The sequence below is a fragment of the Burkholderia sp. MSMB1498 genome (assembly GCF_001526245.1).
Taxonomy (GTDB): domain Bacteria; phylum Pseudomonadota; class Gammaproteobacteria; order Burkholderiales; family Burkholderiaceae; genus Burkholderia; species Burkholderia savannae.
Genome location: NZ_LOYJ01000119.1, coordinates 57,672 through 114,348 on the forward strand (window position 1 = coordinate 57,672; position 56,677 = coordinate 114,348).

General features: G+C 67.7%; 52 protein-coding genes and 1 pseudogene (2 of these 53 only partly in view). 24 read left to right on the forward strand and 29 right to left on the reverse strand.

Going from position 1 to position 56,677, the window contains the following annotated elements; genetic code table 11:
- Nucleotides 1–160, reverse strand: the beginning of a protein-coding gene (locus WS91_RS26835; RefSeq protein WP_059642235.1) for a LysR family transcriptional regulator. Its footprint begins 764 nt before the window's first position; only the first 160 of its 924 coding nucleotides appear in the window; it begins with the start codon at nt 158–160; its stop codon lies off the left edge, out of view.
- Between the two features lie 166 nt (nt 161–326).
- On the opposite strand from WS91_RS26835, the gene WS91_RS26840 reads away from it, so the two are divergent.
- From WS91_RS26840 to WS91_RS26870, 7 genes are all read left to right on the forward strand, one after another.
- The gene (locus tag WS91_RS26840) at nt 327–1,550 is read left to right on the forward strand and encodes a 4-hydroxybenzoate 3-monooxygenase (protein WP_059576900.1); all 1,224 of its coding nucleotides are present in this window, start codon (nt 327–329) and stop codon (nt 1,548–1,550) included.
- Between the two features lie 204 nt (nt 1,551–1,754).
- Nucleotides 1,755–2,468, forward strand: a complete 714-nt coding sequence (locus WS91_RS26845) for a 3-oxoacid CoA-transferase subunit A (protein ID WP_059576896.1) — start codon at nt 1,755–1,757, stop codon at nt 2,466–2,468.
- Between the two features lie 18 nt (nt 2,469–2,486).
- Nucleotides 2,487–3,143 carry a CoA transferase subunit B gene (locus tag WS91_RS26850; protein WP_059671348.1) on the forward strand — a complete coding sequence of 219 codons (657 nt, stop codon included), beginning with the start codon at nt 2,487–2,489 and terminating at the stop codon, nt 3,141–3,143.
- Between the two features lie 139 nt (nt 3,144–3,282).
- Complete coding sequence (locus WS91_RS26855; protein WP_059671349.1) at nt 3,283–4,641, forward strand: 3-carboxy-cis,cis-muconate cycloisomerase; 1,359 nt, start codon at nt 3,283–3,285, stop codon at nt 4,639–4,641.
- Nucleotides 4,642–4,653: 12 nt separating this feature from the next.
- Nucleotides 4,654–5,439, forward strand: coding sequence for a 3-oxoadipate enol-lactonase (gene pcaD / locus WS91_RS26860; protein ID WP_059671350.1), 786 nt, complete (start codon nt 4,654–4,656; stop codon nt 5,437–5,439).
- A 15-nt stretch (nt 5,440–5,454) separates the two neighbouring features.
- Nucleotides 5,455–5,838, forward strand: a complete 384-nt coding sequence (gene pcaC, locus WS91_RS26865) for a 4-carboxymuconolactone decarboxylase (protein ID WP_038747531.1) — start codon at nt 5,455–5,457, stop codon at nt 5,836–5,838.
- A 193-nt stretch (nt 5,839–6,031) separates the two neighbouring features.
- On the forward strand, nt 6,032–7,387 hold the full coding sequence (locus WS91_RS26870) for an MFS transporter (protein ID WP_038747535.1): 1,356 nt from the start codon (nt 6,032–6,034) through the stop codon (nt 7,385–7,387).
- Nucleotides 7,388–7,436: 49 nt separating this feature from the next.
- Here WS91_RS26870 and WS91_RS26875 read toward each other — a convergent pair whose 3' ends face one another.
- The 4 genes and pseudogenes from WS91_RS26875 to merA form a co-directional block, all read right to left on the reverse strand.
- Nucleotides 7,437–7,685 (reverse strand): hypothetical protein, encoded by a 249-nt coding sequence (locus WS91_RS26875; protein WP_009894598.1) that lies wholly within the window; start codon nt 7,683–7,685, stop codon nt 7,437–7,439.
- Between the two features lie 108 nt (nt 7,686–7,793).
- Nucleotides 7,794–8,411, reverse strand: a complete 618-nt coding sequence (locus WS91_RS26880) for a LysE family translocator (RefSeq protein ID WP_059671351.1) — start codon at nt 8,409–8,411, stop codon at nt 7,794–7,796.
- A 315-nt stretch (nt 8,412–8,726) separates the two neighbouring features.
- Entirely contained in the window at nt 8,727–9,404 is a 678-nt protein-coding gene (gene merB / locus WS91_RS26885) for an organomercurial lyase MerB (RefSeq protein ID WP_197422284.1), read from the reverse strand.
- Between the two features lie 13 nt (nt 9,405–9,417).
- A pseudogene (gene merA, locus WS91_RS26890) lies at nt 9,418–10,809 on the reverse strand (mercury(II) reductase); the annotation flags it as partial.
- Between the two features lie 729 nt (nt 10,810–11,538).
- Here merA and merR point away from each other — a divergent pair.
- Complete coding sequence (gene merR, locus WS91_RS26895) at nt 11,539–11,949, forward strand: Hg(II)-responsive transcriptional regulator (protein ID WP_038747543.1); 411 nt, start codon at nt 11,539–11,541, stop codon at nt 11,947–11,949.
- 503 nt (nt 11,950–12,452) lie between these two features.
- Here the strand turns inward: merR and WS91_RS26900 are convergent.
- Nucleotides 12,453–12,872, reverse strand: a complete 420-nt coding sequence (locus WS91_RS26900; protein WP_038747546.1) for a secondary thiamine-phosphate synthase enzyme YjbQ — start codon at nt 12,870–12,872, stop codon at nt 12,453–12,455.
- 21 nt (nt 12,873–12,893) lie between these two features.
- Nucleotides 12,894–13,220, reverse strand: coding sequence for a thioredoxin family protein (locus tag WS91_RS26905; protein ID WP_059671352.1), 327 nt, complete (start codon nt 13,218–13,220; stop codon nt 12,894–12,896).
- 723 nt (nt 13,221–13,943) lie between these two features.
- Here WS91_RS26905 and WS91_RS26910 point away from each other — a divergent pair.
- Nucleotides 13,944–14,636, forward strand: a complete 693-nt coding sequence (locus WS91_RS26910) for a hypothetical protein (RefSeq protein WP_059576880.1) — start codon at nt 13,944–13,946, stop codon at nt 14,634–14,636.
- 82 nt (nt 14,637–14,718) lie between these two features.
- Here the strand turns inward: WS91_RS26910 and WS91_RS34725 are convergent, their stop codons facing one another.
- From WS91_RS34725 to WS91_RS26925, 3 genes are all read right to left on the reverse strand, one after another.
- A complete protein-coding gene (locus WS91_RS34725) occupies nt 14,719–15,348 on the reverse strand; it encodes a DUF2244 domain-containing protein (RefSeq protein WP_052145061.1) in 630 nt (209 codons plus the stop codon).
- Nucleotides 15,345–16,940, reverse strand: a complete 1,596-nt coding sequence (ctaD, locus tag WS91_RS26920) for a cytochrome c oxidase subunit I (protein WP_059671353.1) — start codon at nt 16,938–16,940, stop codon at nt 15,345–15,347. Before ctaD ends, WS91_RS34725 begins: the two co-directional genes overlap by 4 nt.
- Nucleotides 16,941–18,189: 1,249 nt before the next feature.
- The gene (locus tag WS91_RS26925) at nt 18,190–18,483 is read right to left on the reverse strand and encodes an H-NS histone family protein (protein ID WP_038745908.1); all 294 of its coding nucleotides are present in this window, start codon (nt 18,481–18,483) and stop codon (nt 18,190–18,192) included.
- A gap of 745 nt (nt 18,484–19,228) precedes the next feature.
- On the opposite strand from WS91_RS26925, the gene WS91_RS26930 reads away from it, so the two are divergent.
- The 4 genes from WS91_RS26930 to WS91_RS26945 all read left to right on the forward strand — a co-directional run bounded on the left by WS91_RS26930 (nt 19,229) and on the right by WS91_RS26945 (nt 24,602).
- Entirely contained in the window at nt 19,229–20,554 is a 1,326-nt protein-coding gene (locus tag WS91_RS26930) for an MFS transporter (protein WP_059671354.1), read from the forward strand.
- A gap of 71 nt (nt 20,555–20,625) precedes the next feature.
- Nucleotides 20,626–21,792, forward strand: a complete 1,167-nt coding sequence (locus tag WS91_RS26935) for a glycerate kinase (RefSeq protein ID WP_038745912.1) — start codon at nt 20,626–20,628, stop codon at nt 21,790–21,792.
- A gap of 73 nt (nt 21,793–21,865) precedes the next feature.
- A complete protein-coding gene (pyk, locus tag WS91_RS26940) occupies nt 21,866–23,320 on the forward strand; it encodes a pyruvate kinase (protein ID WP_059576816.1) in 1,455 nt (484 codons plus the stop codon).
- A gap of 79 nt (nt 23,321–23,399) precedes the next feature.
- On the forward strand, nt 23,400–24,602 hold the full coding sequence (locus tag WS91_RS26945) for a sugar diacid recognition domain-containing protein (protein WP_038745916.1): 1,203 nt from the start codon (nt 23,400–23,402) through the stop codon (nt 24,600–24,602).
- 710 nt (nt 24,603–25,312) lie between these two features.
- Here the strand turns inward: WS91_RS26945 and WS91_RS36450 are convergent.
- Complete coding sequence (locus WS91_RS36450; protein WP_156432520.1) at nt 25,313–25,621, reverse strand: hypothetical protein; 309 nt, start codon at nt 25,619–25,621, stop codon at nt 25,313–25,315.
- On the opposite strand from WS91_RS36450, the gene WS91_RS26950 reads away from it, so the two are divergent.
- From WS91_RS26950 to WS91_RS26965, 4 genes are all read left to right on the forward strand, one after another.
- Nucleotides 25,620–28,427: a non-ribosomal peptide synthetase gene (locus WS91_RS26950; protein WP_059671355.1), complete on the forward strand. Its 2,808-nt coding sequence runs from the start codon at nt 25,620–25,622 to the stop codon at nt 28,425–28,427. The genes WS91_RS36450 and WS91_RS26950 overlap by 2 nt on opposite strands.
- A gap of 39 nt (nt 28,428–28,466) precedes the next feature.
- The gene (locus WS91_RS26955) at nt 28,467–29,444 is read left to right on the forward strand and encodes an NAD-dependent epimerase/dehydratase family protein (RefSeq protein ID WP_059671356.1); all 978 of its coding nucleotides are present in this window, start codon (nt 28,467–28,469) and stop codon (nt 29,442–29,444) included.
- Between the two features lie 24 nt (nt 29,445–29,468).
- Nucleotides 29,469–29,864, forward strand: a complete 396-nt coding sequence (locus WS91_RS26960) for a nuclear transport factor 2 family protein (RefSeq protein ID WP_038745922.1) — start codon at nt 29,469–29,471, stop codon at nt 29,862–29,864.
- Between the two features lie 115 nt (nt 29,865–29,979).
- Nucleotides 29,980–31,005, forward strand: coding sequence for a methyltransferase (locus WS91_RS26965; protein ID WP_038745924.1), 1,026 nt, complete (start codon nt 29,980–29,982; stop codon nt 31,003–31,005).
- Between the two features lie 393 nt (nt 31,006–31,398).
- Here the strand turns inward: WS91_RS26965 and phnE are convergent, their stop codons facing one another.
- The 10 genes from phnE to phnG form a co-directional block, all read right to left on the reverse strand.
- Nucleotides 31,399–32,211 carry a phosphonate ABC transporter, permease protein PhnE gene (gene phnE / locus WS91_RS26975; RefSeq protein WP_059671357.1) on the reverse strand — a complete coding sequence of 271 codons (813 nt, stop codon included), beginning with the start codon at nt 32,209–32,211 and terminating at the stop codon, nt 31,399–31,401.
- Nucleotides 32,208–33,008 carry a phosphonate ABC transporter ATP-binding protein gene (gene phnC / locus WS91_RS26980; protein ID WP_226377268.1) on the reverse strand — a complete coding sequence of 267 codons (801 nt, stop codon included), beginning with the start codon at nt 33,006–33,008 and terminating at the stop codon, nt 32,208–32,210. Before phnC ends, phnE begins: the two co-directional genes overlap by 4 nt.
- A 47-nt stretch (nt 33,009–33,055) precedes the next feature.
- Nucleotides 33,056–33,955, reverse strand: coding sequence for a phosphate/phosphite/phosphonate ABC transporter substrate-binding protein (locus tag WS91_RS26985; protein ID WP_059671437.1), 900 nt, complete (start codon nt 33,953–33,955; stop codon nt 33,056–33,058).
- 183 nt (nt 33,956–34,138) lie between these two features.
- A complete protein-coding gene (locus WS91_RS26990) occupies nt 34,139–35,353 on the reverse strand; it encodes an alpha-D-ribose 1-methylphosphonate 5-triphosphate diphosphatase (protein WP_059576809.1) in 1,215 nt (404 codons plus the stop codon).
- Between the two features lie 15 nt (nt 35,354–35,368).
- Nucleotides 35,369–36,175, reverse strand: a complete 807-nt coding sequence (gene phnL, locus WS91_RS26995; RefSeq protein ID WP_226377269.1) for a phosphonate C-P lyase system protein PhnL — start codon at nt 36,173–36,175, stop codon at nt 35,369–35,371.
- A 2-nt stretch (nt 36,176–36,177) separates the two neighbouring features.
- Nucleotides 36,178–36,954 carry a phosphonate C-P lyase system protein PhnK gene (phnK, locus tag WS91_RS27000; RefSeq protein WP_059671358.1) on the reverse strand — a complete coding sequence of 259 codons (777 nt, stop codon included), beginning with the start codon at nt 36,952–36,954 and terminating at the stop codon, nt 36,178–36,180.
- Nucleotides 36,951–37,838, reverse strand: coding sequence for an alpha-D-ribose 1-methylphosphonate 5-phosphate C-P-lyase PhnJ (locus WS91_RS27005; protein ID WP_059576804.1), 888 nt, complete (start codon nt 37,836–37,838; stop codon nt 36,951–36,953). The genes phnK and WS91_RS27005 overlap by 4 nt, the downstream gene beginning before the upstream one ends.
- On the reverse strand, nt 37,835–39,121 hold the full coding sequence (locus tag WS91_RS27010) for a carbon-phosphorus lyase complex subunit PhnI (protein WP_059671359.1): 1,287 nt from the start codon (nt 39,119–39,121) through the stop codon (nt 37,835–37,837). The genes WS91_RS27005 and WS91_RS27010 overlap by 4 nt, the downstream gene beginning before the upstream one ends.
- 1 nt (nt 39,122) lies before the next feature.
- Nucleotides 39,123–39,767, reverse strand: a complete 645-nt coding sequence (gene phnH / locus WS91_RS27015) for a phosphonate C-P lyase system protein PhnH (RefSeq protein ID WP_059576798.1) — start codon at nt 39,765–39,767, stop codon at nt 39,123–39,125.
- A 1-nt stretch (nt 39,768) separates the two neighbouring features.
- A complete protein-coding gene (gene phnG, locus WS91_RS27020; RefSeq protein ID WP_059577022.1) occupies nt 39,769–40,257 on the reverse strand; it encodes a phosphonate C-P lyase system protein PhnG in 489 nt (162 codons plus the stop codon).
- Between the two features lie 319 nt (nt 40,258–40,576).
- Here phnG and phnF point away from each other — a divergent pair, with 319 nt between their 5' ends.
- From phnF to WS91_RS27045, 5 genes are all read left to right on the forward strand, one after another.
- Entirely contained in the window at nt 40,577–41,293 is a 717-nt protein-coding gene (phnF, locus tag WS91_RS27025; protein ID WP_038745938.1) for a phosphonate metabolism transcriptional regulator PhnF, read from the forward strand.
- A gap of 162 nt (nt 41,294–41,455) precedes the next feature.
- Nucleotides 41,456–42,712 carry an alpha-D-ribose 1-methylphosphonate 5-triphosphate diphosphatase gene (locus tag WS91_RS27030; RefSeq protein WP_059671438.1) on the forward strand — a complete coding sequence of 419 codons (1,257 nt, stop codon included), beginning with the start codon at nt 41,456–41,458 and terminating at the stop codon, nt 42,710–42,712.
- Nucleotides 42,713–42,726: 14 nt separating this feature from the next.
- A complete protein-coding gene (locus tag WS91_RS27035; RefSeq protein ID WP_038745940.1) occupies nt 42,727–43,485 on the forward strand; it encodes a DUF1045 domain-containing protein in 759 nt (252 codons plus the stop codon).
- The gene (gene phnN, locus WS91_RS27040) at nt 43,482–44,120 is read left to right on the forward strand and encodes a phosphonate metabolism protein/1,5-bisphosphokinase (PRPP-forming) PhnN (protein WP_038745942.1); all 639 of its coding nucleotides are present in this window, start codon (nt 43,482–43,484) and stop codon (nt 44,118–44,120) included. Before WS91_RS27035 ends, phnN begins: the two co-directional genes overlap by 4 nt.
- Nucleotides 44,117–44,746 (forward strand): DapH/DapD/GlmU-related protein, encoded by a 630-nt coding sequence (locus WS91_RS27045; protein WP_059671360.1) that lies wholly within the window; start codon nt 44,117–44,119, stop codon nt 44,744–44,746. Before phnN ends, WS91_RS27045 begins: the two co-directional genes overlap by 4 nt.
- Before the next feature lie 326 nt (nt 44,747–45,072).
- Here the strand turns inward: WS91_RS27045 and WS91_RS27050 are convergent, their stop codons facing one another.
- Complete coding sequence (locus tag WS91_RS27050; protein WP_231752107.1) at nt 45,073–46,407, reverse strand: sensor domain-containing diguanylate cyclase; 1,335 nt, start codon at nt 46,405–46,407, stop codon at nt 45,073–45,075.
- On the opposite strand from WS91_RS27050, the gene WS91_RS37640 reads away from it, so the two are divergent.
- Entirely contained in the window at nt 46,289–46,603 is a 315-nt protein-coding gene (locus WS91_RS37640; protein ID WP_226377338.1) for a hypothetical protein, read from the forward strand. The two genes, WS91_RS27050 and WS91_RS37640, sit on opposite strands and share 119 nt — an antisense overlap.
- A gap of 615 nt (nt 46,604–47,218) precedes the next feature.
- Entirely contained in the window at nt 47,219–48,598 is a 1,380-nt protein-coding gene (locus WS91_RS27055) for an FAD-containing oxidoreductase (protein WP_059671361.1), read from the forward strand.
- A 347-nt stretch (nt 48,599–48,945) separates the two neighbouring features.
- On the opposite strand, the gene WS91_RS27060 is transcribed toward WS91_RS27055, so the two are convergent.
- The 7 genes from WS91_RS27060 to WS91_RS27090 form a co-directional block, all read right to left on the reverse strand.
- Nucleotides 48,946–49,893 (reverse strand): ABC transporter substrate-binding protein, encoded by a 948-nt coding sequence (locus WS91_RS27060; RefSeq protein WP_038745950.1) that lies wholly within the window; start codon nt 49,891–49,893, stop codon nt 48,946–48,948.
- A gap of 76 nt (nt 49,894–49,969) precedes the next feature.
- The gene (locus WS91_RS27065; RefSeq protein ID WP_059644759.1) at nt 49,970–51,004 is read right to left on the reverse strand and encodes an ABC transporter permease subunit; all 1,035 of its coding nucleotides are present in this window, start codon (nt 51,002–51,004) and stop codon (nt 49,970–49,972) included.
- A gap of 42 nt (nt 51,005–51,046) precedes the next feature.
- On the reverse strand, nt 51,047–52,600 hold the full coding sequence (locus WS91_RS27070) for a sugar ABC transporter ATP-binding protein (RefSeq protein ID WP_059576773.1): 1,554 nt from the start codon (nt 52,598–52,600) through the stop codon (nt 51,047–51,049).
- Nucleotides 52,587–53,837: an ROK family protein gene (locus WS91_RS27075; protein WP_038745956.1), complete on the reverse strand. Its 1,251-nt coding sequence runs from the start codon at nt 53,835–53,837 to the stop codon at nt 52,587–52,589. Before WS91_RS27075 ends, WS91_RS27070 begins: the two co-directional genes overlap by 14 nt.
- Nucleotides 53,838–53,955: 118 nt before the next feature.
- Complete coding sequence (locus WS91_RS27080) at nt 53,956–54,159, reverse strand: hypothetical protein (protein WP_059576770.1); 204 nt, start codon at nt 54,157–54,159, stop codon at nt 53,956–53,958.
- A 212-nt stretch (nt 54,160–54,371) separates the two neighbouring features.
- Nucleotides 54,372–54,719 carry a hypothetical protein gene (locus WS91_RS27085; RefSeq protein WP_038745960.1) on the reverse strand — a complete coding sequence of 116 codons (348 nt, stop codon included), beginning with the start codon at nt 54,717–54,719 and terminating at the stop codon, nt 54,372–54,374.
- Nucleotides 54,719–56,677: the 3' portion of a glycoside hydrolase family 15 protein gene (locus tag WS91_RS27090; protein WP_059671362.1), read on the reverse strand. It continues 687 nt past the right edge of the window; 1,959 of the gene's 2,646 nt are visible here — the last part of the coding sequence; the start codon falls outside the window, past its right edge; the stop codon is at nt 54,719–54,721. Before WS91_RS27090 ends, WS91_RS27085 begins: the two co-directional genes overlap by 1 nt.

The following is a 56,677-nucleotide window of genomic DNA, read 5'->3' on the forward strand; positions in this document are numbered from 1 at the left end:
TCCGCACGAAGAGCGGATCGCCGAAGTGCTCGCGCAACCGCCCGAGCGCGGCGCTCACGCGCGGCTGGCTGACGCCGAGCAGCTCGCCTGCGCGGCTCACGTTGCGCGTCTCGTGGAGCGCGACCAGGTACGGAATGAGGTTCAGATCGAGTTCGGGCATCGCGTCGCTACTATTGAAAATCCGTATACAACTTATCTCCTGAATTGCGTTGCCGCATAGTCGGGATAGCGCCGACAATCGGTTCGCCATTCGAATCAATGTTCACATTTCATGCAGCCGGTGCAAGCGCCGAAGCGCTGACTCCGGTCGACACAGGAGACGAACAATGCGCACGCAAGTCGCGATCATCGGCGCCGGTCCGTCCGGGTTGCTTCTTTCCCATCTGCTTCGCCTGCAAGGCGTCGAATCCGTCGTGCTCGAAACGCGTTCGCGCGAATACTGCGAGAACCGCATCCGCGCCGGCGTGCTCGAGCAAGGCACCGTCGACACGCTGAACGAAGCCGGTCTGGGCGCGCGGATGCGGCGCGAGGGCCTCGTTCACCATGGCGTCGAGCTGCTGTTCGGCGGCCGCCGCCACCGGATCGACTTCGGTGACCTGACACCCGGCCGGGCGATCACCGTCTACAGCCAGCACGAGGTCGTGCGCGATCTGATCGCGGCCGCGCTCGAGCACGGCCAGCCGACCCATTTCGACGTGCGCGACGTCGCGCTGCACGACGTGGCGACCGGGCGGCCGTCGGTGACGTTCTCGCATGCGGACGGGCGCACCGAGCGCATCGACTGCGACTACGTCGCCGGCTGCGACGGCTTTCACGGCATCGCCCGCCGGACGATTCCCGCCGAGCGGCTGCGCACGTTCGAGCGCGTGTATCCGTACGCTTGGCTCGGCATCCTCGCCGAGGCGGCGCCGTCGCTCGACGAGCTCGTCTATGCACATCATGCGCGCGGCTTCGCGCTGTTCTCGATGCGCTCGCCGACCGTCACCCGACTGTACCTGCAATGCCGGCCCGACGAGAACCTGGCCGAATGGCCGGACGAGCGGATCTGGGGAGAGCTGCGCACGCGCTTCGAGAACGACAGCGGCTGGATGCCGAGCGAAGGCCGCATCACGCAGAAGAGCGTGACGCCGATGCGCAGCTTCGTGTCCGAGACGATGCAGTACGGGCGGCTGTTCCTGGCGGGCGATGCCGCGCACATCGTGCCGCCGACGGGCGCGAAGGGGATGAACCTCGCGGTCGCCGACGTCCGGGCGCTGTCGCGCGCGCTCGGCGCGCGCTACCGCGACGGCCGCGACGACTTGCTCGACGCGTACTCGTCAACCTGTCTGGAACGGGTATGGCGCGCCGAGCATTTTTCGTATTGCATGACGAACATGCTGCATCCGTGCGCCGACGATTCGCCGTTCGTCAATCGGCTCAGGCGCGCCGAGCTCGAGTACGTCACGCGTTCGCGCGCGGCCGCGCAGTCGCTCGCGGAAAACTACGTCGGCTTGCCGTTCGACGACGCGTCGCGCACCACGCCTTCCTTCGGCGCGGCCGCCGCCGCGTGAGCGCATCGCGCGGAAATCGCGCAAGGCAGGCCCGCGCGCCGTCGTCTTGACAATTCTGCGCGCGCGCCTCTATGATCGGCACACCGTTCGCTAATCGAATCTGAGTTCGTAATTCGAACAAATCGGATCGCCTGGCGAAGCGCGCAGCCATGCGCGAACGCGTGCCGCAGCGGGCGGCGCGCGCGGATTCGCACAGGAAGAGACATGGTCAACAAGATTTTCGATTCCCTCCAGTCGGCGGTGGCCGACGTCCACGACGGCGCGACGATCATGATCGGCGGCTTCGGCACGGCCGGGATGCCCGCCGAGCTGATCGACGCGCTGATCGCGCACGGCGCGCGCGAGCTGACGATCGTCAACAACAACGCCGGCAACGGCGAGACGGGCCTCGCCGCGCTGCTGAAGGCGAAGCGCGTGCGCAAGATCATCTGCTCGTTCCCGCGCCAGGCCGATTCGCAAGTGTTCGATGCGCTGTATCGCGCGGGCGAGATCGAGCTCGAGCTGGTGCCGCAAGGCAATCTCGCCGAGCGGATTCGCGCGGCGGGCGCCGGCATCGGCGGATTTTTCTCGCCGACCGGCTACGGCACGAAGCTTGCCGAAGGCAAGGAAACGCGCGTGATCGACGGCAAGCATTACGTGTTCGAAACGCCGATTCACGCGGATTTCGCGCTCGTGAAGGCGTACAAGGGCGACCGCTGGGGCAATCTCGTCTATCGGAAGACCGCGCGCAACTTCGGCCCGGTGATGGCGATGGCCGCGAAAACGTCGATCGTGCAGGTGTCGCAAGTCGTGCCGCTCGGCGCGCTGAATCCCGAGCACGTCGTGACGCCCGGCATCTTCGTGCAGCGCATCGTCGAAGTGCCGCAGGCCGCGCATGCGGCCGAGCTGGCCGCCGAACGCGCCGCGAGCGCCGCCTGAATCCCCGAGGAGAGCACGATGAAACGACTGACCCGCGACGACATGGCCAAGCGCGTCGCGCAAGACATTCCCGAAGGCGCGTACGTGAACCTCGGCATCGGCGTGCCGACGCTCGTCGCGAACCATCTCGATCCGCGCAAGGAAATCTTCCTGCACAGCGAGAACGGCCTGCTCGGCATGGGCCCGGCCCCCGCGGCGGGCGAAGAGGACGACGAGCTGATCAACGCCGGCAAGCAGCACGTGACGCTGCTCACGGGCGGCGCGTACTTTCATCACGCGGATTCGTTCGCGATGATGCGCGGCGGCCATCTCGACTATTGCGTGCTCGGCGCGTTCCAGGTATCCGCGAAAGGCGATCTCGCGAACTGGCATACGGGCGCGCCCGATGCGATTCCCGCGGTCGGCGGCGCGATGGATCTCGCGATCGGCGCGAAGCAGGTGTTCGTGATGATGGAGCACCTGACGAAGCAGGGCGAAAGCAAGATCGTCGCGCAATGCTCGTATCCGGTGACGGGCGTGCGCTGCGTCGATCGCATTTATACCGATCTCGCGGTGCTCGACGTGACGAGCGACGGGCTCGCCGTGCGCGAGATCTTCGCCGGCATCTCGTTCGACGAGCTGCAGAAGCTCACGGGCGTGCCGCTCGTCGACGCGACGCGGAAGGCCGCCGCATAACGCGGCGGCGCGCGGCGCCGCACGCGTTTGTTTCGCCCGGCCGCCTGGCGTGTCGCCGAGGTCGGCCGAACGGACGAGCGCGCGCCGTTCGGCGCTTCGGTGGACAATAAGCGCAATCCGTTTTTTTCCGATCGATCCCATGCTCGAAGACAGCGCCCGCCTGACCTCCCTCATCTGTGCGAGCGAATCGCTGAATCAGATCTGGTCGCCGCGCGCGACGTTGCAGCGCATGCTCGACGTCGAAGCGGCGCTTGCCCGCGCGCTCGCCGCGCACGGCGTGATTCCGGCGAGCGCGGTGCAGCCGATCGAGGCGACGTGCACGGCCGACGCGCTCGACGCGCAGGCGCTGATGCGCGACGCGGCGCTCGGCGGCAATCTCGCGATTCCGCTCGTCAGGCAGTTGACCGCGCGCGTGAAGGCGCGCGACGCCGAAGCGGCGAAATTCGTGCACTGGGGCGCGACGAGCCAGGACATCATCGACACGGCGACGGTGCTGCAGCTGCGCGACACGTTCGACTGGCTCGAGCCGCTGCTGCGCGATACGTGCGCGACGCTCGCGACGCTCGCCGCCGCGCATCGCGCGACGCCGATGATCGGCCGCACGTGGCTGCAGCAGGCGCTGCCGATCACGCTCGGATTGAAGTTCGCGCAATGGCTCGACGCGCTGCTTCGTCATCGCGAGCGTATCGCCGCGTTGCGCGAGCGCACGCTCGCGCTGCAGTTCGGCGGGGCGGCGGGCACGCTCGCGAGCCTGCGCGACGCGGCGCCGGCGGTTGCGCGCGCGCTCGCGGACGACTTGCGGCTCGCGCTGCCGGCCGCGCCGTGGCACACGCAGCGCGACCGGATCGCCGAGACGGCGGCTTGCTTCGGGATGCTGATCGGCACGCTCGGCAAGATCGCGCGCGACGTTTCGCTGTCGATGCAGACCGAGATCGGCGAACTCGCCGAGCCTGCCGCGGCCGGCAAGGGCGGTTCGTCGACGATGCCGCACAAGCGCAACCCGGTCGGCTGCGCGGCCGTGCTGACCGCGGCCGTGCGCGCGCCGGGGCTCGTCTCCACCGTGTTCGCCGGCATGGTTCAGGAGCACGAGCGTGCGCTCGGCGGCTGGCAGGCCGAATGGGACGCGCTGCCCGAACTCGCGCGGCTCGCGGGCGGCGCGCTCGCGCAGGTCGCGCAGATCGTCGCCGGCCTGAACGTCGACGTCGCGCGTCTCGCCGCGAATCTCGACGCGACGCACGGCCTCGTGCTCGGCGAAGCGGTGATGCTCGCGCTCGGCGACAAGATCGGCCGGCTCGACGCGCATCATCTCGTCGAGCGCGCATCGAAGGAAGCCGTGCGCAGCGGCCGCCCGCTGTACGACGTGCTCGCCGCCGATCCGGACGTCGCGGCGCACATCGCGCCCGACGCGCTGCGCCAGTTGCTCGATCCCGCTCATTACGTCGGCGAGGCGCATGCCTACGTCGACGCCGTGCTCGCGCTCCATGCGAGCCGCCACTAAGGAGAGATTCCCATGCCTTTCGCATCAGTCAACGGAGTGCGGCTGCATTACCGGATCGACCGCGCGACGCGCGCCGGCGCACCGTGGCTCGTGTTCTCGAATTCGCTTGGTGCGGACCTGTCGATGTGGGCGCCGCAGATCGGCCCGCTGACGGCGCACTTCAACCTGCTGCGCTACGACACGCGCGGTCACGGTCACTCCGACGCGCCGGCCGGCTCGTATTCGATCGAGCAACTGACGGGCGACGTGATCGGCCTGCTCGACCACGTCGGGATCGAGCGCGCGCATTTCTGTGGAATCTCGATGGGCGGCCTCACGGGCGCGGCGCTCGCCGCGCGCCATGCGAGCCGCATCGATCGCGCGGTGCTGTCGAATACGTCCGCGAAAATCGGCTCGCCGCAAGTGTGGGGGCCGCGCGCGCAACAGGCGCGCGCCGAAGGAATGGCGGCGCTCGCCGACGCGGTGCTGCCGCGCTGGTTCACGGCCGCGTTCTTCGAGCGCGAGCCGCGCCTCATCGACGTGATTCGCGACACGTTCAATCACACGGACAAGGAAGGCTACGCGGCGAATTGCGACGCGCTGAACGCCGCCGATCTGCGCGACGAAGTGAAGGGCATTCGCGCGCCGACGCTCGTCGTGACGGGCGCGCACGACATGTCGACGCCGCCCGACCAGGGCCGCGCGCTCGCCGCCGCGGTCGCGGGGGCGGAGCACGTCGAATTCGACTGCGCGCACATCTCGAACATCGAATGCGCGGACGGCTTCAATCGCACGCTGACCGATTTCCTGACGGCGTGACGCGAGGGCATCGAGATGAATGACGACCAACGTTACGAAGCGGGCATGAAGGTGCGCCGCGCGGTGCTCGGCGATGCGCACGTCGAGCGCTCGCTCGCGAATCGCACCGAGCTGACCGAAGAGTTCCAGAACCTGATCACGCGCTATGCATGGGGCGAGATCTGGACGCGCGAAGGCCTGCCGCGCCACACGCGCAGCCTGCTGACGATTGCGATGATGGTTGCCCTCAATCGCGGCGAAGAGCTCGCGCTGCATCTGCGCGCAGCGAAGAACAACGGCGTGACGCGCGACGAGATCAAGGAAGTGTTGCTGCAGACCGCCATCTACTGCGGCGTGCCTGCAGCGAATTCGGCATTTCACCTCGCGCAGCGCATCTTCAGCGAAGACGACGCGGCCTGACGCCGCGCGGTGCAAGAGACAAGCGAGACGCTAGCGACAAAAGAGACGCGAGAGACACAAGAGACACGAGCAAGAAACGACACACCGCACGGGCGGCGCGCCGAACGGCCGCCGCCCGTGCGCGACGACATGCGCCGGCATCGCATCGGCGCGGGACGCGAACGCGTCGATTACAAACCCAACGGAGACAGCAATGACCCACCTCGCGCGCCAGCTCGATGTGCAGCAGTTCATCGACGAACGGCGCTTTTCGCCCTATCAGTGGCTGATTCTGATCCTGTGCTTTTTGATCGTCGCGGCGGACGGCTTCGACACCGCCGCGATCGGCTTCGTCGCGCCCGCCCTCGGCCAGGAATGGCACGTGGCGAAGGCCGCGCTCGGCCCGGTGATGAGCGCGGCGCTCGTCGGCCTCGCGCTCGGCGCGCTCACGGCGGGGCCGCTCGCCGACCGGATCGGCCGCAAGCGCGTGCTGGTCGGCTCGGTCGTGCTGTTCGGACTCTTCAGCATCGGCTGCGCATTCACGCAATCGGTGACGGAGCTCGCGGTGCTGCGGCTGTTGACGGGGCTCGGACTCGGCGCCGCGATGCCGAACGCGACGACGCTGATGGCCGAGTACGCGCCGCACGCGAAACGCTCGTTCCTCGTCAACACGATGTTCTGCGGCTTCACGCTCGGCTCGTCGGCGGGCGGCCTCGTCGCCGCCGCGCTGATTCCGGATCACGGCTGGCGCAGCGTGTTCGTCGTCGGCGGCGTTGCGCCGCTCCTGCTCGGCGCGCTGCTGATCGCGCTGCCGGAGTCGATCCGCTTCATGGTGTTGCGCGGCGCGCCGCACGAGCGGATCGCCGCGGTGCTGCGCAGGATCGCGCCCGGCACGACGTTCGACGGCGTGCGCTTCGTGCTGCCCGACGAACGCGGCGAGCAGCGGCGTTCGGGGGCGGCCGTCGTGTTGTCGCCGCGCTATCGCGCGGGCACCGCGATGCTGTGGCTCACTTACTTCATGGGGCTGCTCGTCTACTACCTGTTGACGAGCTGGCTGCCGACGCTGATTCGCGACACCGGCTTCACCGTGCGCGACGCGGCGCTCGTCACCGCGCTGTTTCCGCTCGGCGGCGGCATCGGCGCGATTGCGACCGGCTGGCTGATGGACCGCTTCGAGCCGCATCGCGTGATCGCGTTCACGTATGCGCTGACGGCGCTGTTCGTATGGATGATCGGATTGCAGGCCGGGCATCTCGCGCTGCTGGCGACCGTCGTGTTCGTCGCGGGCGTTTGCATGAACGGCGCGCAATCGTCGCTGCCGGCGCTCGCGGCGGCGTTCTATCCGACGAGCGGACGCGCGACGGGCGTAGCGTGGATGCTAGGCGTCGGGCGCTTCGGCGGGATTCTGGGAGCGTTTTCGGGAGGCTTGCTGCTGCAGGCGCAGCTCGGATTCGGCACGATTTTTTCGATGCTCGCCGTGCCGGCGCTGATCGCGGCGGGTGCGCTGATGGTCAAGCGCGCGGCGGCGCTGCGCGACGTGGAGCCGGACGCGCCGGCGCGTTCGGCATGATCGGCGCGAGCTGCTGCGAAGATCGACGGGGCGGCGTGTTCGCGCCCCGTCATTCCTCGGCGTCGTGGACCTTCGCGAAGTGGCGAAGGTACGCGCGCAATGCAGCTTCGCGGCTGCGGTGATCGGCGGGCGTCGATGCGCCCATCTCTTCCTCGTCGCCGAACAGCGCGGACGGCGCGCCGTAAGTGCCCACTTCGACGCGCTCGCGCAGCACGCGAATCAGGTGCGCGCGATGGCGATACTCCGCGACCCAATGCAGGCCTTCGATCCGATCGCCTGCTTTCAGCAGTGGCTTCATCTGCGTTCTCCCGGCCGGGACGGGTTCGCGGGGCAGCGAACCGACGTCCGGAAAGAAAGCGTACGCTTTACCGGATCGGATCACAACGGGCGAGGCGTTTCAGTGGCTTCAGTGGCCGGCCACCTTGGCGAGTATCGGATAAAGCGACAGAACGAGCAGCGCGGCCATCGTGATGTTGAACGCGCGCAGCCAGCGCGGATTCGACAGGAAGCCGCGCAGCCCCTGACCGAACGCGGCCCAGATGCTGATGCTCGGCAGGCCGACGCAGACGAACACGAGCGCCATCCAGACGGCGTTGCGGCCGTAGTCCGCGGAGAGCTGGATCGTCGTCGCGGCGGTCAGCACCATCATCCATGCTTTCGGATTGACCCATTGGAACGCGATCGCCTCGACGAACGTCATCGGGCGCGACTTGCCGTGGTGAGCGCGCACTTCGCCTGACGTGCCGATGCGCCATGCGAGATACAGCAGGTAGACGATGCTGGCGGTTTCGAGGAGCGCATAGAGCACGGGGATTCGCTTGAACGCTTCGCCGAGGCCGAAGCCGACCGACAGCATCAGAATCGCGACGCCCACGCTGATGCCGAACATGTGCGGCAGCGTGCGGCGAAAGCCGAAGTTGACGCCGGACGCGAGCAGCATCGTGTTGTTCGGGCCGGGGGTGATCGAGGTGACGAGCGCGAACAGCATGCCGGCGGGCAGCGCACTGACGGTGAGGTAGTTCATGGTGGTGCTCTCTTCGTCCGGGACAAAGCAAGGATGACGAAGCGAGTTTAGTGGACGATGGCAGTACAGTACCGATACAGTTTTCGGAATGGTTACCGGTACGGGGCGGGTCATTACAGGTGCGGACTATCCCATCCGATGATGATCGGATGGCATTGCCGCCTGAAGACGGGGTTTCCGCGGCGGACGCGAGCTTCGCCCTATTCCATTCACGCCGAACGAATCTGCGCGCCGACGCCGTCTCACGTCACGGTGCTCCCGCGGGCGACGCAAACAGAGCGGCAAGGCAGCCGTACGCACAGCCCGGCGCGCGACTCACGATCGTTCGAACGCCTCATGGCATCCGCCGCCGGGCTGCCGCCCTCGCACGGCTTGCAGCAAGTGTTGCGCGCACGCGTATCCCACGTTGAATGCCATGCGAGCATCGACGATGTCGACGCCCGGTTGCGTTGATGCCCACGCTCGTCCGATCTCGGCGGAGGCGAAGAAATGCACCTGGCAGCAGAACGCCGCTCGGATTGGGCCGCTGCCGCACGGCGACACGAGCGACACGGCCGCGCCGGCCGGCTCGACATTTAGCAAGCTACCCTGCTTCGCGGCGACGGTCAGTGTGACGGGCTCGCCGGTTGCGACACAGCGCGAGACGACGTGCGCCGTTTGGCCGATCAACATCGGGAAAAAAAACGCATCGAATGCGCACCACGTGTACAGGCGCCGGCCGCCGACATCGAGCGCGTGCGCTGTTTGTCGCAGCGTGAGCCCGTACCCGACTACGTTGCCGTCATCGTCCCATTCCATATCGACGGCGTGACCCAGCATCGCCGCGACGCGCTCGCGAGGCCATGCGAGCGCCGCGGCAAGCGCGGCGGGCGATACGGGACTTCCCTTCGCCAGCTCGCGCAAGAGCGCGACGAATAGCTGGCCGAAGCCTTCGGGCCGATCGGCCTGCGTCAAGCGATCGATAAGGTCAGTCGCATAGCGATCAATATTCACGATTGCCTCCCGGTCATCCGGCGCAGCACGAGAGTCGCGCCACGTCCTTGGCGAAGGCCTGGGCCGCGAGCTTCAGGGCCTCCACCATCGTCAGGTAGGGGAACAGCTGATCGGCCAGTTCCCGCACGGTCATCCGCGACCGGATGACGAGCGCCGCGGCCTGAATGAGTTCGCCCGCTTCGGGCGCGACCGCCTGCATGCCGAGCAGCCTGCCGGTACGGGCCTCGGCGACGAGCTTGATGAAGCCGCGCGTGTCGAAGTTGACCAACGCGCGCGGCACGTGCTCGAGCGAGAGCGTGCGGCTGTCGGTCGCGATGCCGGCTCGGCGAGCGCGCGCTTCGTCGTAGCCGACGGTCGCCACTTGCGGGTCCGTAAACGCGACGGCCGGCAAGATGTCCAGATCGAGCGCCGCATCGCCGCCCGTCATGTTGATCGCCGCCCGTGTGCCGGCGGCCGCCGCGACATAGACAAAGCGCGGCTGGCTGGTGCAATCGCCGGCCGCGTAGATATGCGGGACACCAGTGCGCATGCGCTCGTCGACCACGACGGCTCCTTGTGCGTCGACGGCGATGCCGGCCGCTGCCGGCGCGAGTTCTTCGGTATTCGGCGTGCGGCCGGTTGCGATCAGCAACCGGTCGGCCCGCAGCTCGCCGTTTTCCGTGCCGAGCACGAATTCGCCGTTGGCATGGCCGACGCGATCGACATGCGTGTGCTCGCGCACGTCGATTCCTTCGGCGCGGAATGCATTCGTCAACGCTTGCCCGATCGCAGGATCTTCGCGAAAGAACAGCGTGTGGCGCGCGAGGATCGACACGCGACTGCCCAGCCGGGCGAAGGCTTGCGCAAGTTCGACGGCCGCCGTCGACGAGCCGATGACAGCGAGCCGCGCCGGAATGGCGTCGCTCGCGAGCGCATCCGTCGAGGTCCAGTATGGCGTGCCGGCCAGACCGGGAACGGCCGGAATCGCGGGGCGCGCGCCCGTTGCGATCAGACAGCGGTCGAACGGCACTTCGCGCTCGCCGCCTGCATTCAGCCTGACCGCCAGGCGGTTTCCATCGAGGAATCGGGCTTCGCCTTGCAGCACCGTGATATCCGGATGACCGTCGAGAATGGTCTCGTATTTTGCGCGCCGCAGTTCGTCGACGCGCGCCTGCTGCTGAGCCAGCAGCCGATCGCGCAGAATGGCCGGAGATCCTGGAAGGATGCCGCTGTCGAACGGGCTTTCGCGCCGCAACTGCGCGATATGCGCCGCGCGGATCAGGATTTTCGACGGCACGCAGCCCACGTTGACGCAAGTGCCGCCGATCGTGCCGCGCTCGACGAGCGTCACGCGAGCGCCGCGCTCGACGGCCTTCAGCGCCGCGGCCGTCGCGGCGGCGCCGCTGCCGATCACGGCCACGCGCAGCGCGTTTTTCATTGGGATCATGCGTACCCTCCTTCTTCTTGCGATCAGGGGCAAGGACGTTCGCGCCGCTTCAATCAGCCACGTCGGTCCGAAATCTCGAGGCTCGCAGTTTCACGGCGTGCCGTCGGCGAGACGATGCGCCGAAGCGCGCGGAATCGATGATGCTCGGGCATGCCGCCCATGTTCCGCGAGGCGCGGGCAGCATGACGGCTTTCGTCGCGGACCGGGACGGAGTGTCGATGGGCGCGGCCGGGACCGACGATCCATCGAGGTTTTCTCATCGCCGGCACGTTTCGCCGCCTTTCGCCACCTTTCTCGCGCGGCGATGCGTACACGTCGCTCGACTGGAGACCGGCGGGCCTGGGCCACACGGAAGATCCATCGCGAAGCGAGGGACAACACATGCGGCGCCATGTCGATGAATAGCGGGCGATGCGACATCATCGCGGCCCATCGGTCGCGCCACGCGCCTGGAACGTTTAGCGCCGCCGATGCCGGCGGGCCGAGGCCACTCGTCGACGCGAGCAGGACCGCGATTGCGCCGGACGCCGGCGCCCCTGCGACTGTGACTGTGACTGTGACTGCGACTGCGACTGCGACTGCGACTGCGACTGCGACCGCGACCGCGACCGCGACTGCGACCGCGACCGAGGCATGCGACTACTCCTATTCGAATTGTCTTCCGATGGTGTAAGGTTAGTTCCGTACTTAAGTACGGAGTCAACGGGCATGGGGACTGAAACGGGGAATCTGACGATCGGCGCTTTCGCCGCGGCGGCGGATGTCAGCGTCGAAACGATCCGGTTCTACCAGCGCAAAGGGCTGCTGAATGAACCCGACAAGCCATACGGCCGCATTCGCCGCTATGGCGCGGCCGACGTCGCGCGGGTTCGGTTCGTGAAGTCGGCCCAGCGGCTCGGGTTCAGCCTGGACGAGGTGGCCGAACTGCTGAAGCTCGACGACGGCCCGTATTGCGCGGAAGCGAGCCGCCTGGCCGAGCGCAAGCTCGACGACATCCGGGCGAAAATCGCGGATCTCGCACGCATGGAGGTGGTCCTGGCGCAATTGGTGGGGGCCTGCCATGTGAACGAGGGCAACGTGTCGTGCCCGCTGATCGCGTCGTTGCAAGGGGCAATGTGACGTGAACTCGGGCCGATCGGGCCGGCCGCCGACCAGCGCCGCGGGCCTTGCCTGCGCGAACCGTGCGCCGAACTGAATTCATCGCGACTTCGCCGGTGAGATTGTCGACGCGGCGCGGCTGCCGACGCTGTCTGCGTGACAAGGCAAGCCGGCACTTTTATGTGTCGGTCCGCGCCGGGCGCGCCACTCACGGGTCGATCAGGGTTGGTTCGTCGCCCGTGAGCGGCGCCGAGATTTGGCCGTCATTCGGCGCGTGACCCCGACTTCACGGCGCTCGCCGCGCAAGAGCCGGCTGGGCTGTCGCCGCGAACCTGTTGAGGGCCGGCCCGGCGGAAAGCCGGCCTCGGCCTGAAGGTCGGCGTGTCCGGCCGCGTCTCGATGGCAAGCGGATGCCGATGCATCCCCGACATGCGCCCGGAGTCAGCAGGTTGCCGCACCCAACCGCGCGCGGCCGGCTTCGCGATGCGCGGCGGTGCTTCCGCGATGCCGCACGGCACGCACGTTTATTCGCCGATCAGATGCAGCACGATGTCGCGCCGATGCGCGGCGCGGCGATGCTCGAACAGATAGATGCCTTGCCACGTGCCGAGCACCATGCGCCCGTGCTCGACGGGAATCGACAGCTGCACCTGAGTCAGCGCCGCGCGTAGATGCGCGGGCATGTCGTCCGGGCCTTCGGTTGCGTGTTCGTAGCGCGAATCGTCCTCGGGGGCGAGTTCGGCGAAGTAGCGTTCCAGGTCGCGCTGCACCGACGGGTCCGCATTCTCCTGGATCAGCAGCGAAGCGGACGTGTGCCGGCAGAACACGGTGAGCAGGCCGGTGCGGATCGACTGCTGATCGACGAACGCGCGCGCCTGCGGCGTGAACTCGACGAGGCCGCGCCCGCGCGCCTCGACGGCGATGTGTTGAATCGACTGTTGCATGATGATTGGGTGCCGGTGGGCTCATTCCAGCGCGGCGAAGCCGTGGGATTCGATTTGCTCGGCGCTGACCGGGCGAACGACGCGCGCGACCTCCACGCCATCGCGCAGGAACACCAGCGTCGGCCAGAGCTTGATGCCGAACGAGCGGCCGAGCGGGCGGCCGGGGCCGTCTTCGATTTTCAGGTGGCGGACATCGGGGTGCGGCAAGAACGCATCGCGAATCGCGGGCTGTGCGCCCGTGCAGATGCCGCACCAGTTCGCACCGAACTCGATGACGGTGGCTCCGGCGAGCGAGTCGACTTCCGGGCGCGTGGGCGCGTCGGCGGTATAGGCTTGTGGAGGGGTCATCGTGGCTCCATGTGCTTGATGAAAGCGTCACTGCGTCGTGGCCGTATTCGAGGCCGGCGCTTTTACTGTAGCGGAAACTGTAGCGGAAAAAGGGTGCGATGGCGTCGGGCAATTCGGCTTGCCGCCGCGAGCCGCGACGAATCGAATCCGTCCTGCAAGAGGCGAACTCTCCGAACAGTTGATCGACGGCGGCGCGCATCCGTTCAAAAGGCGGCTATTCCAGCGATGTAGTCGGCCAAGGACATCTTGTCCGGAGCGGCCCCGCGGAGCACGTCAGGTACGACTTGCGTCTTGTCGACCGACGCTGGAGAACCACGGCTCGCCACGCTATTGCGACAGCCTACGGCAGTCGTTGGTTCTCGGAAAAGGCGCACGCGGCGTCGATACGTTGCCGTTGAACCCGAGCTCGCCGCTTCGGCGGTTGCTTGCGGCCGTCGCATCGTACGTAAATCGCCGATACGGCGGCCGCTCCGCGCGATGCGACGGCGAACGTGGAATACGAATCCGGCGTCGCGGCGCGTTGGCGCCGCGCGTGGCAAATCTAGCACGGCCATTGCGATTGCCCGGCTGCGCCGGCGCCTCGTGGAGCGAGCGCAAGATACGGTCACGATCGAGATCGGCGCGGCGAGCGCTTTCTCGACCCAGGACCTAGAATTGGACGTAGCGCCCGCTTCCCGGCGCGAAACCGGTCGACTTTTCCTCCTTCTAGCGACTGCAGCGGCCATGAACATTCACAACGCGCGCGTCATTCGCCCGGCGCTGGGCGCACTTTGCGTCGCATCGCTTGCAACGCTCCACGCGTGCGGCGGCGAGGCATGTTTCGGTTTCGACGGGTGTTTCAACAATAACGGCGTGCAGACCGTCACGCTGTCCGGCACCGCCGCCACCGGCCGGGCGCTCGCGAGCGCGGCGGTCAACGTCGACTGCACGCAGGGCTCGGCCGCCACGCTGTCGGACGGCGGCGGCCACTACAGCATCACGTTCGATGCGACGCTTCCTTGCACTATCACCGTGACCTCCGGAGGCACGAGCCTGCACTCGCTCGCCTATGCCGGCGGGACGTTCAATACGACGCCCGAAACCGAGTTGCTGCTCGTCTACCTCGCTGCGCAGCTCGGCACGAATACGGCCCGCCTGATCGGGGATCTGCCGAACAACTCGCGCTTCCAGCAGGTGCTGGAGAATCAGACGGACGTGCTGGCCGCGCAAACGGCAGTCGTCGCGAATCTCCAGCAGCGCTATGAGGTTGCGTTCGCGACGCCGGCGTTCCTGACGACGCCGTTTTTCGTCGGACAAGCGGGCGTCGACGGTGATCTCGGCGCGCTCGCGGGTGCGGGCGCGATCGACCCCAACGGCATGCCCGATCCGGTCGCCGTGTCGCTGCTGCAACAGGCAGGCGCCGCGCACCCGCTTTGAGCGGCGTACGCGGCAGCGTTGCAGGTGAACACGGACTGATTCGATTGTCGAACTCGCCATTGCGAGCCGCGCGATCGTCGAATCAAGCCGGATCGCGCGGCGGCCGTTCAGGGCGCGCGGCGTCGACACGCGGCATGCGCCGCTTCATCTCTGCAAGCGCCAGATTCACCTCCCGCACGACGCACCGCCGTTGCGCGAGCGTGACGTGCTGTCCGACGGAGGCCGCCTCGCCTCTGTACCGAATCCGTATCCGGGGATCGCGTTCGTTGTCGAGCTCCACGGTCGCCCACAGCGGATTCGATTCGTAACGTCGAAGTTCGGCGCCGCAGCGTTGAATCACTTCGAGACGGTGCTCGGTCAGCGCGATGCAATCGTAATCGACCGCATGGCGCGCATACAGCAGGAAGCAGCCGCCGATCACGACGATCTCGGCGATCGCGCACGCGAACACCGCCCATGCGCCGGAGATCGCGAACGGCGTCGCGACCGCCAGCGTGAGCGCGGCCAGGAGCCCGATCGACAGCAAGGACTGGCGCGGCGATAGCGCGCAGTTGCGCCGCAGCATCCAGACGTGGCGGCGCTCGGCTTCGAGCGGCGTGCGTCGCGGATGCGCGAATGCGTCGGAGCACGGAGCAGGGCCGCGATCGGACCGATCGCGCCGCGCGCTCGCATCGCCGCGCGGATGCCGCCACGCCGATGAGCGGGTGGTCATTTCACCACGGGCGGCGTTTCGAACGAATGGTAGGGCGCCGGGCTCGGCAGCGTCCATTCGAGACCTTGCGCGCCGTCCCACGGCTTCGCGTCGGTGCAGCGGCGCGTCTTGCCCATGTACGTCGGCAGCGCGACCCAGAACAGGAAGTACACCTGCATCAGCCCGAACGCGAATGCGCCGATCGTCGCGATCTGGTTGAAGTCGGTGAATTGCGCGGGATAGTCCGCATAGCGGCGCGGCATGCCCGCGAGGCCGAGGAAGTGCATCGGGAAGAACGTCACGTTGAACGAGATCATCGATCCCCAGAAGTGAATCTTGCCGCGCCGCTCGTCGTAGAAGTAGCCGGTCCACTTCGGCACCCAGAAATACCAGCCCGCGTAGATGCTGAACAGCGACGCGGCGACCATCACGTAATGGAAGTGCGCGATGATGTAATAGGTGCCGTGCAGCGCGACGTTCAACGGCGCCATCGCGAGCGTGACGCCGGTCAGGCCGCCGATCAGGAATACGAAGATGAATCCGATCGAGAACAGCATCGGCGTTTCGAACGTCAGCGAGCCGCGCCACATCGTCGCGACCCAGTTGAACACCTTCACGCCCGTCGGCACCGCGATCGTCATCGTCGCATACATGAAGAACAATTGCCCGGCGACCGGCATGCCGGTCACGAACATGTGGTGCGCCCAGACCATGAACGACAGGATGCCGATCGATGCGGTCGCGTACACCATCGACGCATAGCCGAAGAGCGGCTTGCGCGCGAACGCGGGAATCACCTGCGAGATCATTCCGAAGCCGGGCAGGATCATCACGTAGACCTCGGGATGGCCGAAGTACCAGAAGATGTGCTGATACAGAACCGGATCGCCGCCGCCCGACGCATTGAAGAACGACGTGCCGAAATGCCGGTCGAACAGCACCATCGTCACCGCGCCCGCGAGCACCGGCATGATCGCGATCAGCAGGAACGACGTGATGATCCACGTCCACGCGAACATCGGCATCTTCATCAGCGTGAGGCCGGGCGCGCGCATGTTGACCACGGTCACGACGATGTTGATCGCCCCCATGATCGACGACGCGCCGGCGATGTGAATCGCGAAGATCGACAAGTCCATGTCCGGGCCCATCTGCGTGGAGAGCGGCGCGTACATCGTCCAGCCGGCGGCCGGCGCGCCGCCCGGCACGAAGAACGAGCCGATCAGGAGCGCGCTCGACATCGGCAGCAGCCAGAAGCTGAAATTGTTCATTCGCGCGAATGCCATGTCGGACGCGCCGATCTGCAGCGGGATCATCCAGTTCGCGAGGCCGACGAACGCGGGCATGATCGCGCCGAAGATCATGATGAATCCGTGCTCCGTCGTCAGCTGATTGAAGAATTCCGGCCGCATCAGCTGCAGGCCGGGTTCGAACAGCTCCGCGCGGATCATGAGCGCCATCACGCCGCCGATCATCAGGTTGATGACCGAAAACAGCAGATACAGCGTGCCGATGTCCTTGTGATTCGTCGCGAACAGCCAGCGGCGCCAGCCGGTCGGTATGTGATGCGCGGCGTCGTGGACGTCCGTCACGTTCGTGGAGATTTCGCTCATCGTGTCCTTGTCTCGTTCTCGAAAATCCGGCAGGCGAGGCCGTCGCGCCAACTGACGACGACGTGTCGCGACCGCGATATCCGACGCGCTTGCCATAGGCAACTGAACATCGCGCCGCGCATGTCATCGGTCTGAGCGACGCGCTGCGTCTCGTGAAGACGAAGCGAGTGGTGTTCGGCCAGCCGCCGGGCACGGCGTGAACGAGATTTCACGCGACGCGTCATGGATCGCTTGGCCGTCGCTTGATTCGACGCGCAGCCGATGCCGGGCAAATCCTCTGTTTCGATCAGCCGAGGTTAATTCGCGCGGCTTTTCGTCTCAAGCAGCAGATGACGCGAAAAATCGTGAAGCAGATGACGGGTAGCGTTCGGGAGAAATGCCGCTCGGGAGCCGTCGACCCGGCGGCGAGTGGTTGTCGGCGACGAGTTTGATGCAAGGCGTGCGGTGAAGCACGCATGTGTCGCGTCGGTTCGCGGCGAATCGACCATTCGGCGCGTCGACGTGCGACTGGTGGGCGTTGCCGCCGCATGCGCCGCGTATCGGCGGATTGCATTTGGCGCGTGGCGCGACTTTCAATCGCGATTCGGACTTCGGTCGCTCTCACACCGGAAAAGGCGTGCGAATTTCATTTCGCGCGCTCGACGCATCTGCAAAAAGCGGTAGGCCATGACCGCGTGCAGCCTGCGCGGCGCTTGAAGGAAATGATTGTCGTGCCGATGGAAGGTAGCGGAGACGGATTCTCCATACGCCGAATGACCGCGATGCCATGCGAGATGTCGCTATGGTGCGCAGAACGACTGGCGTGGCCGCATGACCGAAGAAAAAGCCCCGCGTCCCTTGCGGAGACGCGGGGAAAGCTAGAGACAACGAGTGTGCCGTGACCAGGTGGTGCACGGAGTTTTACTCTGCACGAAAATGAGAGACATGGAAATCGGACGAGTTCAATTTCTTCGCCTTCCTACGCTTTATGGAGGGTTCGCGAAATCTCCAACTCCCACGATATGGCGACGCATGTGTGACGTCCCATGCATGACGGGAACGAATCGTGAACCTTTTTTTCGACGGCTGCAATGCTGGCCGACGCTCGGCTTGGCCGGATGCCGAACTGCCCGGAGAGCGGCAGCCGGATCGGCGCGCGACTCCGGCCGAATCTCCGGTGGAATCTCCGACCGAATTCGCCGAGCGACGCAATCGCGCCTTTGTGCCGGCCATCACGCTCGACGGCACCGCGCGGTTCGGCGCCGCGATTTCATCCCAAATGATCGTTGTCCTGGTGGCTCGACAATTCGAAAACCTTCCTGTCCTTTCCGCGTATCCATGCCGGTTCTCGCCCGAGCCCAGTCCACGTCGAGCCGCTGACCGGGTCGTAGTACTTGGGTTCGCGCTTCTTCTTCGAAGAAAATACTTCTTGAGGCGTAAAGCCGAATTCCGCGACGCATTCGCGAATCTCCTGGAGCACTTTGGCTGAAATCGCCTTGCGTTCCCGGTCCAGGGATGCCTGAAGCGATTTGACGTGTTGTTTGTACTCTTGATAACTGTTCATGCCTGAATTCTTTCGATCGAATACGATATTCGATTGGTGAGGTATGCCGTTGAATAAACTCGATATTGTTGGATGGTAATTTAAAGATTGATCATTTGTAATGGGACAAGTATGGATTAAGTGCGCTTTAAATCGCGATTGCCGAAATTCAATCGCCGGCCTCCGTCCTTCCTCGGGCGTCGCGCAATGGCGATGATGTTCGTGGTGCGGCCGGCAGCGGGAACGCCGAGCTGATTCCGGCCGGCCGCGGCCACTTGCCGAAAATGCCGCGACGAGGCGCAAGCGGCTTGGAGGCTCCGCGATGTGCGGATCGTGGGCGGCGCGGGCCGCGATAGCGGGCATTGGCCGTCGGAGGTCGCTGAGGGGAAGCGTCGCGGTGATTGAACGAACGGCACGAGAAGCGGGGCACGTGTGCGCCGTTCATCGTCGACGCCGATGCAATGGCTGCGCTGCGCGCAAAAGCAGCGCCGCCGACGCTCGAGACTTTCGGCATGGAGCAACGCGTCGTCCATTCCGGTGAGCGGAAAAGCGGAAAAACGCAAGAGCGGACCAGAGGACGAGCGATTCGCGCACACCGCGGGCAACGCCGGCGCGCACAGAGGCGGATGGGCAGATCGCCCGACATGTACATTTGCACCATAAATCTCGCCTGAATGTCACGTCTATAGTGCATTCGCCCGATGAATCCCCGGCGCGACGTCCCTACCATACGGCTCACACGATATAGAACGATCCGGAGACGCGCATGACCCCTCCCTCCTCCGTCGCGGCGCGGCCCGCATCGGACCCGCTGAACGACGGCTATCGCAAGGTCGCGTTTCGGCTGATCCCGCTGATCTTCGTCTGCTACCTGTTCAACTATCTCGATCGCGTGAACGTCGGCTTCGCGAAGCTGCAGATGCTGAGCGACCTGCAAATGAGCGAAACCGTCTACGGTCTCGGCGCGGGCATTTTCTTCGTCGGCTACGTGCTCGCGGGCGTGCCGAGCAATCTGATCCTGCGGCGCGCAGGCGCGCGCGCGTGGATCGCGATCATCATGATCGTGTGGGGCGCGCTGTCGTCGGCGCTGTTGTTCGTGAAGACGCCGGCGTCGTTCTATACGCTGCGCTTTTTCACCGGCATCGCGGAAGCGGGGTTCTTTCCCGGCATGGTGCTCTATCTGACGCAATGGTTCAGCGCCGAGCATCGCGGCCGCGCGATCGCGCTCTTCATGTCGGCGATCCCGATCTCCGGCGTGATCGGCGGCCCGCTGTCGGGCTGGATGCTCGACCACTTCTCGGCGGGCCAAGGCGGGCTCGCGGGCTGGCAGTGGCTGTTCCTGCTGCAGGGCGCGCCGACGATCGTGCTCGGCGTCGCGGTGTTCGTGTTTCTGCAGGACCGGATCGACGACGCACGCTGGCTGTCGGGCGACGAGAAAGCCGCACTCAACCGCGCGATCGCGACGACGGCGGCCGACGCCGCCCGCGCGTCGTCCGGCCAGCCGCACACGTTGCGCGACATCCTGCTGAACGCCGCCGTCTGGAAATTCGGCATCGTCTATTTCTGCATCCAGATGGGGGTGTACGCGATCAACTTCTGGCTGCCGTCGATCATCCGCTCGCTCGGCGTCGGCGGCAGCGGCGCGATCGGCTGGCTGAGCGCGATCCCGTATCTGTTCGCGAGCATCGCGATGATCGCCGTCGGCAAATCCGCCGATGCGCGCCAGGAGCGCCGCTGGCATCTGAGCGTGCCGATGGCGGTCGGCGTCGCGGGGCTGCTGATGGCCGCGCAGGCCGGCAACGCGATCGTGCCGGCGATGATCGGCCTCGTGCTCGCGACGGCGGGCGCGCTCACCGCGCTCGCGATGTTCTGGCCGCTGCCGACGCTCGTGCTGACGGGCACCGCCGCGGCGGGCGGCGTCGCGCTCATCAATTCGCTCGGGCAGATCGCCGGGTTCGTGAGCCCTTACATCGTCGGCTGGATCAAGGACGCGACGCAGCGCACCGATCTCGCGCTCTACATCCTGTCGAGCACGATGGTGGTCGGCATCGTGCTCGTGATGCGCACGCACGCGCGCCGCGCCGGCCGCTGACGCGGGCCATGCCGCGCCTTTCGTTCCTGCATTCGCGCGCGAGCCGCGCGCGCCACCGAAGAGGTTCGTTGATGAAGATCGTGATTGCTCCCGACTCGTTCAAGGAAAGCCTGAGCGCGGTCGAAACGGCGCGGCAGATCGAGGCCGGGTTCCGCGAAGTGTTCGCCGACGCCGACTACCGGTGCCTGCCGATCGCCGACGGCGGCGAAGGCACGGTCGACGCGCTCGTCACGGCGGCGGGCGGCGAGCGTCGCGCGGCAATCGTCGCCGATCCGCTCGGCCGGCCGGCGCGCGCCGCGTTCGGCATCCTGCCCGACGGCACCGCGGTCATCGAGATGGCCGAGGCGAGCGGTCTGCATCGGGTGCCGCCCGAGTCGCGCGATCCGCGCGTCACGTCGAGCCGGGGCACGGGCGAGCTGATCCGCGCGGCGCTCGACGCCGGCGCGCGCCGTTTCATCGTCGGTCTCGGCGGCAGCGCGACGAACGACGGCGGCGCGGGCATGCTGCAGGCGCTCGGCGCGCATCTCGCCGACGCCGACGGCCGGCCGATCGGCCCGGGCGGCGCGCCGCTCGAGCGGCTCGCGCGCATCGACGTCGCCGGTCTCGACGGCCGGCTCGCGGCGTGCGCGTTCGAAGTGGCGTGCGATGTCGACAATCCGCTCGTCGGGCCGAACGGCGCATCCGCGGTGTTCGGCCCGCAAAAGGGCGCGACGCCCGAGATGATCGCGCATCTCGATCGCAACCTCGCGCATTTCGCGGCGATCGTCGCGCGCGACGTCGGCCCGGACGTCGCGCGGCTGCCGGGCGGCGGCGCGGCGGGCGGCCTCGGCGCGGCGATGTCCGCGTTCCTGAACGCGACGCTGCGCCCGGGCGTCGAGATCGTGTCCGACGCGCTGCGGCTGCGCGACGCGATTCGCGGCGCGAGCCTCGTCGTGACGGGCGAAGGCTGCATCGACGGCCAGACGCTGCGCGGCAAGGCGCCCATCGGCGTCGCGCGGATCGCGGCGGAATGCGGGGTGCCGGTCGTCGCGATCGGCGGCGCGGTAACGGGCCAGGCCGACGCGCTGTACCGGCACGGCTTCGACGCGCTCTTCGCGTCCGTCAGGCGCGCGTGTACGATCGACGAGGCCTTTCGCGACGCGGCGACGAACGTGCGCTTCGCCGCGCGCAACGTCGCGGCGGCGATTCGCGTCGGCTGGCAGCTCGGCCGGCGCGCGCCGGCGCGGCACGCCGCGTAGCGCACCCGCATCGGCCGCCCGTTCGCCGGCCGGCCGCATGCATCCGATCCACTTCTCAGCTCTGCACACGGATATGCGAAACGAAAGCCACACCGACCGCGAGCGCCGCCGTTCGACGAAGATTGTCGCGACGCTCGGCCCGTCGAGCTCCACGGAGCCCACGATCGAAGCGCTCGCGCGCGCGGGCGCCGACGTCTTCCGCCTGAATTTCAGCCACGGCACGCATGCCGATCACGCGTCGCGCCACGCGGCCGTGCGCGCGATCGAGGCGCGCATCGGGCATCCGATCGGCATCCTGCTCGATCTGCAGGGCCCGAAGCTGCGCGTCGGGCAGTTCGCGGGCGCTCGCGCGCGGATCGCGAAGGGCCAGCCGTTCGTGTTCGATCTGAACCCCGCGCCCGGCGACGCGCAGCGCGTGTCGCTGCCGCACCCCGAGATTTTCGACGCGGCCCGGCCGGGCCATCTGCTCCTCGTCGACGACGGCAAGCTGCGGTTTCGCGTGGAGGCGGTGTCGGCGGGACGCATCGAGGCGGTCGCGCTGCTCGACGGGATCGTGTCCGATCGCAAGGGCGTCAGCGTGCCCGACGCGACACTCGCGATCCCGGCGCTGTCCGCGAAGGATCGCGACGATCTCGAATTCGGGCTGTCGCTCGGCGTCGACTGGGTCGCGCTGTCGTTCGTGCAGACCGCGCAGGACGTGCACGACGCGCGCGCGCTGATCGGCTCGCGCGCCGCGATCGTCGCGAAGATCGAGAAGCCGCAGGCGGTGACGAACATCGTCGACATCGTCGAGGCCGCCGATGCGGTGATGGTCGCGCGCGGCGATCTCGGCGTGGAGATGTCGCTCGAGGACGTGCCGAGCGTGCAGAAGCGGATCATCCGGCTCGCGCGCGCGGCGGGCAAGCCGGTGATCGTCGCGACGCAGATGCTCGAATCGATGACGCTCGCGCCGACGCCGACGCGCGCGGAGGCGTCCGACGTCGCCGCGGCCGTCTACGACGGCGCGGACGCGGTGATGCTGTCGGCCGAATCGGCGTCGGGCGAGTATCCGGTCGAGGCGGTGGACTTCATGCGCAAGATCATCGCGACGACCGAGGCGGACCCGATCCAGCCGCAGTTGATGAAGGCGATCGTCACCGCGCACGCGCCGAACGCCACCGACGCGATCGGCGCGGCGATCGAGGTGGTATCGGATACACTGCGGCTCGGCGCCGCCGTCACGTACACGGCGTCGGGCGCCACCGCGATACGCCTGTCCCGCCTGCGGCCGAGCACCGCGATCCTGAGCCTCACGCCGCGCGCCGACGTCGCGCGGCGGCTCACGCTCGCGTGGGGCGTGCGCTCGCGCGTCGCGGTCGAGGCGACGGGCATCGAGAACATCGTCGAGATCGCGATCGAGGCCGCGCACGCGGAAGGATTCCCGACGGACGAATGCCCGATCGTCGTCGCCGCGGGCGTGCCGTTCGGGCATCCCGGCTCGACGAACCTGATGCGCATCGTCTGGCCGACCGAAATGACGCGACAATAGGGGCGTCGGGCCGGGCGCCGGCCCGCGGCCCGCCTGGCCGCCGGCTTTGCCGCCGTTCCCGCAACCCGACCTGACCGCCATGATGATCGATGCCCGGCTCGCGACTGAAATCGTCGCACGCACCGTCGAAGTGATGCCGTTCGACGTGAACGTGATGGACGCGCACGGCCTGATCCTGGCGAGCAGCGACGCGGCGCGCGTGGGCGAGATCCACGCGGGCGCGCAGCTCGCGCTGGCCCGCGCGCGCGCAGTCGAGATCGACGACGCGATGGCCGCGAACCTGAGCGGCGTGCGGCCCGGCATCAATCTGCCGCTCAGCGTGCGCGGCAAGGTGTGCGGCGTGATCGGCGTCACCGGCGAGCCGGACGCGGTGCGCGGCTTCGGCGAGCTGCTGCGCGTCACGGCGGAATTGATCCTCGAGCGCGAGCAGTTGACGGTCGAATTGCGCCGCAACGCGCGCCATCGGGAAGAGTTCGTTCTCCAGCTTCTGAGGCGCACGGCCGCGTCCGCCGAGCTCGAAGCATGGGCCGACCGGCTCGGCATCGACGTGCGCGTCGCGCATGCGGCGATCGTGTGCCGCCTGAGCGGCGTCGATGCGGACCCGGAGGCGGGCGTCGGCCAGATCGAGGCGATGCAGTCGCAGCTCGCGCACGAGTGGCCGCAGTTGCTGACCGCGAAGACGTCGTATCTGGAGCTCGTGATGTTCGATGCGATCGATGCGCGCGCGGCCCGCGACGGCGCGCTGGCGAAGCATGCCGGCAAGCGGCTCGCCGCGCTGGAGGGCACGCTGCGCAAGGTCGCGACGCAGCCGTTCTCGCTCGCGCTCGGCATCGCGCTCGACGGGATCGACGGCTTCGAGCGTTCGTATCAGTGCGCGCTCGCGACGCTGCGCGTCGGCGCGGCCCGCGCGCCGCGGGAGAACACGTACTCGTACTACGAATTCGTGCTGCCCGTCTTGCTGTCGGCGCTGTCGCAAGGCTGGCAGGCGCAGCAGTTGCGCTTGCCGCTCACGCGCCTGCTTGCGCGCGAGCGGCGCTCCGGCGCGCTGCTCGACACGCTGAAGGCCTGGTACGCGAACGACGGCCACCCGAGCGCCACGGCCGAGGCGCTCGGCATTCATCGCAATACGCTCGATTACCGGCTGCAGCAGATCCGCGACGCGACGGGCCTCGATCTCGGCGCGATGGACGATCGGCTCTGGCTGTACATCGCGCTGCAGACGACGGTGAGCCGCCGCGACGGCGATGAGGGCGGCGCAGGCGACGGACGTTCGGCGAGCTGATCGGCGGCAAGCCGCACGGCATCGATCGATCCGGGGCGCACGCGGCGCGCACCTTCGCATGCGCGTTCCGTGCGCTCACCGCGCTTCCTGCACGCTGTCGAACGGCGCGCGCAACCCCGTTGTCGTCCCATTGTCACCTAATTTCCCGCCGCGTCCGCCTTGCCCGCGTTTCCGGGCGTCTCGCGCTTACCGAACCACCCGTTGCTCGATTTTCTGAAATATCCGTAAATGATACGGATATTTTTTTGAAATTTTCCGATTATAAATATCGTGCGCGCATGTCGTGTTTGGGAGATATATGTCGCCGAATTGAGCGGAATGATTTCGTGCAAATGAACGGATCGACCGATTGGTTTGGAGTCTTATGAATTTCGCGAGAAACTTCGATTTTTAACAAATACTTTCGTGCGAATCGCATTCAAACATCACACGATTTATCGTAGACTTCGTTCCGTTCCAATCGTCAAGATTAATACGGGAACGTCGTCGCTGCAGCTCCCGGTGTTTCATCGAGACGACGAATGTTCCCTGTTTCGCTTCAATGTTGCTCGCTTGAACCGGCGCCGGCGCATCGACGGCGCCGGAGCACCGATGATCGGCCGATTGCCCGCAGCGTCTCGCCGGTTGTCGAGCTGTAAATCGTTCTCGCGCGGCCAATGAATGGCGTCGATCATTGGCGCGCGGAAAACAATCGATTCGTTCCGTATCTTTCATCGAAGCAATCCAGGGATTATTTCGGGAATCCGGTTCATTGGCGCGCCTGATTTGAAATGAGTCGAGCATTTCGGATCGCGGCGGCGGCCATTGTCGGAATTCGCCCGAACAATCCCGCCTTTGCCGGGAGATCGGCCGATTCGTCTCATGCAGTCGAGTGTCAATCGGCCGCCGATCCTTTCTTCGGAAAGCCGGCGGCCAGTCAGGTAGGGATTCACCCTGCAATCGTCAATCGACGCGTCCGCGCGGACACGCACGGGCGGTCGTTCATCAATTGCGCCACAAGCATGGAGTGCCTGCACCATGACGACATCCACCCTCGATTCGCCGCGCCTTTCCGAACACGAATCGCGCGTTCCTTCGCCGCAAAACGCCGCCGACCTGCTGTTGCGCGCCGCGCGGCTGCATCCGCACACGGGCGTTCGCTTCGTTGCCGCGGAGTCCGAAGAAAACGGCACGTTCCTGACGTATCCCGAGCTGCTGGACGAGGCGCGCCGCATTCTGGGCGGCCTGCGGGCGCGCGGCTATCGCTCCGGGATGAAGGTCGCGCTGCTGCTCGAGCACGCAAACGATTTCATCCCGGCGTTCTGGGCCTGCACGCTGGGCGGATTCGTGCCGTGCCCGCTCGTGCCGATCCGCAACGATCCCGAGCGCTGGGCGAAGCACCTCGCGCACGTCGACGCGCTGCTCGACCATCCGCTTCTCGTCACCACCGAGGCGCTGAAGAACGATTTGCCGAGCGGCGCGTTCGCGGTCAACCTGAACGCGCTGCGCGCGGGGACACCCGACGAGTCGGTTCATGTCGCGCAGCCTGCGGACCCCGCCGTCTTCGTGCTCACGTCCGGCTCCACGGGCAATTCGAAGGCGGTCGTGCTCACGCACGGCAACCTGCTCGCGTCGATGGCGGGCAAGAACGATCGCCAGCAGCTCACCCGCGCGGACGTCACGTTCAACTGGATTTCGTTCGATCACGTCGCCGCGCTGCTGGAAGCCCATCTGTTGCCGCTCTACGTCGGTGCGGTGCAGCTTCACGTCGAATCCGCGGCGATCCTGACCGATCCGCTCAGGTTCCTGCATCTCATCAGCCGCTATCGCGTCACGATGACGTTCTCGCCGAACTTTCTGTTCGGGCAACTGAACGCCGCGCTCGAATCGATGGGCGACGAAGCGTTCAACGCGTTGCGCCGCAAGCTGGATCTGTCGTCGCTGCGGCATGTCGTCTCGGGCGGCGAAGCGATCGTGGTCGCGACCGGGCAGCGCTTCCTCGATCTCCTCGCGCCGTGCGGGCTCGCTCGCGATGCGCTGTGGCCGGCCTTCGGCATGACCGAGACGTGCGCCGGCTCCGTGTATTCGCGTGAGTTTCCGCAAGGCGACGCCGGCCGCGAATTCGCGTCGCTCGGCCTGCCGGTTCTCGGGCTGCAGATGCGCATCGCGGACGACCGCAACAACGTGCTGCCGGACGGCGAGACGGGCGAGTTCCAGTTGCGCGGCCCGATGATCTTCCATCGCTATCACAACAACGCCGAAGCGACGCGCACGGCGTTCACCGACGACGGCTGGTTCCGCACCGGCGATCTCGGGCGCATCGAGCGCGGCCGGCTCTCGCTCGTCGGCCGCAGCAAGGACAGCATCATCGTCAACGGCGTCAACTACTTCAGCCACGAGCTGGAAACGACGCTCGAAGAGCTGGACGGCATCAAGCGCTCGTTCGTCGCGGCATTCCCGACGCGCGGCGCGGGCGACGAATCCGAGCAGCTCGTCGTGACGTTCACGCCGTCGTTCCCGCTCGACGACGAAGACGAGCTGTATCGGCTGATCATCGCGATCCGCAACAGCACGATCCTGCTGTGGGGCTTCCGGCCCGCACTGATCCTGCCGCTGCCGGAAGACGAATTTCCGAAGACGAGCCTCGGCAAGACCCAGCGCACCATCATGCGCAAGCGTCTCGAAGCGGGCGGCTACGACGGCTACAAGGCGTGCGCCGCGGATCTCGCGAACCGGCAGATGGGCGGCTACGTCGCGCCCGAGGGCGAGACCGAGGCGGCGGTCGCCGCGATCTTCGCGCAGATGTTCCAGGTCGAGTCCGACGCGATCAGCGCGACCGCGAGCTTCTTCGATCTCGGCGGTACCTCGCTCGACATCCTCAAGCTGAAGCGGCACGTGGAGCAGCGGCTTGCCGTTGTCGATCTGCCGATCGTGACGATTCTCCAGAATCCGACCGTGCGCGCGCTGGCCGCGCGTCTCGCGCCGGGCAAGCGCGTGACGGCGGGCGAATACGACCCGGTCGTGCCGCTCCAGCTCACGGGCGCCAAGACGCCGCTCTTCTGCGTGCATCCCGGCGTCGGCGAGGTGCTCGTGTTCGTCAATCTCGCGAAATACTTCGTCAACGAGCGCCCGTTCTACGCGCTGCGCGCGCGCGGCTTCAACGAAGGCGAGACGTACTTCTCCCGCTTCGACGAGATGGTGAACGTGTACGTCGATGCGATCCGCCGGCGGCAGCCGCACGGGCCATACGCGGTGGCCGGCTATTCGTACGGCGGCGCGGTCGCGTTCGAAATCGCGAAGGTGCTCGAATCGCAGGGCGAGCGCGTGGATTTCGTCGGCAGCTTCAACCTGCCGCCGCACATCAAGTACCGGATGGACGAGCTCGACGAAGTGGAGGGCGCGGTCAACCTCGCGTTCTTCCTGTCGCTGATCGACAAGCAGCAGTCGCTCACGCTGCCGCCGCAATTGCGCGCCGCGATGCCCGAGCAGGACCCGCTCGCGTACCTGATCGACAACGCGCCGCCCGGCCGGCTCGCCGAGCTCGACCTGGATCTGCCGAAGTTCCGCGCCTGGGCGGGGCTCGCGCAATCGCTGCTGACGCTGGGGCGTTCGTACGCGCCGTCCGGCGACGTGGCGTCGATGTCGATCTTCTATGCGATTCCGCTGCGCGGCACCAAGGAAGACTGGCTGAACAAGGAGCTGCGCCGGTGGGACGAGTTCACGCGTGCGCCGAATCGCTACATCGACGTGGCGGGCGAGCACTACACGCTGATGGGGCCGGCGCACGTCGCGACGTTCCAGGCGGTGCTGCGGGCCGAGCTCGACCGCGCGCTCGGCGGCAAATGACCGGCGTCTCATGTCACGGATGACCAAGGGGAGAGGCTCATGACTGTGTCAGGCAACGACAAGCGTGGCGACGCGAAGCAGACGCGAGCGAAGCGGAAGATCTTGATCACGGGCGCGACTGGCCAGGTCGCGCGGCCCGTCGCCGAAGCGCTGGCGGCGGAGGACGAAGTATGGGCGATCGGCCGCTTCGGCGACGCGAGCGTCGAGGACGCGTTGCGCGCGAAGGGCGTCAACACGCGGCGGTGGGACATGGAGCGCGACACGCTCGACGGCCTGCCCGACGACTTCACGCACGTGCTGCACGCCGCGGTCAGGCGCGGCGAGGACGGCGATTTCGAGAAGGCGATCGAAATCAACACGGTCGCCACCGGCCGCGTGATGACGCATTGCCGCCACGCCGAATCGTTCATCTACGTGTCGAGCGGTAGCCTGTACGCGCGGCAGGCGCTCGACCATCCGTATGCGGAGACGGACCCGCTGAACGGCGTCGCGCACTGGCTGCCCGCGTACCCGATCGTCAAGATCTCGTGCGAAGGCGTCGTACGCGCGTTCTCGGCCGTGCTCGGCCTGCCGGCCGTGATCGCGCGTCTGAACGTCGCGTACGGCCCGTACGGGCACGGCGGCGTGCCGGTGCTGCTGTACCGGCAACTGCTCGCCGGCAAGCCGATTCCGGTTCCGCGCGAAGGCCAGAACTGGGCGTCGCTGATCCACACCGACGATCTCGTCCGGCAGGTGCCGCTGCTGTGGGATGCGGCGAGCTCGCCCGCACTCGTGCTGAACTGGGGCGGCGACGACGCCGTCGGCATTCAGGACTGCATGCAGTACGTCGCGGACATCACGGGCGTCGACGCGCGTTTCGAGCGCGGCGACGTGACGCGCGAAACCTATGCGTTCGACAACACGAAGCGGCGCGCGCTGATCGGCGACTGCGGCGTGCACTGGAAGGAGGGCGTGCGCCGGACGATCGAAACGCACTTCCCCGGAGCGGTGAAGACGCACCCGGCCGTGCAGCCCTGACGCGCGACACAGGAGAAATAACCGATGTCGACCAACATGCAGACCGTGCGGGCCTCGTACGAGGCTTTCCATCGCCGCGACCTGCCCGGCGTGCTCGCGGCGCTCGCGCCGGACGTGCTGTGGACCCACCCGGACGGCATGGGCCCGTACGGGCTCGGCGGAACGAAGCGGGGCCACGACGAAGTGATCGCCTTCATCAGGCACGTGCCGACGCACATCGCCGAGATGCGGCTTGCGCCGGAGGAGTTCATCGAATCCGGCGACCGGATCGTCGTGCTCGGCACGCGCGGCGTCACCGCCGTCAACGGGCGCAGCGCGACGCTGAAGTTCGTGCACGTGTGGAAGTTCGTGAACGGCAAGGCGGTCACGTTCGAAGATCATTTCGACACGGCGGAAATGATCAAGCTGATCACGGCTTGATCGTCCCGGCTCGCGCGGGCGGCGGCGCGTGCCGTCGGCCCGCGTCGGTTCGCCGCGCGGCCGCGCGAGACCAGGGCGACGAGCACATTCCCATTTCGAAACAAGGAGAAGCTGCATGGCGAAAGTGGATGCGAGCCCGGCGCCGCACACCGCGATATTGCAGATGATCATCGGGAAATGGCACGCGCAGGCGCTGTACGTCGCGGCCGAGCTGGGCATTGCCGATCTGCTGGCGGAGAAGGAACGGACGGCGGCCGAGCTGGCCGCCGCGACGGACACTCATCCGGAAGCGCTATATCGCGTGCTGCGCGCACTCGGCGATCTGGGCGTTTTCGTCGAAGGGGACGGGCGGCGTTTCAGCAACAGCCCGCTCGGCGAAACGCTGCGGTGCGACGTGCCGGGCTCGATGCGCGGGTTCGCGCGCATGGCGGGCATGGACGTGGGCTGGAAGGCGTGGGGCGGGCTGCTCTACAGCGTGAAGACCGGCCGAAGCGCGTTCGAGCACGTAGTGGGCGGGCCGGGCTTCGAATACATCGATTCGCACCCGGAGGTCGCGCAGATCGTCAACGACGCGATGACGAGCGTCAGCGAACTCGAATCGCCGCCGGTGGCGCGCGCGTACGATTTCTCCGGAGCCCGAACGATCGTCGACGTCGGCGGCGGTCACGGCCTGCTGCTGGCGACGCTGCTCGCCGCGAATCCGCAGGCAAGAGGCGTGCTCTTCGAGCTGCCGCATGCTTGCGACGGCGCGCGGCGGCTGTTCGCGAAGCACGGGCTGACCGACAGGGTCGAGGTGGTCGCGGGCGACGCGAGCAAGTCGGTCGACGCGCAGGGCGACGTCTACGTGATGAAGCACGTCATCTGCGATTGGGACGACGAACAGGCGATCCGGATCATGACGAACTGCGCGGAAGCGATGCCGTCGGGAGGCAAGCTTCTGCTCGTGGAGGCCGTGCTCACGCCGCCCGGCGAGCCGCATTTCGCGAAGCTCCACGATCTGGAAATGCTCATCATGAGCTCGGGCGGGCATGCGCGCACGGCCGGCGACTACCGGCGGCTCTATGAGGCGGCCGGATTGTCGATGACGGCCGTTCATCCGACCGAAGGCATGCATAGCGTCATCGAGGGCGTCAAACGGTGACGTGGGCGGCAGGGCACGCCGATCGGCGGCGCGCCCTGCCTTGCCGCGCCGCGCCTTGCCGCGCCGCGCCTTGCCTCGTCGCCGTGACGTCCGCCGACGAGGATTCGCGCCCGACGGCCGATGGCATGTTCACGCGCGCGCATCCGGCGCGCGGCGATCGACCGGATCGGGGCGGCGCCGCGCGCAGGCTCGGCGGCGAACGGCGATCGCCGGGCCCGACGCCGCGGACACAGCGTTCATGTCGCGCCGATTGGCCGCCGCGCGCACGGAAAGGAACGGGCGGCAACGATCGATGCGCGCGCGGCGCACGTTCGCCTTCGCGCGCGGCGCGTCGCGCGATGCATCGAAGCCGCCCGCCGCGCCGCGCGAGTTGCGCGAGTCGCGCCAATCCCGTCAAGTCACCTTGCCGCGCAGATAAGCCGACAGGTGTTCGGCTCCCGTCACGAGAAAGAACGTGATGATCAGCAGCAGCGACACGGTCTGATACTGGAACAGATTCATCGCGGTCAGCAGATGAAAGCCGATGCCGCCCGCGCCGACGAAGCCGAGCACGAGCGACGAACGCAGGTTCTCGTCGAAGCGGTACAGCGTGATGCCGAGCAGCGACGGCAGCACGCCCGGCACGACGGCATGCGTGAAGACCTGCAGGCGGCTCGCGCCCGTGAGCGTCAGCGCTTCGACAGGGCCCATGTCCATGTCCTCGATGACTTCCGAGAAAAGCCGCCCGAGCATGCCGACCGAATGCACGGCCAGCGCGAGCGCGCCCGGGAACGGGCCGAGGCCGACCGCCGTCACGAACAGCAACGCCCACACGAGATCCGGCACGACCCGCGTGACGCCGATCAGCGAGCGCGCGGCAAGGTACAGCGGCCGCGCCGGCGTGACGTTGGCGGCGGCGAGAATCGCGAGCGGAAACGCGAAGACGACGCCGCAGACGGTGCCGAACATCGCGACGTCCACCGTCTCGATCACCGCCCACAGGCTCGATTCGAGCTTGCCGAAGTCGGGCGGCATCGATCGCGACAGGATGTCGAGCATGCCGTGCACGCCGGTGACGAGATCCTGGGGGCGCGCCTCGACGACATAACAGGCCTGCGCGAACAGCGCGACGCCGAGCAGCGCCGCGACGAACAGGGCGGCGGGCCGCGCCTCGCGCGCGCCCGGCCGCGGCGCGCAGCGCACGCTGTGGTTCATCGTATGGCTCATTGCGGCTCCGATGCGTAGAGGCGGGCCACCCTCGCGGGATCGACGGACGCGGCGGCATCGTCGAACACGACCTCGCCCTGGCGCAGGCCGATCAATCGGTCCGCATAGCGTTGCGCGAGCGCCGGCTGATGCAGCACGCAGACGATAGCGATGCCGTCTTCGGACGTGAGCCGGCGCAGCAGCCGCATGACTTCCTCGGCCGCCTCGGGGTCGAGGCTCGCGAGCGGCTCGTCGGCGAGCAGCACCTGCGGCCGCTGCGCGAGCGCGCGGGCCACGGCGACGCGCTGCGCCTGACCGCCCGACAGCGTGCTCGCGCGCTGCCGGGCGAGATGCAGCAGGCCGACTTCGTCGAGGAAAGCGCGCGATGGCTCGACCTCGGCGCGCGGCACACGGCCGAACGCGGTTTCCCACGTGCGGTAGCGGCCGAGCGCGCCGGTGCACACGTTGGCGAGCACGCTGCGGCGCTTCACGAGGTTCGCATGCTGCGAGATCAGCGCGATCGGCAGTCTCGCCACGCGCAGCGTCTCGCCGGACAGGCCGGCGAGATTGCGGCCGGCGATTTCGATCGTGCCGCTCGTCGGCCGGTTGAGGCCCGCGACGCATTTCAGGAACGTCGACTTGCCGCAGCCGTTGCTGCCGAGGATCACGGCGAACTCGCCCGCGCGGACGGATAGATCCAGCTCGCGCAGCGCGAGATGCCCGTTCGGATAGCGCATCGACAAGCCGCGCACCGCGAGCTTCGTCTCTGCGCCGGACACGGCGCGCGGCGGCATCGCGGAAATGGGAGCGAACGACATGGGCGCGTGTCCGAGCGCATCGATGGAGGGCGTTCCGACAGGCAGGTTCATAGCTTGCTCAAGTCGATGTTCAGCATCGAAACGAGGCTGCGAATCACGTCATACGCAGCGTCCGTCTGCGGCGCGGTACGCAGCGCCGGCCCCAGCGCTGCGGCGATGAACTTCTGCGTGCCCGGCGACAGCTCGTGGAAATCCAGATTGCTCAGTACCTCGGTCAGTCTGGCCTTGACGTTCGCCGGCAGATCGCCGCGGATCGCGATCGGATCGATTGGAATCGGTTCGGACTGCCACAGTGTCACGAACGCTGCCGGGTCGTACTGATTGCTGAGCTTCGCGCTCGCGATTTGCGAGCTGTTCAGCTCGCCTGCCTTCACCTTGCGATTGCGCAGCGCCTCGTACGACGCGGTGTGACTGCCGGCGTAGAGCGCGCGCACGTCGGCGTGCGGATCGATGCCGGCTTTCTTCAGGCCGAATGCCGGGAACAGGTGCCCGGACGTGGACGCCGGGTCCGAAAACGCGAACGATTGCCCCTTGACGTCCGCGAGCGTCTTGATGCCGGAGCCGGGCCACGTGACGATCGACGCGGTGTAGGTCGCGGCCCGGCCGTCCTTGCCGGCGAACGTCGCAACCGCTTCGGCGCGCGCGATCTTGTTGGCGAGCACGTAGCCGAGCGGACCGAATTCGGCGATGTCGAGCTTGCCCGCACGCATCGCCTCGATCTCGGCGTTGTAGTTCGTCGCGATCGACAACTGCACCGGGCAACCGGTTTTCCTGGCGATCAGGTCCGCGATCTCCTTGTACGCGGGCTGCAGCAGCGCGGTGGCTTCGTAGGGAACGACGCCGAAGCGGATCGTGCCGCCGCTCGGGCACACGGGTTCGGCATGTGTCGCGCCGACCGAGACGCAGAGCGATGCGGCGGCCGCCGCGAGGATTGTCGAGAGTTTCAATTTGCGCTCCAAAGGATGCGGTGATCAGGGGCGAGCAATCGATGAAAGTTAGGGTGACTATCGATCCGGATTGGTTTGCCGTTCAGGATGACGAACCGACGAACCGACGAACCGACGAACCGACGAACCGACGAACCGACGAACCGACGAACCGACGAACCGACAAACCGACCGACGGCCGCGTTACTGCGCCGTAGTCGCTTCGCCGGACCGCAGCGCGCTCGTCAATCCGCCTGCGGCGGCGCGCTGCGGATACCGCGTGGAAAATACATGGCGGCCTGCGCTCCAGGTGTTCGTCACCACCGGCCAGCGCTCTTCGAACGACACCGATACGAGATCCGCCCGCGCGCCGAGCGCGATGCGGCCGCGATCGGCGAGGCCGCAGGCGTCTGCGGGATTGCGCGTGACGAGCGCGATCGCCGACGGCAGGTCGAGCTGCGCTTGATCGGCGGCGATGAACGCGGCCACGACGAGCGCCGACGGCTGATAGTCCGAACACAGACAGACGGATTTGCACGCGCGGATCGCGTCGATCGCGCGCATCGAGCCGCTCTGGCTCTTGCCCCGCAGCACGTTCGGCGCGCCGAAGAGCGCCGGCAGCCCGAGCTCGGCGGCCGCGCGGGCGGTTGCTTCGTTGGTCGGGAATTCGGTCATCCGCACGCCCAGGCGCTTCATCGCGGCGACGCGCGCGGCCGAATCGTCGTCGTGGCTCGCCGTCGGCACGCCGGTGCGCTGCGCGTGCGCGAGCAACGCCGACATCCGTTCGTTCGCGCCTGCCTGCGACGCGAGCTTCTCGGCCGCGATCGCATGCGCCGCGCCGCGCTCGATCCGGTGATTGCCCGTCAGATAATCGATGTACGCATCGAGCGTGCGGAACTGGCCCTGGCCCGGAGAGTGGTCCATCACCGACAGCAGGTCCACGACGCCTTCGTCGAGCAGCCGATGCAGCAACGGCGCGGCGGCCGCGTCGGTCACTTCGTAGCGGCAATGAATGCGGTTGTCGACGAGCCCGCTGCGTCGGAACGCGGCGACCGCGCGCACCAGCGCCTGCGCGGTGTCGTTGTCCCGCACGCCGGCGTCGGCGCTCGCGAACGAGATCGCGTGAAAAGGCGTGGTGATGCCCGCCGCCGCGTTGCGGCGATCGATCTGCGAGGCCGCGAAGTCGAGCGGGAACAGCACGCGCGCACGCGGCTCGGCTTCCTTTTCGATTGCGTCGCAGTGCAGATCGACGAGCCCCGGGATCAGCGTGTGCCCCGTCAGGTCGGCGTGCGCGGCGCCGCTTGCACCGTCCGGCTCGATCGCGACAATGCGGCCATGCTCGACGAGGATCGCGCTGTCGTCGAGCACCGCGTCGGGCAGCACGACGCGCGCGCCCGTCAGATAAGTCCTGTTCGTCATGATCGGCTCCGGTGATCAGCCAGGTTGCGCGGCGTCGGCCGCGTTGCGTTGCGGCGGCTGCGACGGGGCTCGCGCGCCGGGCGAATGCGGTTGCGTTGCGGTGTCCGGCGCGTTCATGGCGAGCGTTCGCGTGCCGACTGCTTCGCGCACCGCGCGATCGTGAAAGATGCCGATCAGGCAGCGGCCGGCCGCGCACGCGTCGCGCATCAGCTCGATCACGATCGCGGCGTTCTCGGCGTCGAGCGATGCGGTCGGTTCGTCGAGCAGCAGGATCGGCTGCTCGCCGATGAAGCCTCGCGCGATGTTCACGCGTTGCTGCTCGCCGCCTGAGAACGTCGCGGGCGGCAGATGCCACAGTCGGCCGGGTAGCCGCAACCGCTCGAGCAGCGCTGCGGCGCGCGCCTCGGCCTCCGGGCGGCTCGCGCCGCGCTGAAGCAGCGGCTCGGCGACGACGTGCAGCGCGCCGATGCGCGGAATCGCGCGCAGGAACTGGCTGACGTAGCCGATCGCGATTTGCCGCGCGTGCAGCACCGCCTGCTCCGACGCGCCGACGAGCTCGAGCCACGGCGCGTTCGCCGGGGCCGTCGCGCTCGCGGGCATGCGGATGCGGATGCTGCCTTCGGTCGGCAGATAGTTGCCGTACAGGCAGCGCAGCAGCGTGCTCTTGCCGGCCCCCGAGGGCCCGGACAGGATCAGGCAGTCGCCCGCGGCCGCGTCGAGATCGACGGAATCGAGCACGGGCAGGCGCACGCCGCCCTGGTTGTGCAGCGTGAACGTCTTGCCGAGCCCGCGCACGCTGATCATCGTGGTGGTGTCTGTCATGGTCAGTTTTGCAGCATCGAGGAGACGAGCAATTGCGTGTACGGGTGTTGCGGATCGTCGAGCACCTGATCGGTGAGCCCGCTCTCGACCACCTCGCCGCCCTGCATCACGAGCGTGCGGTGCGCGAGCAGCCGCGCGACCGCCAGATCGTGCGTGACGACGATCGCGGCGAGCCCCATTTCGTTGACGAGCTGGCGCAGCAGATCGAGCAGGCGGGCCTGCACGGAGACGTCGAGCGACGCCGTCGGCTCGTCCATGAAAACGAGGCGCGGGCGCGTGACCAGATTGCGCGCGATCTGCAGCCGCTGTTGCATGCCGCCCGAGAAGGTCGTCGGCGCGTCGTCGAGGCGGCCGACGTCGATTTCCATCTTGTCGAGCCATTGCGTGGCCGTCGCGCGCAGCTCGCCGTAATGGCGCTGCCCGATCGACATCAGGCGCTCCGCGATGTTGCCGCCCGCGCTGACCTGCATGCGCAGGCCGTCCCGCGCGTGCTGCCGGACGAAGCCCCAGTCGGTGCGCGCGAGCAGCCGCATGCGCGCGCCGGCGAGCGCCGCGAGATCGACGAGCCCCTGGCCCGGCCGATCGTAGTGAACGGAGCCGGACTGCGGCGCGATTTGCGCGGACAGCGCGTCGAGCAGCGTGGTCTTGCCCGAGCCGGATTCGCCGACGATGCAGAGCACTTCGCCCGGATGGAGCTCGAAGCTCACGTCGCGAAAGCCGTGAACGCCGTCCCAGGTCTTGGTCAGGCCGCGCACGGACAACAACGGGCGGGCGTTCATGCGGCGTCCTCCTTGGCTTGCTTCGCTTGCTGCGACACGGTTCGCTCCGCGCAATATTCGCTATCCGAACAAACGAACTCGCGCGTGCCCTGATCGTCGACGATGATCTCGTCGAGGTAGCTCTTGTCCGAGCCGCAGATCGCGCAGCGCTGTTCCCATTTCTCGACCGTGAACGGATGGTCATCGAAGTCGAGGCTCTTGACCGGCGTGTACGGCGGCACCGCGTACACGCGCTTCTCGCGCCCGGCGCCGAACAGCATCAGCGCCGGATTGCGGTCGAGTTTCGGGTTGTCGAACTTCGGGATCGGCGACGGACGCATCATGTAGCGTCCGTTGACGACCACCGGGTAGTCGTATGTCGTCGCGATGTGGCCGTATCGCGCGATGTCCTCGTAGAGCTGAACGTGCATCGCGCCGTATTCGGCGAGCGCGTGCATCGTCCGGGTTTCCTTCTCGCTCGATTCGAGCCAGCGCAGCGGCTCCGGAATCGGCACCTGGAACACGAGGATCTGGCCTTCGGCGAGCGGCGTTTCCGGCACGCGGTGGCGCGTCTGGACGATGGTGGCGTCGCGCGTGCGCTCGGTCGTCGCGACGCCGGCGACCCGGCCGAAGAAGCGGCGGATGTTGACCGCGTTGGTCGTGTCGTCGGAGCCCTGGTCGATCACCTTGAGCACGTCGTCTTCGCCGATGATCGATGCGCTCACCTGAATGCCGCCCGTGCCCCAGCCGTAGGGCAACGGCATCTCCCGGCTGCCGAACGGCACCTGATAGCCGGGGATCGCGACCGCCTTCAGCAGCGCGCGGCGCAGCATGCGCTTCGTCGCTTCGTCGAGGTAGCCGAAGTTGTAGTGCGGATCGCGTTCGACTTGCATGTCTGTCGTCATGCCGATACTCCGTGAGGCGTCATCGCATCGGCGTCGGCGTGCGCGCTTGCGTTCGCGTCTTGCGCCTCGCGTGTTTTGCTCACGTCGCTCACGTCGCGCACTTCGCGTATCTCGTCGGCGCGCGGCGCGCACTCGGCCGAGCCGCCCGCGGCCGCGGCCGCGGCGTCTTCGTGCGCGCGTTGCGCGTTCAGCCGCCGCAGCAATTCGAGCTGCGCCTGGAAGTCGACGTGATGCGGCAGCTTCAGATGCTGCACGAAGCCCGACGCTTCGACGTTGTCGCTGTGGTAAAGAACGAATTCCTCGTCGTTAGCGGGCGACTCCGCGCTTTCGCCGAGCTCGACGGCGCGCATCGCGCGATCGACGAGCGCCATCGCCATCGCCTTGCGCTCGCTGTAGCCGAACGCGAGCCCGTATCCGCGCGTGAAGCATGGCGCGTGCGCAGCGTTGCCGCCGAAGTCGTTCACCATCTGGCACTCGGTGATGTCGATCTCGCCGACGGTGACCGTGAAGCCGAGCTCCGGCAGCTCCATTTCGACTTCGACGCTGCCGAAGCGGATCTCCGCGACGAACGGGTGCGTATTGCCGTAGCCGCGCTGGGTCGAATAGCCCATCGACAGCAGGAAGCCTTCGTCGGCGCGCGCGAGGTTCTGCAGGCGGGCCGCGCGATCGGCCGGGAGCTGCATGGCCTCGCGCGTCAAATCGACGGGAGCGGGGTCGCCCGGCGCGGGCGCGTCGCGTTCGATCAGGCCGTCGCGTTCGAGCAGCGCCGCGATGCCGGGCATGTGTCCGCACATCTGCGCGGGCATCGACGCGCGCTCCGCGCATGCTTCGCCATCCGAAGCGATGCAGCCGGGATGCGTGGCGGCCGGATCGCGCGCGGCTTCGAGCGAGAAGTCCAGAAGCCGCTGCGTGTAGTCGTAGGTCGGCCCAAGCAGTTGGCCGCCCGGCACGTCCTTGAACGTCGACGAGATCCGACGCGAAACCGCCATGCGGCCCGTGTCGATGGGCTCCGCGTACGCGAAGCGCGGCAGCGTGGTCCGGTACGCGCGCAGCAGGAAGATCGCCTCGATCAGATCGCCCGCCGCCTGCTTGATCGCGAGCGCGGCGAGACGGCGATCGTAGAGCGACCCTTCCGCCATCACGCGCGACACCGCGAGCGGCATCTGCGCGACGATCTGCCCGATCGTCAGCTCCGGAATCGACGGATCGCCGCGCCGGTATTCTTCGAGCATCCGGTACGACTGCAAGATGGCTTTTTCGCCGCCCTTGACCGCTACGTACATGTCAGTTCTCCACGACGATGGTGCGCGGCAGGCCGCAAAGCGCGTTGCCGCAGACGAGGAAGACGTCGACGCCGAGCGGAAACCGCTCGTGGTTGACGCGCCATTGCGCCCAGAAGCCGTCGGGCAGCCCCGCGACGGCCAGCGCCTGCTCGTCGAGGATGCCGGGGCCGCGCAGCGTCACCGCGTCGCCTTCGCCGAGCGCGGTCACTTCGATCAACAGCGTCGTCGAGCGGTCCGGGTAGGCCGGGTCGCCTTGCGCGCAATCCGCGAGCTTCGGCATCGCGCATGCGGCCGGCACCGCGGCGAACGTCGCGTGCGCGGGCGCCTTTGCAAACGTGCATGCGTTGTGAAAGCGCAGGAAGCGGTGAATCTCGTCGTCGGCCTCGGCGGGCAGCCACAGCGGCGCGTCCGCGTCGGCGAGCGTGAGCAACAGCGCCGTCATCGCGGGCGAGAGCCCTTCGGGGACGCCGCACGCGTGCTCGGCGCCGAGTGAACGGATGCGTCCCGGATGGGCGAGCGCGGCGAGCGCGGCGCGGAACGTCGATTGCGCGCCGCGCACCGGATCGGCGAATGCGGGCAGCAGGCCCGGCGATGCGGGGCGCGGCATCACGGCGGCGACGGCGGCGGTGTCGGTATCGAGCGTCATGTCATTCGTCTCCGCGCGACAGCGTGAAGAAATCGACGCGCGTGCGGCTCACGTCCGCCGCATGCCGGGCGCGCCGCGCGGCGCGCGATGCGGCGAGCGGCGCGACCACGCTTTCCCGGACGCGCGCATGCCACGCCGGCGACTGCATCAGCGCGTCGACGAGCGCCGCCTGCTCGGCGTGCCGCGCGCTGCGCCCTTGCACGTAGGCGATGCCGACCACGCCCTCCGGGAGAGACAGCGCGCACCGCGTGACCGTCATTTCGCCGAGATTGAAGCGCGCGCCGGTGCCGCCGGCGCGCCCCTGAACCATCGTCATGCCGATTTCCGGCGACCGAACCCAGCGATAGGCCGGCAGCTCGGCGCTGTCCGCGAGCGCGCGCATCGCGCGATCCAGCTCGTCCGATTCGGCGAGCGCGAGCACGCGCAGCCAGTCGGCGCGCAGCCGCTCGTCGGGTTTCGGGGCGGGGCGAATGTCGGGAGCGTTTCGCATTGCTTTCGGATTCTCCATGGTGCGTCGAGGTGTTCCCATGTTTGCCCGCAGCGCGCGGCCGCCGCCGTGACGGCTCGCCGGCGGATCGCCGCGCATCGGCATGCGACACCCGGCCGAAGTCGTAGAAAATGTCTATACCAACTGGTTTAGACAAGTTGATTGGCGACCATTGCAGCAAAGTGCGGTGAAGGTTTCGTGACGGCCGCCGATGTGATCGAAAATGTTCGCCGTGTCGGGGAGGCGAGGCTTGCTCGCGTGGAATTGCATAGAATCGTCCGATCCGATATCGTCCCGAAGAACTTCCGACTCAAGAGTGCTCATGGAACGCCGTTCAGGTATCGCAGTATGGCGACAGATAGGTGAATCGCTGGCAGAGGAAATCCGGACCAATCGCTACATGCCGGGCACGTTACTGCCGTCCGTGTCGGATCTGGCCGCGCGTTACGACGTGAACCGCCACACGATCATGCGCGCGATCGCGGAACTCCAGCAGCACGGGCTCGTGCGCGTGGAGCGCGGCCGCGGCACTTTCGTCGAGTCGAGCATGCTTCAGTATCCGATCGGCAAACGCACGCGCTTCACCGAAACGCTGCGCCGGCAGGGCGTGCTGGGGTACGTGACGCTCGTCCAGTCCGACGTGATCAAGGACGCGGACATCGCGCGCCATCTGAAGCTGCCCCGCACGGCGAAGCTTTTGCACATTCGCGTGCTCGGCAAGGCCGAGAAAACGACGATCAGCCTTTCCGACAACTACTTCGAACAGAAGCGCTTCCCGGATTTCGCGGATATCCTGCGCGAGACGCATTCGATCTCCGCGGCGTACGCGCGCTACGGGATTGACGACTACGTCCGGCAATGGTCGAAGGTCACGGCGCATCTGCCGGAGCCGGACGTCGCGCGGCTGCTGGAGCAGTCGCGGCTGCGGCCGATTCTGCAAGTCGAGGCGCTGAATACGGACCTGAAGGGCGCGCCGCTGCAGTACACGCTGGGAAGCTTCGTCGGCGACGGCGTGGAGCTGCTGATCGGCGAGGAATGAGCGGCGAGCGCGCGAACGGATATGGCGTGCTCGTGCGTGGCGGATGGGTATCGAGTTCGGTGATTCGATAGGTTGTCTAGACTGGCCTATCTAGACATCTTGGTGTCATCGTCGCCCGCTAAACTGCCCCGCATGAGTCATTTGCTCAGCGAGGTGCCGCAGATGAAGGACGATTCGTTGACGACTGCAATCGCGCGCGGCGCCGACCGCACGGCGTCCCGGCTGGCAGGCATCGTCGGCCGCCGGGTGCTGACGCGCTCCGGCATCGAGGCGGCGCGCATCGCCTTCGCGGGCGAACGCATCGCCGACGTGCATGCGGCGAGCCGCGACGATGCGCCGCCGTCCGCTGCCGATTTCCTGAACGCCGGCAATCTTCTGGTGCTGCCGGGCATCGTCGATCTGCACGGCGACGCGTTCGAGCGGGTCGTCATGCCGCGGCCGAACGTCAGCTTCGATTATCGCCACGCGCTCTACGATACCGACAGGCAGCTGCTCGCCAACGGCATCACGACCGAGTTCCACGGCGTGACGCTGTCGTGGGAGGGCGGATTGCGCGGCGCGGCGTACGCGGAGCGCATGTTCGACGCGCTGGCGCGCCACCGCGACGTGCTCGGCGCGCATCACTACGTGCACCTGCGCTTCGAAGCGCACAACGTCGCCGACGTTGCGCTCGCCTGCGAATGGATTCGCGCCGGCCGCGTGCAGTTCGTCGCGCTCAACGATCACTTGCCCGAGATGGTCAAGCGCTTGGGCAATGCGCGCAAGCTCCAGCACTATGCGGACCGCGCGCAGTGCGACGTCGACGCATTCTGCGAGCGCGTTCGCGCCGCACAAGCGGCGGCGGATGCCGTGCCCGCGTCGGCGGCGCGGCTCGTTCGGGCCGCGCTCGACGCGGGATTGCGCGTGGCTTCGCATGACGATCCGAATCCGGAGGTGCGCCGCCGTCATCATGCGATGGGGTGCAGCATCGGCGAATTCCCGTTGACGGTGGAGACCGCGATGACCGCGCGCGAGCTCGGCGACGCGGTGGTGTTCGGCGCGCCGAACGTGGTGCGCGGCGGCAGCCACATGAATGCGCCGAGCTCCTCGGAGATGGTGAAGGCCGGGCTGTGCGACGTGCTGGCTTCGGACTACTACTATCCCGCGCCGATCGCGGCCGCGTTCGAGCTCGCGGCGCGCGGGGCGCTGCCGCTCGCGCACGCGTGGCGTCTGATCTCGTCGAATCCGGCGCGCGCGGCCGGCCTCGACGATCGCGGCGAACTCGACAGACATCTGCGCGCCGACGCGATTCTCGTCGACGACAGCGTGCCCGGCCTGCCGCGCGTGTGCGCGACGATCGTCGGCGGGCGCGTCGCGTACTCGACCGGCCAGTGGGCGATGCGCCCGGCGCGCGACGCCGTGCAGCTCGACGCGGCGTGACGGCGAGGCGAAGAATGCCCGTGAACGATGCCCGCTATGCCGTTTATCTGACGCCGGCCGAGCCGTGGAACGCGCTCGGCAGCCGCTGGCTCGGCCGCGATGCGTTGACCGGCGAACGAATCGAACGGAGCGCGGAGCTCGACGACGCACGTGTCGATGCGTGGACGAGCGGTCCGCGCACCTATGGTTTGCACGCGACGCTCAAGCCGCCGTTCCGGCTCGCCGCCGGCCGCTCGGCAGCCGAGCTCGACGTGGCTGTGCGCGCGCTCGCCGCGCGCATGCGGCCCTTCGCGCTTTCGTTGGAATGGCGGCCGTTGCGCGGCTTTCTCGCATGGCGCCCCGCCGATGAGTCCGTCGAGCGCGGGCCGCTGCAGGCGCTCGCGGACGCGTGCGTGCGCGAACTCGACGGCTTTCGCGCGCCGCAGCCCGCGACGGATGTCGAGCGCCGGCGCGCCGCGGGCCTCACGCCGCGCGAGGAAGCGCACCTCGTTCGCTGGGGATATCCGTACGTGTTCGACACGTTCGCGTTCCACATCACACTGACGAATCAACTGGATACGGCGTCGGCGGACGCCGCGACGAACGCGTTCGCGCGGCTCGCCGCGCGTCACGGGTGCGCCGCCGCGCTCGATGCCGTATCGATGAACGTGCGCGACGTGTCGATTTTCGTGCAGCCCGCGCCCGACCGGCCGTTCGTCGTCGCGCGCCATTACGGCTTCGACGGTTCGACGCGCGACGGCGCGGGCGCGGCGGCTCTGAAGGATCATCGATGAATGCGACGCAAGTGTCGCGACCGGGCGCGCTCGTCTATCTGACGGGCGCGTCGGGCAGCGGCAAGGACAGCGTGCTCGCGTGGATCGCCGCGCGGCTGACGGCGCGCGACCGGGTCCGCATCGCGCGCCGCTACATCACGCGCGACAGCGGTGCGACCGAGGCGTCGATCGCGCTGTCCGACGCGGAATTCGCGCGCCGCGCCGAGGACGGCCGCTTCGCGATGCACTGGCGCGGCCACGGCCTGTCGTATGGCGTCGGAATCGAGATCGACGCATGGATCGCATCGGGCGACGCCGTGATCGTCAACGGCTCGAGAGCCTATCTGCCGCACGCGAGCGCGCGCTATGCGCAACTGATCGCGGTCGAGCTCGTCGTGTCGACGGATATCCTCGCCGCGCGCCTGTTGCGGCGCGGCCGGGAGGACGCGGCGCGGATCGCCGCGCGCATCGAGCGCGCCCAGCAGGCATTCGCGGTGCCTGACGGCTGCACGATGATCCGGATTCCAAACGACACGACGATCGATGCCGCGGCGTCGGCGCTATTCGCGCTCGCACGCGCGGGCCATGCGCCCGACACGGCCCCGCGAAATGCGGCCCGGACGGCCGGCTCGACGCTTTTACCCGTTCGCGTATGAACGATTCACTTCGCCCGCCGCCGAAGATCGCGGAAACCGTCGTCAGCCCGAGTGCGCGGGTGCGCGACGCGTGCATCGGGCGGCGTTGCGAAATCCTGCACGACAGCGTCGTCGAATATGCGGCGCTCGGCGACTATTCGTACATCGGCGAACGATGCATGATCGCCGACGCCGAGATCGGCCGCTTCTGCGCAATTGCGGCGAACGTGCGCATCGGCGCGCCGAATCATCCGATGGAACGCGCGTCCCAGCATCGCTTCACCTATTGCCCTGAGTATTACTTCGACGACACCGCGCGCGATGCCGCATTCTTCGGCGAGCGGCGCACCGATCGCGTCTTGATCGGCAACGACGTGTGGATCGGCCATGGCGTGATCGTGCTGCCGGGCGTGACGGTGGGCGACGGCGCGGTGCTGGCCGCGGGCGCGGTGGTGAGCCGCGACGTCGCGCCGTACGCCGTCGTCGGCGGCGTTCCGGCGCGGAAGATCCGCGATCGTTTCGCGCGCGACGTCGCGCGCAGGCTGCAAGCCATCGCGTGGTGGAACTGGCCGGACGAGGTGATCCGCGAGCGGCTGGCGGATTTTCAGCACGGCGACGTCGACGCGTTCTGCGCTGCGTGGGGTTGAGCGGCGCGTTCTGCGACGATCGGCGCGCATTCGCCGAACGATTCGACGAGGCCGGTTCCGACGGCGCGACCGGCAACGGCGCGAGAGCCCCGGCAGGGCGCGCCGCGACGCCCGTTCAATCCCCCGATGAATGGGCGTCGAGCTGCGACGGAGTGATCCGGCCCGGTCGGCGGGGGGCGCCGATTGCTCGCGATCATCGGTCGCCTCGATGCGCGGGAGGCAATATGCGGTGCGACCCGCGCGCATCGCGGCGCCGTCCGGCAGTGCGCATCGCATGCCGCTACGATCGACGTCGATGCGCGCGACGGCGAGAGAAAATTCGCACGCTAGCGATTTGTGACCTCGGCCGCCGTCGCGGCGAGATGGGCGGGCGCGACGACGTTCCGGCCGAGCGTCTTCGCGCGATAAAGCGCGGCATCGGCGGCGGCGACGAGCGCTTGCGGCGTTTCGAACGGATTGCCGCTGCTTGCCGCATAGCCCGCGCTGACCGTCACGCAGCCGGGCTCCGTATCGGCGGCGAGGCGCAGGCGTTCGACGGCCTGCCGCGCTTGCTCCGCGATCGTCTGCGCGCCGTGTTCGTCCGTTCCGGGCAGCACGACGGCGAACTCCTCGCCTCCGTAGCGCGCGACGAAATCGGTCGGACGGTTCGCGACGCCGGACAGCGCGGCCGCGACGGCGGCGAGGCACGTGTCGCCTTGCAGATGACCGAACGTGTCGTTGTAGCGCTTGAAATGATCGACGTCGACCATCACGAGCGCGATCGGCAGATTGTGCCGATTCGCGTGGCGAAAGGTTTTTTCGAACTGCTCGTTGAAATAGCTGCGGTTGTACACCATCGTCAGCGCATCGTGCGACGCGGTTCGCACGAGCGATGCGTGCGCGTCGAAGAGCCGACGGTACAGCACGGTCACTTCCCATATGAGCACGCAAACCAGCACGCCCGGCGTGAACATGCTGAAGAGCCGCGCGACGTACCACCCGACGCTGAAGCGCGTGGTGCTCAACAGATTCAGGCTGGTGTCGGTGAAGCAAGCGAGCAGCACGACGACGAGCCAGACGTCGAGCGTCGTTCTCATGCGGCCGATGAACAGCGCGGCCGCGATCGAGCCGAGATTGATCGCCCAGACGACGCTCGCGGCGAGATTGGCGGCGAACAACGCGTTGTCGAGCGACGGATCGAACGGCCCGGGCAGATCGGCGTACAACGCGACAACGCCGAGCGCGATGCCGGATGCGGCCGGCACGCCGATCAACGCCGCCAGCCAGCGGCCGACGTGGCGCGTGCGGTCGAGCCGGTTCGCGAGCCGGTAGCGCGTCAGCAGCGCGATCACGACGAGCAGCGGGAAGCCCGCGTGCCAGAACATCCATATCCATGCCGCGCCGTAACGTCGCGCGCCGAGCAGGCCGGCCGGCGAGAAGACGCCCGGATACGCGAGCAGCTGGAGCGCCACCGTCGTCGCCGCGAACGCGTACGCGCCGGCGAGCGCACCGAGGACGGGGCGACGCATGACGGTGAACTGCGCGCCGAGAAGGAACGCGGCAATGATCGAAGTGGTGAACACCGTCAATGCGCACATCGGCAAGAACGGCGCGATCGCCGGCAGCCGCAGATTCGCGCTCGGCGCGGTGGCCGTGAGCGCGCCCAGCGTCATCAGCCCCATTGCTCCGGCCCCAAGCGTCTGCAAGCGAGACGGGCGTTGTATGAGAAAACCATCCATTGGATCTCCCGAACGCGAAAGCCGGCGCGTCCATCTGGTGGACGGCGAAACGAAGTGCGAAAAGCGGAACTGGAAGGCACCCCGTACGAATGAATTGAATGTTGACGACGCGGTCCGCCGCGACGTTGATTTACTTTAGTCCATTCGGGGTGCATCGTCATTCACGGTGGAGCCGCGCTGAAGCGGTGGGAGGGCAAGGGCATGCGATGGCTGTGCAGACACGCGCCGGTATCGCCGCCGTCGGTTCGCCGCATCGAATTTCGCGAACCGCCAGGGCCGAAAGCCGGCTTATCGCACGCGCTCGCTCGCGATGGGCCTGGTGTGATGAATCGCGTCGGGCATGCTCGTTTGAAGGTTTCGCGGCGCGCCGCGTGTCCGGCGCACGCTCGAATCCCGGCCCGGGGCGACCGATCGACGGGAATCCAAAACAATCCGGCGCGCCGACCGAGACGCTTGCCGACGGCGCTCGCCGATATGGCTCGCCGACGCGGCGATGGCTCGACGCGCGGGTTCCGCCCCGCTGCCGGCGTCAAGGGCAGGACCCCAAAACGGCGGATGAGCGAAATCGTCTTATCATTCGTGGATTGGGCGACGTTCGATCGAGATTGAAGAGAGACGTGCGCGACGTCTCAAACGTTCATTCGGTTTTTCTAGCGATGAGATTCGCCGTTTGCAAGCGCGGCCTCGAAGGCATGCGGAGCGCTCGCGACGGCACGTATCCGACGCAACGGCAACGGCAACGAAGGAGAACGCCATGACTCGACGCTTCGATGCAATCATCATCGGCACCGGTCAATCCGGCCCGCCGCTCGCCGCCCGGTTGTCCGGCGCGGGCATGAAGGTGGCGGTCGTCGAGCGGGCGCGCTTCGGCGGCACCTGCGTGAACACCGGCTGCATTCCCACGAAGACGCTGATCGCGAGCGCATACGCGGCGCATCTCGCGCGGCGCACGGACGAATACGGCGTCGCGATAGGCGGGCCGGTCACGGTCGACATGAAGAAAGTGAAGGCGCGCAAGGATCGGATCTCCGGGCGCTCGAACCACGGTGTCGAACAATGGGTGCGCGGCCTCGAGAACGGCACGGTCTATCAGGGGCACGCCCGTTTCGAGAGCGCGCGTTCGGTGCGCGTCGGCGACGAGCTGCTGGAAGCCGGCCGGATCTTCATCAACGTCGGCGGGCGGGCGCTGATTCCGCCGATGCCCGGACTCGAGCAGGTGCCCTATTTCACCAACTCGACGATGATGGACGTGGACTTCTTGCCCGAGCATCTGATCATCGTCGGCGGCAGCTACGTGGGGCTCGAGTTCGGTCAGATGTACCGCCGCTTCGGATCGCGCGTGACGATCGTCGAGAAAGGCGCGCGGCTGATCAGGCGCGAGGACGAGGACGTGTCGCAGGCGGTGCGGGACATTCTGGAGAGCGAAGGGATCGACGTACAGCTCGGTGCCGATTGCCTGAGCGTGCGGCGCGACGCGGGCAACGTGGTGGTCGGGCTCGATTGCGCGGCCGGCGCGCGAGAAGCGACGGGCTCGCATCTGCTGCTCGCCGTCGGGCGCGTGCCGAATACCGACGATCTCGGGCTGGAGAAGGCCGGCGTCGAAACCGACGCGCACGGCTACGTCAACGTGGACGAGCAGTTGCGCACCAACGTGGAAGGCATCTGGGCGCTGGGCGACTGCAACGGTCGAGGCGGATTCACGCATACGTCTTACAACGACTACGAGATCGTCGCGGCCAATCTGCTCGACGACGATCCGCGCAAGGTGTCGGATCGCATCCCTGCCTATGCGATGTTCATCGATCCGCCGCTCGCCCGCGTGGGAATGACGCAGGACGAGGCGGCGCGTTCGGGGCGCCGGTTGCTGGTCGGCACGCGGCCGATGACGCGCGTCGGACGCGCGGTGGAAAAAGGCGAGAGCCTCGGTTTCATGAAAGTGATCGTCGACGCGGAGAGCCGCGCGATTCTCGGCGCGTCGATTCTCGGCGTGACGGGCGATGAAGTCGTGCATTCGCTGCTCGACGTGATGTATGCGAAAGCGCCGTACACGACGATCAGCCGCGCGATGCACATTCATCCGACCGTGTCGGAGCTGGTGCCGACGCTGCTACAGGATTTGCGTCCGCTGGCGTAGAGAAGGGGAGGGGACGCGCGTGCGGGCGCGGCGCCGCACGCGATCGCGTAATCGGATGATCGCGCGATCTCGAGTGATCAAGCGTTCGGCCGCCGTTCGACGCCGATCGCTTCGCCATTTCCGGGTGCTGAAGCGAGATGTCGCGCACGGCGCGTGCGAACGCCGCCGTTCGGAAGTCGGAACCGGATTCGGCCGGGGCGCGCATGTCCGCTGCCGCGATCGAACGACGGACGAACCGGCGCGCGGCACGACGCGCCGCGCGAGCACGCGCCGGCGGCACGCCGGCCTCATTCAGGCATCCGTCGTACTGTCGCGCGCACCGCCGCCGCTCGCTCGGCCCGGAAGAATCAATGCGAGCTCCAGCCCTTGTAGCGCTTCGCGTTGTCGCGCGTGACGAGCGTCGGTTCGAGCAGGATCATCGCATTCGCGGGCTTGTGTCCGTTCATCACCCCATAGCCGACCGACACCGCCTTCTTCGCCATCGCGAACGGGTCCTGGCTCGACGACGCCTGCACCTGCGTGTCGCTCTGGAGTGCGGTTTCGATATCGGGTGCGCCGTCCACCGACGTGATCACGATGCCGGTGCGATGCAGTTGCTTCGCGGCGAGGTCGCTGCCGATCGCCTGCGGATCGTTGATCGCGAATACGCCGTCGACTTTCGGAAAGCGCGTCAGGTAGCCCTGCATTGCGTTCATTCCGCCTTCGCGCGAGCCCTTGCCGTCCTGGTCGCTCGACAGCAGCTTGAGGCCCGGATTCTTCGCGAGCACCGCCTTGCAGCCGTTCACGCGATCGATGACGGCCGACACTTGCGGGCCGTTCTCGATGATCACGTTGCCCTTGCCGTCGAGCTTCTTCGCGAGGTAGTCGCATGCGAGCTCGCCAGCCTTCACGTTGTTCGTCTGCACGGTCGCATCCGCGCCGGACGCCGCGACGTCGACCGCGATCACCGCGATGCCGGCCGCCTGCGCCCGGCGCACGGCGGGCTCGATCGCTTTCGGATCGGCGGCGTTCAGCAGGATCATATCGACGTGGGCCGAGATGAAGTTGTCGATCTGCGTGAACTGCTTGTTCAGGTCGTAGTCGGCGGAGACCGCGGTGACTTTCGCGTTCGGATTGAGCTCCTTCGCCTGCGCCTGCGCGCCTTTCACGACGGTGACGAAGTACGGATTGCCGAGCGAGCCGACGGTGATGCCGATCGACTTGAGCGGCTTGTCGCCCGCGTGCGCGGCGCACGCCGCGAACGCGAGCGCGCACGCGGCGCCGGTCTGAACGAGCTTGTGTTTGATCTCCGACATGTCGTTGTCTCCGTATGGTCCGTGATGGAGGGCGCGCACGAGGACCTGCGCGCGCGCCGCATGGCGTCTCGATGCGTCAGGTGCGGGCCGATTCGTGCTGGCGGTAGCGGTCGAGCGCGACCGCGCCGATGATCACGAGCCCCTTGATGATGTATTGCCAGATGTCGGACACGCCGAGCAGCACGAGGCCGTTCGACAGCACCGCGATGATCAGCGCGCCGATCAGCGTGCCGACGATCGAGCCGACGCCGCCGACGAAGCTCGTGCCGCCGAGGATCACCGCGGCGATCGCGTCGAGTTCGTACGACTGGCCCAGCTGCAAGCCGTTCGCCGCATAGAGCCGTGCGGCCGACATCAGCGCGCCCAGGCCGGCGAGCAGGCCCGAGCTAGCATAGACGAACAGCTCGATGCCGCGCACGTTGATGCCCGACAGCCGCGCGGCTTCCGGATTGCCGCCGACCGAGTAGATCCGCATGCCGAGCACCGTGCGGCGCAGGATGAACCACGAGATCGCGACGACGGCGAGCGCGATCACGATGAGCCACGGCACGCCGAGAATCGAGCCGTTGCCGATGAACGCGAACGGCAGTTGCGGATTGAAGATCGTCGTATCGTTGCCCATCAGGCGCGCGACGCCGCGCACGGCCGTCAGCGCACCGAGCGTGACGATGAAGGGCGGCAGGCGCAGGAACGAGATCAGCACGCCGTTGACGACGCCGAACGCGAGCCCCACGAGAAGCGCGGCGGGAATCCCGAGCCAGCCCCAGCCGGGAAGGTTCGACGCGATCAGCGACGCGACGGCGGCGGCCGCGAGCACCGAGCCGACCGACAGATCGATGCCGCCCGTTAGGATCACGAACGTCATGCCGGCGGCGAGCACGATGTTGATCGACGCCTGCTGCGTGACGATCGACAGGTTCTGCAGCGTGAAGAAGCCGTCGGTCATGAAGCCGAAGCCGACGCACAGGAGCACGAGAACGGGCAGCATGCCGGCCGTGCGCATCAGCGCCTGCATCCGCGCGCGGTGGTCGGCGGCGCGCCGCGGCGCGCGGTCCGGCGCCGCGCCGGCCGGCGCGGAGGCGATCTCGCTATGCTTCATCTGATGGGTCATGGCGATAACCTGAGGGTGAGAGGACAAGGCGACGGCGGCCGCTCAATGCGCGGCCGCCGTTTCGGTGCGTGAGCCGGTGGCGAGCGCGATGATCGCCTCCTGCGTGATCGGCGCACCCGTGTGTCCGCCGAGCTCGCCGGCAATCGTGCCTTCACGCATCACGAGCACGCGGTCGGCCACGCCGATGATCTCCGGCAGCTCGCTCGAGATCACGATCACGCCGACGCCTGCGCGCGCGAGATCGTTGATGATCCGGTAGATCTCCGATTTCGCGCCGATGTCGACGCCGCGCGTCGGTTCGTCGAGGATCAGCACGCGCGGCTTCGTCTCGAGCAACCGCGACAGCAGCACTTTTTGCTGGTTGCCGCCCGACAGCGCACCGACGTTGACGTTCGCGTGCGGCACGCGAATCGACAGCGCGGCGATCGCGTCGCGCGCGCGCTGCGCGCCGCGCGCGAGATCGAGCGCGCCGAGGCGCGCGTCTCGCCCGCAGACCGAGATGTTGATGTTGTCGCGCACGCTCATGTCGAGGAAGAGGCCCTGGCGCTTGCGATCCTCGGTCAGATAGACGAGCCCGGCGTCGATCGCGTCGCGCGGCGAATGCGCGCCGAAGCGCTTGCCGTCGAGCTTCACTTCGCCGCGCACGCGCGGCTCGGCACCGAACACGAGGCGCGCGAGCTCGGTGCGGCCCGCGCCGACAAGGCCCGCGATGCCGAGCACCTCGCCCGCGTGCAGATCGAGGCTGCAGCCGCGCACGCGGCCGCCGTCCGCGACGTCGCGCACCGACAGCAGCAGATTGCCGGGATCGTACGGCGCATGCGTTTTTTTGTAGAACCCCGAAATATCGCGGCCGACCATCATGCCGACGAGCCGCTCGGCCGACAGCGAATCGCGCTCGAGCGTGCCGACGTACGCGCCGTCGCGCAGCACCGACACGCGGTCGGAAAGCTCGTAGATCTCCGCCATCCGATGGCTGATGTAGATGATCGCGAGCCCTTCGGCGCGCAGTTGCCGAATCAGCCGGAACAGGTTCTCGGTCTCGCGCGACGACAGCGGCGTCGTCGGCTCGTCCATCACGAGAATGCGCGCCTTCGTGTGAACGGCGCGCGCGATCTCGACGAGCTGCTGCTCGGCGATCGACAGCGTGCCGACGAGCGTGTCCGGCCCGAAGTTCGCGCCGAGCCGTTCGAGCACGTCCCGGCAGCCGCGCGCCATCGCGGCGCGATCGATCGTGCCCCAGCGGTGGTTGCCGCGGCGCAGCTCGCGCCCGACGTAGATGTTCTCCGCGACGGTCAGATTCGGTGCGAGGCACAGCTCCTGGTAGATCACGGCGACGCCCGCATCGCGCGCGGCGAGCGGCCCGTCGACGGCGACGCGCGCGCCGTCGATCAGGATTTCGCCGCCGGGATCGGCCTGATACGCGCCCGACAGAATCTTGATGAGCGTCGATTTGCCGGCGCCGTTTTCGCCCATCAGCGAATGAATCTCGCCCGCATGCACGGCGAGGCTCACGTCGGCAAGCGCACGCACGGCGGGGAACGTCTTGCTGATGCCGCGCATCTCGAGCAGCGGGCGCGACGGTTCAGAACGCCGCATATCTGGCCTCCTGCGATTCCACGCCGGCGCCTCGGAGGATGCCGGCGCGCGGGGAGAAGTTGAAGAACATCGGCAGCGTCGCGGCACCGATCGCGCCGGCGTCCGGGCCGAACGAGCCGCGCACCAGCGCGGGTGTGCCGCGCGCTTCCGGCGCGAGCGCCGCTAGCGCGGCGTGCAGGCGCGCGATCAGCGTGCCGATCAAACCCGCGTCGATGTCGGCGTCGAGCACGACGACGGGTGATTCGAGCACGGCGAGCGCCGCGCGCAGCGCGGGCGCGAGCGCGTCGACGCAATCGTCGATCCATTCGTCGACGGCCTTCGCCCCGCGCGCGATGCAAGCTTCGAGATCCGCGCGGCTCTCGACTTTTTCGCCGCAGTAGCGCAGATGCCGGACGAGCCCGTTGAGCGACGCGCGCGTGATCAGGATGTCCCATGCGCCGCGCGGCTTCGGCACCGAAGGCAGGCGGCTCGGCGGCACCGGCATCATCGCGAAGTCGCCCGCGTTGCCGGTGACGCCGCGCAGGCAGTCGCCGTCGATCGCGATGCCGCCGCCGATCGCGGGGCCGAGGAACAGGTAGACGAAATCGTCGCGTTGCCGTCCGCAGCCGTAGAACAGCTCGGCGATCGCGGCGGCGTTGCCGTCGTTTTCGCTGAAGACGGGCAGCGCGATCGCGCGATCGAGCTCGCGCGCGAAATCGACTTCGGCCCACGCGCCGAACGCATCGGCGGGCAGGTCGATCTCGCGCAGCCAACTGCCGAGGTTGTATGGCTGCGCGACGCCGACGCCCGCGAGCCGCTCGCGCTCGTGCGGAGCAAGCAGCCGCTGCATCGCGGCGACGTCCTGCTTGACGATCTCGAGCACCGTGGCGGGCGGCGGGAGCAGCGTGTCGTGCGAGCGGCGGCCGATCACGTCGCCGGCGAAGTTGACGAGCGCCGTCTCGATGCGCATCCGGTCGAGGCGCACGCCGATCCCGAATGCGCCGCGCGGGTCGAGCCGGATCAGCGACGCGGGCTGGCCGCGCTGGCCTTCGGCGCGGCGGCCGGCGAACTCGATGAGCTTTGCTTCGGCAAGCGAAGCGATGATGCTGCCGACCGCGGTGCCCGTCAGATTGGCGAGCCGCGCGAGATCGGCCTTCGACGCGCTGCCCGCGCGCCGGAGCGCCCTCAGCAGAAGGCGCTCGTTGTAGCGGCGCACGTTGGCCGAGTTGCTGCCCTGGCCGATATGCGGACTCCTCATGATTTCTCCTCCGGGTTGGCACGGTTCGCCCGAGGTTAAATAAATCAGCTTGATTTATTTAACCTCGGGATGTCGGGCGTGTCTGCCTAGGGAAATCCCGAGGGTTGATGCGGGGAGGTCAGGAAATGGCGGCGAGCGATGATGGTTCGCCTTCAGTCGTGCGTTCGGGCGTGGTCGAGCGATGCGCGCGAGCGCGCGTGACCGCCGAGCGAATCGGCGATGCCTTGCTCGCATGCGCGGATGGCGTGTCGCCGGTGGTGCTGCGTTTGATTGGGTATCCGAAACGAATGAGCGAGCGAGCGCGTCGAATGAAGCCGTGCATGAGACCGCGAACGCGGCGGTATAGCCCGGCCTTTCGATTCGCGCGCCGAAAGGCGCTCGGCGCGCCAGCGCGAATGTGATCGTGCGGACTGCTGCGTGCGTTGCGTGCGTTGCGGCGCGCGATCGTTCGGCTGCCCGTCGATCCGGCGTGCAAGCCGGATCGGCGGGCAGCCCGTGCGCCGTCATGCGGCGTTCAGGCCGATCGCGTCGCCATCACGGCGAAGCCGACGCCGGCGGCCGCAGTGGCTGTGCGCCCGGCACGTCGGGCGCGCCGCGCTGCGCTTCGACGGGCGCCTGTGTCGCCGCCGGGTCCGGATTCCAGCTCGTTCCGCCCGGCTTGACCTTCGGTGGCGGCAGCGCCTTCGCGAGCGGGCGGCTCGGCGGCGCGGGCGGAGGCGGCGGCGCGGGCTGCGCCCGATCGGGCGCGGCCGCCGCCGAAGCGGGCATCGCGGCGGCCGCGGCCGCCGAATTCCGATTCGACAGTAGTCCGTAACGCCAGCCCGCCGCGGCCAAGCCCAGCAGCGCCGCCGCGGCGAGCGCCAGCCAGCTTGCGCGCGACATCACCAGTTCACCTGATCGTTCAGCGTCAGCGTGCCGCTCGCGGGCGTCTGCAGCTGGCGATTGCCGGACCAGTTCTCCCACGTCACGCTGCCGTCGGCGTTCTTGCGGTAGTACTTGTACTGGATCGCCTGAGCGGCCGGCATGTTGACGGTGTTGCTCCACACGGGGTAATTGGCCGGGTCGACGGGAATGCCGAGATCGGTATTCCAGTTGCCGAGCGCGGCGGCGTTGCCCGTCACGTACATTTGCTGGCCGGGCTGCGTGCCGGCGTTGACGTTGACCGACACCGACACCTGCCCGCTCTGCAGCGGCGCGACGCAGTTGTTGTAGCGCGCGCAGACGACCGACGGAATGTCGACGATGCGGCCCGCCTGGATGGACGCGAGCAGGCTGATGTACTCGCCCATCGCCCAGTTCAGCGGCGCCATCGACTTGGTCGGCTGGCCCGGCGCGTAGCCCGCGGGCGTCGTCACCGCCCAGCCGTCGGGCAGCGTCGTCGAATTCGACCACACCTGTTCCGGCAGGAAGCCTTCGGGCGTCGTCAGCTGCTTGAGCGTCGAGAAGTACGCGCTGCCCGCGTTGCCGCTGCCTTGGCGCGCGATCTCGTACATGCCGCGCTCGGCGGTGAAGATCGGCCACAGGCGGCCGGCGCCGGTGCCGTCGAAGTCGCTGCCGTCGTTGTGCTCGCCATAGCCGTCGAAGTTGTAGCGGAACCACGCGTTGGGCGACAGCGCCGGCGCGTTCGGCAGGCTCAGCGACTGGCCGAGCACGCTGTCGTAGACCGAGATCGTGTTCACGACGGTCGGATCGGTCGCGCGCTTGACGCCCATCCGGACAAGCTCGAAGAAGCCGCCGTCGACGACGCGCCGCGCGTCGTGGCTGCCGCCGCCGTTCTTGATCGTCAGCGTTTGCGTCGCGTCCGGGCCCGCGGTGGGCGCGAAGCTCGCGCGATCGGTGCCGGTGCCCGAGCGGCCCGCCGGGTTGATGCGGATGTAGTAGCTGCCGTTGCCGAACGAGCCCGTCGACGTGTACGTCCACGCCGCGACGTTCTCCTGCCAGTAGTCGGCCGCCGCGAGATAGCGCGCGGCGCTCGTCGTGTCGCCGTTCTGCGTCGCGATGTCGGCCGCCGTGACGAGGCCGGCGATCTCGGCCGCGATCGTCGACGGCGAGTAGCCGGAGTTCTCCTCCCAGCGCTCCTGATACGTCCACGGGCCGGTGTTGACGATGTAATCGGCGGTGAGCTTGATCTTCGACCACAACGGATTGAACACGCTCGGGCCGAGGCGCCACGCGAGGATGATCGGCATCGCCTGCTCGTCCATCTGCGTGCCTTGCCAGTACGGCCAGCCGCTCACCCACGCGTTCTGCGGGAAGCGCCCGGCGCGGCTGTAGCCCTGCGAGCAGCCGGACGCGTTGTATTCGGCGGTGCCGCAGTCGCTCGTCTGTTGCAGCGTGTTGAACAGATAGTTGACGACGCTCGTCGCGGTGGACGTGTCGCCCGCCGTCGTCAGCGCGTTCGCGAACTTGAACAGATCGCGCGGCCACACGAGGTGATAGCCGCCCGCGTTCGCATCGCCCTGTGTTTCGCCCCACGGCGTGCCGATGCCGGCGATCATCGCGCCGTTGCTCTTGTCATGCATCGTCTTGAGCGTCATCGCGGCGAGGTAGTACGCGTCGTCCGCGGCGCCGTTCTGCGACGACAGGCCCGCCGCGTAGTTGTGCCACGCGGTGTCGTACTGCTGCTGCTCGCCGGCGAGATCGCTGCCGAGCACGGTGTTCGCGTCGCCGAGCGCCTGGTCCTGCGTGCCGCCGAAGCCGAGCACGACGTCGAACGACACGCTCGTCGCGCTCGGATCGCCAAGATCGATCCAGCCCATCTGCGCGACGTTGCCGTTGGTGGCGGACGTGAACGTCCAGTCCATCGTCTTGTCGGCGGTGCCGCCGAGCAGGTCGGTCCA

Excerpts from the sequence above, each read along its gene's own strand:
- WS91_RS26840 (WP_059576900.1), top strand. The coding sequence starts at position 327 with ATGCGCACGCAAGTCGCGATCATCGGCGCCGGTCCGTCCGGGTTGCTT.
- WS91_RS26845 (WP_059576896.1), top strand. The coding sequence starts at position 1,755 with ATGGTCAACAAGATTTTCGATTCCCTCCAGTCGGCGGTGGCCGACGTC.
- WS91_RS26850 (WP_059671348.1), top strand. The coding sequence starts at position 2,487 with ATGAAACGACTGACCCGCGACGACATGGCCAAGCGCGTCGCGCAAGAC.
- WS91_RS26855 (WP_059671349.1), top strand. The coding sequence starts at position 3,283 with ATGCTCGAAGACAGCGCCCGCCTGACCTCCCTCATCTGTGCGAGCGAA.
- pcaD (WP_059671350.1), top strand. The coding sequence starts at position 4,654 with ATGCCTTTCGCATCAGTCAACGGAGTGCGGCTGCATTACCGGATCGAC.
- pcaC (WP_038747531.1), top strand. The coding sequence starts at position 5,455 with ATGAATGACGACCAACGTTACGAAGCGGGCATGAAGGTGCGCCGCGCG.
- WS91_RS26870 (WP_038747535.1), top strand. The coding sequence starts at position 6,032 with ATGACCCACCTCGCGCGCCAGCTCGATGTGCAGCAGTTCATCGACGAA.
- WS91_RS26875 (WP_009894598.1), bottom strand. The coding sequence starts at position 7,685 with ATGAAGCCACTGCTGAAAGCAGGCGATCGGATCGAAGGCCTGCATTGG.
- WS91_RS26880 (WP_059671351.1), bottom strand. The coding sequence starts at position 8,411 with ATGAACTACCTCACCGTCAGTGCGCTGCCCGCCGGCATGCTGTTCGCG.
- merR (WP_038747543.1), top strand. The coding sequence starts at position 11,539 with ATGGGGACTGAAACGGGGAATCTGACGATCGGCGCTTTCGCCGCGGCG.
- WS91_RS26900 (WP_038747546.1), bottom strand. The coding sequence starts at position 12,872 with ATGCAACAGTCGATTCAACACATCGCCGTCGAGGCGCGCGGGCGCGGC.
- WS91_RS26905 (WP_059671352.1), bottom strand. The coding sequence starts at position 13,220 with ATGACCCCTCCACAAGCCTATACCGCCGACGCGCCCACGCGCCCGGAA.
- WS91_RS26910 (WP_059576880.1), top strand. The coding sequence starts at position 13,944 with ATGAACATTCACAACGCGCGCGTCATTCGCCCGGCGCTGGGCGCACTT.
- WS91_RS34725 (WP_052145061.1), bottom strand. The coding sequence starts at position 15,348 with ATGACCACCCGCTCATCGGCGTGGCGGCATCCGCGCGGCGATGCGAGC.
- ctaD (WP_059671353.1), bottom strand. The coding sequence starts at position 16,940 with ATGAGCGAAATCTCCACGAACGTGACGGACGTCCACGACGCCGCGCAT.
- WS91_RS26925 (WP_038745908.1), bottom strand. The coding sequence starts at position 18,483 with ATGAACAGTTATCAAGAGTACAAACAACACGTCAAATCGCTTCAGGCA.
- WS91_RS26930 (WP_059671354.1), top strand. The coding sequence starts at position 19,229 with ATGACCCCTCCCTCCTCCGTCGCGGCGCGGCCCGCATCGGACCCGCTG.
- WS91_RS26935 (WP_038745912.1), top strand. The coding sequence starts at position 20,626 with ATGAAGATCGTGATTGCTCCCGACTCGTTCAAGGAAAGCCTGAGCGCG.
- pyk (WP_059576816.1), top strand. The coding sequence starts at position 21,866 with ATGCGAAACGAAAGCCACACCGACCGCGAGCGCCGCCGTTCGACGAAG.
- WS91_RS26945 (WP_038745916.1), top strand. The coding sequence starts at position 23,400 with ATGATGATCGATGCCCGGCTCGCGACTGAAATCGTCGCACGCACCGTC.
- WS91_RS26950 (WP_059671355.1), top strand. The coding sequence starts at position 25,620 with ATGACGACATCCACCCTCGATTCGCCGCGCCTTTCCGAACACGAATCG.
- WS91_RS36450 (WP_156432520.1), bottom strand. The coding sequence starts at position 25,621 with ATGGTGCAGGCACTCCATGCTTGTGGCGCAATTGATGAACGACCGCCC.
- WS91_RS26955 (WP_059671356.1), top strand. The coding sequence starts at position 28,467 with ATGACTGTGTCAGGCAACGACAAGCGTGGCGACGCGAAGCAGACGCGA.
- WS91_RS26960 (WP_038745922.1), top strand. The coding sequence starts at position 29,469 with ATGTCGACCAACATGCAGACCGTGCGGGCCTCGTACGAGGCTTTCCAT.
- WS91_RS26965 (WP_038745924.1), top strand. The coding sequence starts at position 29,980 with ATGGCGAAAGTGGATGCGAGCCCGGCGCCGCACACCGCGATATTGCAG.
- phnE (WP_059671357.1), bottom strand. The coding sequence starts at position 32,211 with ATGAGCCATACGATGAACCACAGCGTGCGCTGCGCGCCGCGGCCGGGC.
- phnC (WP_226377268.1), bottom strand. The coding sequence starts at position 33,008 with ATGTCGTTCGCTCCCATTTCCGCGATGCCGCCGCGCGCCGTGTCCGGC.
- WS91_RS26990 (WP_059576809.1), bottom strand. The coding sequence starts at position 35,353 with ATGACGAACAGGACTTATCTGACGGGCGCGCGCGTCGTGCTGCCCGAC.
- phnL (WP_226377269.1), bottom strand. The coding sequence starts at position 36,175 with ATGACAGACACCACCACGATGATCAGCGTGCGCGGGCTCGGCAAGACG.
- phnK (WP_059671358.1), bottom strand. The coding sequence starts at position 36,954 with ATGAACGCCCGCCCGTTGTTGTCCGTGCGCGGCCTGACCAAGACCTGG.
- WS91_RS27005 (WP_059576804.1), bottom strand. The coding sequence starts at position 37,838 with ATGACGACAGACATGCAAGTCGAACGCGATCCGCACTACAACTTCGGC.
- WS91_RS27010 (WP_059671359.1), bottom strand. The coding sequence starts at position 39,121 with ATGTACGTAGCGGTCAAGGGCGGCGAAAAAGCCATCTTGCAGTCGTAC.
- phnH (WP_059576798.1), bottom strand. The coding sequence starts at position 39,767 with ATGACGCTCGATACCGACACCGCCGCCGTCGCCGCCGTGATGCCGCGC.
- phnG (WP_059577022.1), bottom strand. The coding sequence starts at position 40,257 with ATGCGAAACGCTCCCGACATTCGCCCCGCCCCGAAACCCGACGAGCGG.
- phnF (WP_038745938.1), top strand. The coding sequence starts at position 40,577 with ATGGAACGCCGTTCAGGTATCGCAGTATGGCGACAGATAGGTGAATCG.
- WS91_RS27030 (WP_059671438.1), top strand. The coding sequence starts at position 41,456 with ATGAAGGACGATTCGTTGACGACTGCAATCGCGCGCGGCGCCGACCGC.
- WS91_RS27035 (WP_038745940.1), top strand. The coding sequence starts at position 42,727 with ATGCCCGTGAACGATGCCCGCTATGCCGTTTATCTGACGCCGGCCGAG.
- phnN (WP_038745942.1), top strand. The coding sequence starts at position 43,482 with ATGAATGCGACGCAAGTGTCGCGACCGGGCGCGCTCGTCTATCTGACG.
- WS91_RS27045 (WP_059671360.1), top strand. The coding sequence starts at position 44,117 with ATGAACGATTCACTTCGCCCGCCGCCGAAGATCGCGGAAACCGTCGTC.
- WS91_RS37640 (WP_226377338.1), top strand. The coding sequence starts at position 46,289 with ATGATCGAAGTGGTGAACACCGTCAATGCGCACATCGGCAAGAACGGC.
- WS91_RS27050 (WP_231752107.1), bottom strand. The coding sequence starts at position 46,407 with ATGGGGCTGATGACGCTGGGCGCGCTCACGGCCACCGCGCCGAGCGCG.
- WS91_RS27055 (WP_059671361.1), top strand. The coding sequence starts at position 47,219 with ATGACTCGACGCTTCGATGCAATCATCATCGGCACCGGTCAATCCGGC.
- WS91_RS27060 (WP_038745950.1), bottom strand. The coding sequence starts at position 49,893 with ATGTCGGAGATCAAACACAAGCTCGTTCAGACCGGCGCCGCGTGCGCG.
- WS91_RS27065 (WP_059644759.1), bottom strand. The coding sequence starts at position 51,004 with ATGACCCATCAGATGAAGCATAGCGAGATCGCCTCCGCGCCGGCCGGC.
- WS91_RS27070 (WP_059576773.1), bottom strand. The coding sequence starts at position 52,600 with ATGCGGCGTTCTGAACCGTCGCGCCCGCTGCTCGAGATGCGCGGCATC.
- WS91_RS27075 (WP_038745956.1), bottom strand. The coding sequence starts at position 53,837 with ATGAGGAGTCCGCATATCGGCCAGGGCAGCAACTCGGCCAACGTGCGC.
- WS91_RS27080 (WP_059576770.1), bottom strand. The coding sequence starts at position 54,159 with ATGCACGGCTTCATTCGACGCGCTCGCTCGCTCATTCGTTTCGGATAC.
- WS91_RS27085 (WP_038745960.1), bottom strand. The coding sequence starts at position 54,719 with ATGTCGCGCGCAAGCTGGCTGGCGCTCGCCGCGGCGGCGCTGCTGGGC.